Source organism: Mycobacterium scrofulaceum (genome assembly GCF_001667885.1).
GTDB classification, from domain to species: Bacteria; Actinomycetota; Actinomycetes; order Mycobacteriales; family Mycobacteriaceae; genus Mycobacterium; species Mycobacterium scrofulaceum_C.
Map to the genome: position 1 here is coordinate 57,672 of NZ_LZJW01000102.1, position 55,446 is coordinate 113,117.

Sequence of the window (55,446 nt, forward strand, 5' to 3'; positions counted from 1 at the left end):
ATCAAGATCGAAACCGCGGCCAGCCCCGAGGAGATGCGCGCCTACGGCGGCACCGACATCGACCATGCGCCGTATTTTTTGAGCATCAATTCCGAAATCCTCAGCGTCGACCTGGATATCAAGTCCGCCGAGGGCATGTCGCGGTTGCGGGAGCTGATCGGCCGCAGCGACATCGTGATCAACAACCTGCGCCCGGGCGCGATGGAACGCCAGGGCCTGGGGTACGCGCAGCTGAGCGAGATCAAGCCGGACATCATCTCGGTGTCGATCAAGATGTGGGGCAACGACGGGCCGCTGGGTCATCAGACCGGGTACGCGCCCTGCTTCGCCGCCCTGGCCGGGCTCGCCTCGCTGGTCGGTTATCGCGGCGGGCCGCCGCTCGGAATGAGCATGCGTTATGGCGATTCGACCGTCGGTGCGGCGGCCGCGTACGCCGCCGTCGTGGCGCTGCTGCATCGCGAACTCACCGGCGCGGGGCAATTCGTCGACGTATCGGCGGTGGAGACCCTGTCGTCGATGGTCGGCGACTGCCTGCTCGAGCAGGCCCTCACCGGCCGGCCCCTCGGACTCGGCGCCAACGATCACCCGGACATGTGCCCGCATGGCTGCTATCCCTGCGCGGACGGCGCTTGGATCACGGTGGCCGTGGCCGACGACGCGCAATGGCGGGCGTTGTGCGAGGTCCTCGGTGCCCCATCGCTGGCCCGGGAAGGCCGTTACGCCGGCTTTGACGAACGGCGTTGCTACGCCGAGACACTCGACGCCGACATCGGGCGGCTCACCCAAAGCCACGACGCCGAGGGGCTGGCGCGGCGCTTGCGCGCGGCGGGGGTGCCGGCCGGCAAGAGCGCCACCGCCCTCGACGTGATCGGCGATCAGCGGCTGTGGGACCGCGGGTTGTACCGGTTCGTCAGCGACCACCGCGAGGGCCAGCGGCCGATCGTCGGGCCGTCCTGGCGGATGGCCCGCGACCAGGCGCGCATCGCCCGGGGCGCCCCAGACCTGGGCGAGCACACCGAGTATGTGCTACACGGGATGCTGGGCGCGCCATCGGAGGCGGCCGGCTCGACGACGGGTGGGACATGACGGCGACACTTGCGCACACCGCGGCCCTGGTGACCGGTGCCAGCAGCGGTATCGGCGCCGCGACGGCGAAGGCGTTGGCCGCCGAGGGTGCCGCGGTGGCCCTGCTCGCGCGCCGCGCCGACCGGCTTGCCGAACTGAAAGCCGACATCGAATCCGCCGGGGGCGCAGCGCTTGCCGTGGCCGCCGACGTCACCGACGCCGAACAGGTGTCGGCGGCCGTCCACCGCGCCGTGACGGAGTTCGGCCGGCTCGACACGGTGGTGAACAACGCCGGGTTGATGCAGTCCGGCCCCGCGGCCGAGGCGTCGCTGCGGGATTGGGACGCCATGGTGACGGTGAATGTGCAGGGGGTGCTGTATGTCACGCGCGCGGCGCTCCCGCACCTGATCAGCGCCGCCGCCGACTCGCCGCGCGGCGTCGCCGATCTGGTCACCATCAGTTCGACCGCGGGGTGGGTCGCCCGGCCCAACACCGCGGTGTACTCGTTGACCAAGTTCGGCGTGAACGCCTTCAGCGAAGGGATTCGGCAAGAGGTGCTCGGCCAGCGGGTGCGCGTCGGCGTGGTCGGCCCCGGGACGGTCGATACCGAGATCTTCAGCCACCTGGCCGAGCCGTCCCGGGAGGCATTCGAACGTCAGACCGCCGGCATGGTCAAGCTGCGGCCCGAAGACATCGCCGACGCGGTGTTGTTCATGGTGACCCGCGATCGCCGGGTGGCGGTCAACCACATGCTGGTGCGCGCGGCCGAACAAACCTGGTAATCAGTTGGATTCACGTTGGGCCGTGGGCGACCACTATGGGTTGGCGTTTCCGGCCGACGCGGCGGCGCTGCGCAGCGGCGGCGCGCGTTTTCTCACCGAGGCATTTCTCGCCTCGGGGGCGTTGCGAGACAACATCGTCACTCGCGTCACCGGGATGCGCGAGGTCACCGGCGGCAGCACCGGCCGGAAGGTCGCCCTCTCGGTCGAATACGCCAAGTCGGCACCGGATCTGCACACCGACCTGTTCGTCAAGTTCTCCCGCGATTTCGACGACCCGGCGCGGGACCGCGGCAAGACGCAGATGGAGCCGGAGGTGCGATTCGCGGCGCTGTCCCGGGCACAGGGGTTCCCCATCGCGGTGCCCCAGGCGCAATTCGCCGACTATCATCGCGAGACCGGAACCGGAATCCTGATAACTGAGCGGATTCGATTCGGCGAGAAGGGGATCGAGCCGCAGTATCACAAGTGCCTCGACTACCAGATGCCCCAGCCCTTGCAGCATTACCGCGCGTTGCTCACCGCGCTGGCCCGGCTCGCCGGAACCCACCGATCCGGGCGGCTGCCGGCCGCGCTGACCGCGCCCTTTCCGCTGGACGTGGCCGCGGCGACGGTGGGGGAGCGCGCGCCACTGTCGGCGGACAGGCTGCAGCGCCGACTGGACGAGCTGGCCGAATTCGCCCGGGCTCACGGCGGATTGCTGCCGGGCGCATCGGCGGGATTGATCAGCCGCCTGCGGGAAGACGTGCCGCGGTTCGCGGCCCACGAGCACGCGATCACCCGCCTTCTGGCCGCTGACTCCGACTGTGTCGCGCTGTGCCATTGGAATGCCAACATCGACAACGCGTGGTTTTGGCGTGATAAGGGCGGCGTTCTGCGCTGCGGCCTGTTGGATTGGGGATGCGTCGGGCAGATGAACCTGGGCATGGCGATCTGGGGAGCCATGTCGGGCGCCGAAACCGGTCTCTGGGACGCCCATCTGGACGAACTGCTGGAGCTGTTCGTTTCCGAGTTCCAGCGTTACGGTGGGCCGGATCTCGACCCGGTTCGGTTGCGCCGCAGCACCTTGCTCTATGCGGCGGCGATGGGCGTCGCGTGGCTGCTGGGTGTGCCCGGAATGATCCGGAAGCGATTCGAGGCCATCCCGAACAGCCGCACGCATCCGCTCATCAAGGACGACGAGGGCGTGCGCGCACCGCTGCAGATGCTCTCGAACCTGTTGTTCCTGTGGGACCGGCATCGCGTCGGCGACCTGCTGGACAACGTACTCGCCGATGGCGATTGAGCTACGGCTCATCGTCGTCGCCATCTCGAAGCATCGGGTCCTGCGGCCGTCGCCATTCCGCAACCCGGCCAGCGCCAGGAAAATCGCCGAAGGAACCACCGGGTCGACGGCGGCCACGGACTTCATTCAAGTGGGATCTGTGATTCTGGCCCGGGTCCGATAGCTCAGCGTCACTGTTAAAACGACGCCGCGGACATCGTGGGTTCATTTCCTGCTGACGAACGGAGTAGGGACAGTGGAGAACAATGACAACGGCCCGGCCGGCGGTAAGGACCTCGCCGATCGGGGCCATCACCGCCGCGTGGGTCGCCCGCACCGCGACGAGGAAGGGGCCATCGCGGCCGCCGAAAACACCGCGGCGCAACTACGATCGGACAGCCACCCGTTCGGTACCCGGGGTCAACGATTCGATCGGCGTTCGCCGTTTTATCTGGGGCTGACGGCCTCGGCGGGTGTGGCAGTCACCTATGGGGCGGTGCGGATGCTGGGGGCAGCGTCCTCGGTTCTGGTCTTGATCGGGGCGGCGTTATTTTTCGCCCTCGGGCTTGAGCCTGCGGTGTCCGGGCTAGTGAACCGCAAACTGCCGCGCTGGGCGGCGGTAAGCCTCGTGGTCGTGATGGTGTTTGGGGTCCTCGCCGGCGCCGTGGCGGCGGCGGTCCCCCCGCTGGTGCAGGAAGCCCGTCAATTCATCGAGCAGGTCCCACATTTTCTTCAGCAGGCACAGAGCCGCTCCACCGTGATCGGGGGACTAAACGAGCGCTTCCATGTTCAACAGCGGATCAGCGACATGCTCCACAATTCGGGCTCGCCCGCTATTGGGGGCCTCCTCAAGGCCGGCGAGACGATCTTCGGAGCACTGTCACACGTCGGGATAGTGGCCGTGCTCACCGTCTATTTTCTGGCCGAACTGCCGCGGATTCGATCGACCATGTATCGGTTGGTTCCGAAGTCGCGGCGACCGCGTGCGATCCTCATCGGCGACGAGGTGATGGCGAAGTTCGGTGACTATGTTTTCGGCAATGTGCTGACGTCTGTCATCGCCGGTGCGGCAACGTTCGTATGGTGCTTCTTCCTGCATGTTCCCTATGCGGTGCTGCTCGGGCTGTTCGTCGCGATCATCGATCTATTCCCCTATGGGTCAACGGTCGGCGGGTTTGTCGTCGCGCTGGTGGCGCTGACGGTGTCCATCCCGGTCAGTATCGCCACGGTGGCTTTCTACGTCGCGTTCCGCTTGGCCGAGGACTACCTGTTGACGCCCAAGATCATCGGGCGTGCGGTGAGGGTGCCCGGAGGAGTGACCGTGTTCGCCGTTCTGATCGGCGCGGCGCTGCTCGGGGTAGTAGGGGCGCTGGTCGCGATACCCGTCGCCGCGGCAGTGCAGCTCCTGGTTTCGGAACTCCTGTTTCCGACGCTGGATGAAGCATGATGGAGTCCGGCCCCACCGGCGCGTGGCCCTGACCGTTCTATCCGGCTCGACATTTCGGCCGATGAGTTAGGTCAGCCACCCTCGCAGCGCACGGGTGATGAACGGCATCACGAGCCATGTCAGGATCGCCACGTTTGCCACCGTGGTGAACGGCACCATGGCCCACAGCGGAAGGTCGGGAGCGACCGACTGGCGGACAACGGTGACCAAGAGCGAGACGGGTATCAACCCGGCGACCACGGCGATCGCTTGTTTCCATCGTTTGGGCGCAGCGCCCGACGGACTGAACCAGCCGGCGTAGCCGCCGACGACGTTGACGGTTCGCTCGCTTTCGGTCAGTGCCGCCATGGCTCGCAGAATGTCCCGGCGTTGCGCAGACCTCATCCAGCGGTCGAGATCGTCACGGGTGTGAAACGTCAGCAGTGCCACCGTGTCCGGTTGAGCGCCCGCGACGGCCGGGATGAGTTGGTGACGAAGAAGATCACCCAGCGCGCCGGCGGCCGCCACGGCATTCTCGTGGAGCTCGCGGTGGGCCCTTTCGGCTCCCCGGCGTAAACGGACAGCACTGATCAGGGTGACGCTATCGGTTCGGGGTTGAACGATGCGTTGCTCTATAGGCCGATCCACAAGATATGCGTCGCATTCAGCGATCAAGGCCGCGCGCTGTGCAGAGCACAACCACGCATCAAGGTCTCGTTCCGACCGAAACTGATAGATCACCACCCACTCGTGCGGGTGGTTCTCGTCGGGTGGCTGCACGCTCATGCCGATGTAACCGGAAGACCGCTCGATCGCCCGGCGCAGGCGGCGCAGCCAGCGTCGAAACCGCCGGTATTCGTTGTCGCTCACTCGCCGCGATATGACCACGGTGGCATAGCCGGGACCGTGGGACGTCACCGCGCTGGCTTCTCGTTCCAGATGTGCGGTCGCGGCGTCCGCGCCATTCATCGACGACTCCTCACGGTGTGGTTGCCGACGAGCAGGACACCGCGCTCGGCGACGTCGATCGCGTACACCTTGGGGTTGATCAGCTTGCGCAGGGGCTCGATCAGCCGCAGGACTACCGCGATTTCGGCGGGCGAGGGCGCGTCGGGAACCGAGGCGGCGGCGTTGGCGCTCATCGCGATTATCCGCCTCGCGTACCTCAGTCGTCGGCGATCGCCGGGGAACTGAGCGCGGGGACGGTGTCCTCGCGATGCAGCACCGAACGTGCGGCCACGGCGAACATCTCGAGCTTGTCGACCACCGTCTGCCCCTCCAGCTTGTGCCCCCAGATGCTGATGCCCTGGTGGGTCGTCGGCTTCCAGACGGACTCGTCGACGACGATCGGGTTCCAGCCGACCTCCCACTCGAATCCCGATGGGGTCATCGCGTAGTACGACAGTTCCTTGTCGTTGGTGTGCTGCCCGACCGACATCGTCATCTCGAAACCGAGCGCCTTGACGCGCTGATACGACGTCACCATGTCGTCGAGCGTGGCGGCTTGGACGTTCACGTGTTGCACCCGCGTGCGAATCGGGTTGACGGGCAACATGTTCACGGATGCGATCGCCACGGAGTGGTGACGTTCGTTGACGCGCAGGAAGCGGACCTTCAGCTTGAGGCCGTTGATCGTCTCGTCGATGTAGTCCGACAGGCGCGCGTTGAACACGTGGTCGTAGTAGCCCCGCATCTCGTGCGGCTTCTTCGTGAAGATCGCCACGTGGCCCAATCCCCCTGCGCCGGTGACGAACCCGCTGCCCGGTATGTCCAGCGCCAGCGGCGCCGTGCGGGCGGTGGTGTACACCTCCTGGGTCAGCCCGTTGGGTCCGGGGAACCGCAGGAAGCGCTCCACGCCGCGGAGTTTGGCGTCGTCGTCGGAGCCCTCCACGGCCGGCACGCCGTGGTCGGTGACCCTCCGGCAGATTTCGTCGAAGGTGGCGTGGTCGTCGAGATGCCAACCGAAGGCGACGACGTCCTCCGCCGGCCCCCGCCGCAGTAGGAAGCGACATTCGTTGGCGTCCAAGCGAAACCGCATCGTGTCGGGCATCATCTCGTCGAGGTGCATGCCGATCGCGTCGCGCCCGAAGCGCTTCCAGTCGGCGAACTTGTTGGTTTCGATCACGACATAGCCCAGGTGGACATTGCCGAAGATGTCAGTGGTCATGAGATTCTCCTTACAGATGGTCAGGTCGTCAGAAACGCGGTGGTGACGGCGTTGAAGAAGTCGGCGCGTTCCCACTGGACCCAGTGGCCCGTGTTCGCCGTGATGAGCACGTCGGCGTTGGGCATCCGCTCGCCCAGCATCGCCGCGCCGCTGGGCTTGTTGACCTTGTCGTCACGTCCCCAGATGACGAGCGTCGGGGTGGCCAGGTGCTTGAGCCTGCGGTCGCGGGTGAAGTCCATTCGCCACAACACCCTTGGGCCCGTCGGCCGTTGCAGGGGCGGATTGGCGACGACCTCGGGCTCGATCGACGACTGGTAGCGCGACTCGATCAGGGCATCCGGGACGGATTCGCCGTCGTACACCAGATACGAGCGGATGAAGGTGCGCAGCTTTTCGGGGCTGGGCCCGTCGCCGCCGTAGTACGACAGCAGGCTTTTCAACCCCGCGGTCGGCAGCCCACGGCTCGTCCCGACACCGCCCGGGCCCATCAGCACGAGTTTGTCGACCCGATGCGGGGTGTCCAGGGCGAGGCGCAACGCGCAGGCACCGCCGAGGGAGTTGCCGACCAGGTGCGCGCGCTGGATGTCGAGTTGGTCGAGCATGCCGCGGATGTGATCGGCCACGTAGCCGAACGGATCGTCGCGATCGACCCCCTTGGACGAGCGGCCGTAGCCGGGCATGTCGGGGACGATCACGCGGAAGTTCTCGGCCAGGGGCTCGATGTTCTTCGAATAGTTCGACACGCCCGACGCACCCGGCCCGCCGCCGTGCAGGAGGACCACCGGTGGGCCGTCCCCAGCCTCGACGAGGAAGATGTCTTTCCCGTTGACGCGCACGGTGCGCTCGGTCATGGTGTCGCTGGTCATCAATTTCCTCCCTATACCTTGAGCCCGGCCGGGGGCCCCGGCAGCCGCTCGTCTTCCTTGGCGGCGGCGTACACGAACCCGTCGGGCCGCACCACCACCACCGACGCGCCGCGCTTGTCGAGCCAGCGCGTCAGGATGCCGTCCGCGTCCACGATGCTGTCCGCACTCGGAACCGCGCCGGGCACAAGGATTTTCAGGACGGGGACGCCCGCATCGCGCCACTCCCGCAGATCGGGGGCCGGCCCGAGGTGCAGCACGGTCCAGCGGCCGCCGATGACGTCGTCCAGCCGGACGGCGTCACCCTTCTCCTCGACCACCCACGGCTGCTGGATGAGCCAGCCGACGGCGCCGTTTCCGTTGTGCGCCAACAAACCCTTCTGGTAACGCGCGTCGGGCAGCCAGCGGTGCTGGCGGAGCCAGGACGTGAACCCCGGCACCTTGCTCGCGGTGCGGAAGAAGTGGTTTCGCACGGCGGCGCGCCGCGGGTCGCGTTGGATGATCAGCTTGCCCGTCTTGACCGCGCGGTTGGTGACCTCCTTCACGTGTGGCATCCGCTCGGCTTGGTAGGTGTCCAGCACCGACTCGGGCAGCGACCCGTTGAGCACCGCGGCCAGCTTCCAGCACAGGTTCGCCACGTCGCGAACACCGGCGCACATGCCCTGACCGATCCACGGCGGCATCGCGTGCGCGGCGTCGCCGGCCAGGAAGACGCGGCCGACGCGCCACCGGTCGGCGAAGCGAACGTGGTGGCTGTAGCAGGCGAACCCGAGGATCTTCACGTTGTCGGGCGAGATCCCCTGTCCCCGCAGCACCTTCCAGATCGCCTCCTCGGAGAGCAGGTCCCTCTCGTCCTCCTCGTCGCGCACCGGGAACTCCCACCGGTGATGCCCCAGCGGGGTGGGGCAGTCGACGGTCGGCCGCTCCGGGTTGCAGTGGAAGCGCAGCCGGTCGTGGCCCGGCCATTCCTTGAGCACCTTGGTGTCGATGACGATCCAGCGCTCCCCGTAGGTGCGCCCGCTGAAACCGATGCCCAGCTGGCCGCGGATGAAGCTCGACCCGCCGTCCGCGGCGATCACGTAAGACGCCCGGATCCGCCGGAACTCGTCGGCGCGAAGATCGGCCAGCATGAGTTCGACGTGCTCGTCACGCTGAACCACCCGCAGGCACTCGTGCTCGAGGAGGACCTTGACGTTGGGGAAGCGGTCCACCCCCTCGCGCAGCACCTTCTCCAGCGCCGGCTGGTAGATGAACTGTTGCGGCGGGTGGCCGTTGCCGCGCGACACCGGCAGGAGCCGCACGAACGGCACGCCGTCCGCGTCGACGAAGTTGGCGCCGTTGCCGGGCTGCATGTCGGCGTTGAGGCGGTCGGCCAGGCCGACCTGTTGCCAGATGCGCACGACCTCCTCGTCGGTCGAAATGGCCCTGGCACGCACGTAAATGTTCGGATCGCGCTCCACGACGACGACCTTGAGGCCCAGCTGGCCGAGCAGGTTGGCGGCGGTGACGCCGACCGGCCCGTACCCGACGATCGCTACGTCATAAATCGGTTGGTCTGACATGTGGGGAACCTTCGGTGAAGAGGTTGTTAATGTAGTGCTCCATACAGTAAGCTCTCGATAGCGTGATCGTCAACACCTTGAAGGAGGGAATGTGGCACAGAAAAAAGCGGCCGGCGCCAAAGCCCCCGACCCCCGCGCTCAGCGGCGCACGCGCGCCAACGGCGAACAGTCGCGCGAGCGGATTCTCGACGCGGCCACCGAAGTCGCCACCGAGCGCGGCTACGACGGCACGACGATCTCACTGGTCAGCAAGAAGAGCGGCCTGCCGCCGACCTCCATCTACTGGCACTTCACCGACAAGGACGACCTGATCGCCGCGGTCATCGAACGAAGCTTCCAGCGCTGGCTGGCCGAGCTCGACCTGCCGGAAGTGACGGTCGACCGCGAATGGATGACCGAGTTCGGCGGCCGGGTCGCCAAGGCCCTGCTCGACGCGCCGGACTTCCTGCGCCTCGGGCTGATGCTGAGCCTCGAGCGCCGGCCCGTCGAGCCGCGGGCCAGGGAGATGTTCCTCGAGGTCCGCGATCGCGCGTTCCATCGGTTCGCCGAGATGGTGCGGCAGATTGCGCCGGAGCTTGGCGACGAAGGTGTGCACCTGCTGACCACCTACGCGATCGCCGGCGCCGATGGCTTGTTCATCGCCAAGGAGGTCGGTGGCGACTCCGTAGACCTGGCCAGGTTGTTGGACCTGCACGTCCGCATCGTCTTCGACATGGCGGCCAAGCTGCTTGAGCCCGGGGACTCGGCATGACCGTTCAATCCGCTCAGCTGACCGACGCCGCTCAACTGCTCTACGACGCCCAGCGCACCCGCGTCCCGATCGAGCCGCTGACGCAGACGTATCCGAATATGACGGTGGCACAGGCATATTCGGTGCAGCGCAGCAACATGGCCCGCTACCTCGCCGAGGGGCGCGTGCTGCGCGGCCACAAGATCGGCATCACCTCCGCGCCCATGCAGGAGCTCCTTGGCGTGGACGAGCCCGACTTCGGCTACGTCCTCGACAGCATGGTGTTGCCCGACGGCGCGGCCGTGCCGGTCACCGCGTTCTGCGCGCCGCGCGTCGAACCCGAGGTCGCCTTCCTGATGCGCGAGCCGTTGCGCGGTCCGAACGTGACGATCGGCGACGTGCTGGCCGCGACCGAAGCCGTCGCCCCGGCATTGGAGATCGTCGACAGCCGGATCGCCGACTGGCGGATCACGTTGGCGGACACCGTGGCCGACAACGCCAGCTCCGGTGCGGTGGTGCTGGGTGAGTGGGTGCCGTTTGGCCGGGCGCCGGCGCTCCCCGAGACCACCGCCACCCTCGTCGTCAACGACGTGACCGTGGCCAAGGGCGCGGGCACCGCCGTGATGGGTCACCCCGCCGCCGCCGTCGCGTGGCTGGCCAACGCGGTCGCCAAATACGGCACCACGATCGAGGCCGGCGAGTTCGTGATGTCCGGCTCGTACACCACGGCCATGTTCGTCGCCGCCGGGGACCGCGCATCAGCAACGGTCGGCGGGCTCGGTTCAGTCAGCGTGAGTTTCGAGTAAGAGCCCAAACAAGGAGCAGTTCAGTGAGTAACGAACGATATCCGGTCGCCATCATCGGATCCGGCAACATCGGCACCGACTTGATGATCAAGGTTCTCCGCAGCGAGGGACCGCTGCAGATGGCGGCGATGATCGGCATCGACCCCGGCTCCGACGGGCTGGCCAGGGCGAAACGCCTTGGCGCGCCGACGTCGTCCGAGGGCATCGAGGGCCTGCTGGCGATGCCCCACTTCGACGACATCCGGCTCGTGTTCGACGCCACCAGCGCGAGCGCACACGTCAAGCACTGGAACATGCTGCGCGACAAGGATGTTCGTGTGCTCGACCTTACGCCGGCGGCCATCGGGCCCTTCTGCGTGCCGGTGGTAAATCTGGATGACCACATCGACGCGCCGAACCTCAACATGGTCACGTGCGGCGGGCAGGCCACCGTGCCGATCGTCGCCGCCGTCAACAACGCGGCCCTGGTGTCGTACGCCGAGATCGTCTCGTCCATCTCGTCCAAGTCGGCCGGCCCGGGCACGCGCGCGAACATCGACGAGTTCACCGAGACGACCGCCACCGCGCTCAAAGTGGTTGGCGGAGCGCAGCGCAGCAAGGCGGTGATCATCCTCAACCCGGCCGACCCGCCGATCCTCATGCGCAACACCGTCTACTGCCTGGTCGAGGGCGACTGCGACCACGAAGCCGTCAGCGCCTCGATCGCCGAGATGGTGGAGCGGGTCACCCGCTATGTGCCCGGCTACAAGCTCACCAAGCCCGTCCAGTTCGAGACGTTCGACGCCGACCGGCCGCTGCACATCCCCGAGACCGGGAAGTTCATCGGCACGCGGGTCACCGTGATGCTGCAGGTGACGGGCGCCGCGCACTACCTGCCCGCCTACGCGGGCAACCTCGACATCATGACGTCGGCCGCCCTGGCCACCGCGGAACGAATCGCCGCGCACTCGATGACGACTGTGGGAGTACGGAAATGAGCAAGGCGCTCTACATCAGCGATGTCACGCTGCGTGACGGGATGCACGCCGTCCGGCACTCCTACACCCTGGAGCAGGTCACCGCGATCGCCCGGGCGCTGGACGAGGCCGGGGTGGACTCGATCGAGGTCGCCCACGGCGACGGGCTGTCCGGGTCCAGCTGCGTCTACGGGTTCGGCGCCCACACCGACCTGGAGTGGATCGAAGCCGTGGCCGGCACCGTGAAACGGGCCAAAGTGGCGACCCTCGTGCTGCCGGGCATCGGGACGGTCCGCGACCTGACCGCCGCGCACCGGGCGGGCGCCAGTGTCGTGCGCGTCGCGACGCACTGCACCGAGGCCGACATCTCCGCGCACCACATCGCCGCGGCGCGCGACCTCGGCATGGACACCGTCGGCTTCCTCATGATGAGCCACATGACCACCCCGCAGAAGCTCGCCGAGCAGGCCGTCCTGATGGAGGGATACGGGGCCGGGTGCGTCTACGTCGTCGACTCCGGTGGCGCGATGACCATGCGCGACGTCGCCGACCGGGTACGGACCGTCCGCGAAAGCCTGGACGAGGCAACCGAAGTCGGCATCCACGCGCACCACAACATGTCGCTCGGGGTGGCGAATTCGATCGTCGCCGTCGAGCACGGCTGCCACCGCGTCGACGCGTCACTGACGGGCATGGGCGCCGGCGCCGGCAACGCGCCGCTGGAGGTCTTCATCGCGGCGGCCACCCGCATGGGCTGGAAACACGGCTGCGACCTCAACGCGCTCGAAGACGCGGCCGACGACCTGGTGCGGCCCCTGCAGGAGCGCCCGGTGCGCGTCGACCGGGAAACCCTGACGCTGGGCTACGCCGGCGTGTACTCCAGCTTCCTGCGCCACGCCGAGGCAACCGCCGAGCGGTTCGACGTCGACGCGCGATCGCTACTGGTCGAGGCCGGGCGCCGCGGACTGGTCGGCGGTCAGGAGGACCTGCTCGTCGACATCGCCCTCGACCTGACCGGGGAACGGGCGTCCGCCTGACGGAGGGCGTGTGCCCTTGGACTCTGGCGTGTGAGCCGCCACCGGACGAGACTGCAAGGCAGTCCCTCCTACGCGCAGCAACGACGGAGCCATGACGAGCCTTCAGGTCTTGCCGGGCAGCCCCACCCCCCTCGGCGCCACCTCCGACCCGCGCGGCACCAACTTCGCCGTGTCGTCGGGGGGCGACCGGGTGACGCTGTGCCTGTTCGACCGCCACGGCAGTGAGTCGCGGTTGGAGCTGCCGGACCGCGACGGCGACGTGTGGCACGGATTCGTGCCCGGCGTGCACGCCGGGCAGGCCTACGGGTACCGCGTCGACGGACCGTTCGACCCGGGGCGGGGCCTGCGCTACAACCCGGCCAAGCTGCTGCTCGACCCCTATGCGCGCGCCATCGCCGGAGACGTGCGGTACGGCCCGGAGTTGCTCGGCCACGACGTCGAAAACCCCTCGGCGCCAAGCCAATTGGATTCCGCGGCATGCGTGCCGCGCAGCCTGGTGATCGGCGACACCTCGGTGCCCGCGGCATCGCGGCCCCACTACTCCCTCGCCGAGACGGTGCTCTACGAGGTGCATGTGCGCGGGTTCACCGCCACTCACCCCGACATACCCCTGCCTCTGCGGGGAACGTACGCAGGGCTGGCGCACGACGCGGCGGTGGATCATCTGGTGGACCTGGGCGTCACCGCGGTGGAACTGCTGCCGGTGCATCACCACGTGCCCGAACAGTTCCTGGTGGACCGCGGGCTGACCAATTACTGGGGCTACAACACCATCGGCTTCTTCGCGCCGCACGCGGGGTACTCGGCGGCCGTGCGGGCGGGCCTCCCGGGCGGACAGGTCGAGGAGTTCTGCGCCATGGTCAACCGGCTGCACGGCGCGGGCCTGGAGGTGGTGCTCGACGTCGTGTTCAACCACACCGCCGAAGGCGGGGCCGGCGGTCCCACGCTGTGTCACCGGGGCCTGGACAACCGCGCCTACTACCGCCTGGATCCGGCGGACCCGTCGCGCTACGTCGACACCACCGGCACCGGCAACGCGGTCAACGCCGATCACCCGGCGACGCTGCAGATGATCATGGATTCGCTGCGCTACTGGGTCTCGGAGATGGGGGTCGACGGTTTCCGCTTCGACCTGGCGACGACGCTGGGCCGGCAGGGCGGCGACTTCGATCCGTTCGCCGCGTTCTTTGCGCTGGTCGCCCAGGACCCGGTGATCTCCCGGGTCAAGCTGATCGCCGAGCCGTGGGACGTCGGCCGGTTCGACAGTTATGAGCTGGGCCGGTTCCCGCCCCAGTGGAGTGAATGGAACGGCCGGTTCCGCGACACGGTGCGGGACTTCTGGCGCAGCCACGACGGGCTCCTCGGCGATTTCGCGTCGCGACTGAGCGGCTCCGCCGACCTCTACGGCCGCCGCGACGAGGGCCGCCGGCCCAGCGCATCGATCAACTTCGTCACGGTCCACGACGGCTTCACGCTGGCCGACCTGGTCTCCTACAACGACAAACACAATGACGCCAACCTGGAGAACAACAACGACGGCAGCAACGACAACCGCTCCTGGAACTGCGGCGCGGAGGGGCCGACCGCCGACGCGGATGTGCTGACGTTGCGGTCGCGACAGCAGCGCGCGTTCCTCGCCACGCTGATGCTGTCGGCCGGTGTGCCGCTGCTCTTAGGCGGCGACGAGTTCGGCCGCACACAGCGCGGCAACAACAACGCCTACTGCCAGGACAACGAGATCAGCTGGTTCGACTGGTCGACGGTCGATCGCGAGCTGCTGGGCTTCACAACCGACCTCATCGCGTTGCGCCGCGGCCACCCGGTCTTCCGGCGGCGGCGTTTCCTCACCGGGCCCGCGGCCCGCGACCTGCGTTGGTTCACCCCGTCGGGCAGCGACATGACCGACCCGGACTGGACGGACCCGCTGGCGCGCAGCGTCGCCGTGCTGATCGACGGGTCGGTCGATCCGGACTGCGGCGAGGACGGCACCCCGCTGCTCGACGATCTCTTCCTCGTCCTGATCAACGGTTGGTGGGAGACAATGACATTCGCGCTGCCCGCTGGCGTCCCCGCGAGCGACTGGCGGGTCGTCTGCGACAGCTTCGATCCCACCCGGGTCGGAGCGGCCGGGCCGCTGCCAGCCGGGCCGCGCTCCGTTGTCATCTGCACCTGCCCTGCCGAGCGGGCACCCTCGAGAACCGGGATGTCATGAGGCATGACGCCGGAATCGTCAATTGCGTGGAAGTACTACGCGAGTTCCCCGTTGTCGGGAGCTTTTCCGAGAATGTGGCGGTGCAGTTCCTGGGTCAGTTCATGGATCTGGCGTGTCAGTTCGGTGTTGATATGTAGCTCTTGTTCTTCGGTATGAAATTCGTGGTCGGCCTTGGCCTGCTGGAATTCCGCCTGCCGATTCTGGCCGATCAGGACGAAGGTGGACAGGAAGATCGCTTCGAGGGACACCGTCAACGTCAGCGTCGGCCATGGACTTCGTTCCAGAAAGATCATCCAAACCGCGAACAGCGCCGCGTGGATCCAGATGAAATTCATCGACCCCGCGAATGCTGTGATCTGGTCGGCGAGGCGCAGCTGGAAATCGTTGTTCCGTCTCTTCGCTTCAGCGAGCACGGCGGGATGGTGCACCCGGCCGGTGCGAACCAGCTTGCGCGGAACCAATTGTGGTGTGTGGCCGAGGAACTGCTCGTGTGAAATTGCCATGGGATCTCTTCCTCTCACTCACCGAATCTTTCAGTAGTGCGGCGAAAACTGATGCTCAGCAAGGCAATGTCGGGCTGTGGAGCTTAGCGCCGCCGCGGTGGGCAGAACACCGGCAGAGCCCGATACCGAACGGTGAAGCGTGCATGCTCGTGCTGTCCATCCACCTCGCCGTCCATCGCCACGGCGGTCGGCCCATCAACGGAACGGAAGCTGAACTCGGGAACGTGATGCTCGTGATATAGCCGGCTGCGTTGCAGCCGCCCCAGCATGAGTGCCGTCATGACTCGAATCTTGCTAAAAGGACGGCCTGTCTCCAGAATGCGAACATCGATCAACCCGGTGTCTAACCGGCTGCGTTGCGCGGGCGCGAAGCCGGACGGTAGGTAGATCGAATTGCCCAGGAAGACCAGCGATGTCTGCATCGTCTTGTTGTCGTAGCTGATTCGCACCGGTTGCTCATGGCGCAGGACGCGAAGCATTGCGTAGGCGGCTGCTAACGGCTTGCCTATTGTGTGCTCCAACCGTTCGCGCGTTTGCACGAGCCTCGGATAGGTACCGATGCTTGCGGTGTTGACGATCACCTGGGAATCGTTGAAGCACAACAGATCGACGCACGAAACGGTGCCCTTCTGTATGGCGCGGATCGTCTTGGCTTGGTGGTCGCACCCGATGTCCTTCGCGAAGTGGTTGAACGTGCCGGCCGGGAAGACCGCGAGCGGCCGTCCGGCATCTACCGCGATGGCCGCTGCGCACGCCACCGTTCCGTCGCCACCACCGACGCCGAGTACCTCAGCCCGTTCGGCTGCCGCACGGACCACGTCTTCGATGTTGTCGTTCGTGGCGAGTTCGACGATCTCGGCATTCGGCAGTTCTCGTCGAACCTCGCCGATGATGCGCGCGCCGCTACCGCTCCCCGAAGCGGGATTGACCACGAGGACCACCCCGGCGCCATCGGGTCGGGGCGGCGTCTCGATGCGTAGCGGGTCGGCCGAAGGGAGCTTGTGCTCGGCTATTGGCGGGACCAAGCGCGAGCCCAGGACCGCGATCGACGCGCCGATGCCGACGCCCGCAAACACGTCACTGGGATAGTGCGCACCGGTTCCGACGCGGGAAACCCCGACGAGGCCGGCAAGCGGCGCGATCAGCAGCCCCAGCATCGGATTTTCCATCCCGACGCCGACCGTGAAGGCGGCAGCGCTTGCGGAGTGGCCGGACGGTAGCGAATTGGACTTGGGATATTTATGCAGACGTCGCAGCAGCGGAACGGATTCGTGGGAGGGTCGCTTGCGGCGCCACATCCGCTTAGCCAGCTGATTGGTGACCAGGCTCGTCACCGCAAGGCTGGCCACACCGCGGCCCGCGGCGTGGCCAGCGGATCGGTTGCCCGACATCGCTAGCGCCGCCGCAATCGCGAACCACAGCTTGCCGTGATCGGCCGCCCGGGAGAGCGCCGGCATCCATTTATCGAGCAGCGGACTCCGTGACTCCGCGATCGCGTCGAAAAGCTCAGCGTCGAGGGTGCTCAGGCCCGCAGTGATCTGCCGGGCCGCCCGCGAGGAGCGCAACCGCGGAATCCTCATCGCCTCAACCCCTGCCGTCGGGGATACCCCACAGCGCCTGGTGGTTCGTCGCCATCTTTCGGCGCCCAGGTTCGGCGGCATAGGGCCCAAAGTCATCGATGCGCCGAAGAAGTTACTCCGGAAATACCCGTTGGCCGGGGTGGTTTTTGCTCGTTCGGGCGAAGGTTCTGAGCGGTGGCACCGATTCGGCTAGGCGCTCGAGGAGTTGCTTAGCCGCGCAAATCATTTGGGGCACTAAGTGGCTTTGGTTGTGCCCTTCGCGGAACAGCTGACCCAGTTGCCGAACCCGTCAGTGATGACGTTTGGTCAAGACCGAAACTATGCCAAACAGCCTGTGGTGCTTCTTCTTTGATGTCAGAAGTGGCCATCATGTGACCCTTTGCTCTACGTCGGCAGTTGCCAACGGCGCACACTAGTCGCTGTCCGATGACGGATCGATGGAAGGAATGAGATGAGAAAGTTGTCGGAGTCGCTGCTGGACCTGGCAGGGCGGGTCAAGAAAGTCGAGGACTCGGCGGCTGCGGTGCAAGAGAAAAACCGAGAAAAACTGCGGGCCCGCCGTGACGAACTCGAGGCCGCAATCGAGCAGGAGAAGATCGAGCTGGAGGCGGCCGCGACCCTGGTGAAGGAAGACGCCCGCAGCTGGTGGTCGGAAACCAAGAACTCGATCGAGCATCAGATCAATCAGATGCGTGCCGACTTCGAAAAGTGGCAGGGCGACATGAAGGAAAAGAGCGCCGAGCGTGCGGCTGAGAACGCCGAGGACGATGCGGTTGTGGCCGTAAACCTCGCGGCGTACTGCCTGGACGCAGCGGAGTGGGCCGTAGTGCGCGCGGAACTCGCCCGAGGCGAGGCCGACCAATTAGCCGCAAGGAGTTGAGAATCGTGACCACCTTCGACACTCGAGATGTAGTCCGCAACCTTTGGAAATCAATGCTTGCCTGGGGAGTGCTGACGCTGATCTTGGGCGTAATAGTGCTGGTGTGGCCGGGCAAATCGATCCTGGCTGCAGCGGTATTGTTTGGCATCTACCTGATTGCGTCCGGCATAGCCCAGATTGCCGCCGCGTTCGCGCTGGGGTTGTCCGAGGGCGTGCTGTTGTTCATGAGTGGGGCGCTGTCGATCGTTCTGGGTGTGTTCGCCTTCCGCCACTTCTATGCCGGCTGGCCAATCGTACTGCTGGCAATCTGGATTGGGGTCGGCTTCATCTTTCAGGGCGTCGCGGAATCGGCGCTGGCTATCAGCAATCAGGCATTGCCCGAGCGCGGCTGGCACATATTTTCCGGCGCGGTGAGCATCCTCGCCGGAATGATAGTGATCGCCTGGCCGTTGCATTCGATCGTCTTATTGGCAATTGTCGCCGGGGTGTCGCTTGTCGTCATCGGGATCACGCAGATCGTCTGGGCTTTGCGGGTGCGCAAGGGAATCAGTTCGGTCGAGCGCGGTTTTGAGCGGTTGACCGGTGGCGCTCGTCACCCAGCGCAACCAGCGACCTAGCCGAGGAGCACCCACCGGTACGGCGCTAAACGTCGGAGGCCAACTGGCCGCCGACCGTGGGCACGCGATTCAGCCCGCGTTCCGTGGCTGATGCCGCAGTTACAGCGATGGCGCGGCCAGCGACGCCGCGGTCACCGAGCAGACAGTGACGCAAGTGATTTCATTGACCGGACCACGACGGGCTGGCGGTCAGCACGTCGTGGCCGTTCCCGGTGATGTGCACGGTGTCACGTCTGAATACCGCCCCAACACGCTCTTGCCACACGTAGCCGGTGATCGCTAAAACCATGCCGGCCTCCAGTTGGTCGTGTTCGCCTGCGGCCAGCAGGGTTTGGGACACCACGGGTGGATCGAACCCCAGCCCCAACCCGTGCGCGATCGGCATCGGCGGAATCGGTTCACCGACCGCCTCGTAGGCGGCCACCAGGTCGGAGATGGGCGCTCCGGGGCGGCAGGCCGCAAGCATGTTGGCGTGCAACGTGTTCGACCGCCTGAAGAGGTCGCGGGTAGCCCCGTCGGCGCTGTCGCCGGACGGCCAGGTCCGACCCACCTCCGCGACGTAACCGTTCGCCAGGGCCCCGGCGGCGAACGCGACCAGATCTCCGGAGCCCACCTCACCCGATCCCGCGCGGCGCCACGGGTGTTCCTTCGACGTCACCCAGGCCGCATCCTGCGTCGCGGGCGTGCTCACCCCGCCCGCGGCCATGGCCTCCATCATGGCGCCGGCCAGTGTGCGCTCCGCGACGCCTGGCGCGAATTCGGCTAGCGCGGCGGCGAGTCCGCGTTCGGCAACCCGGAGCGCGGTGTCCATCGCGGCGATCTCGTCAGCCGTCTTGATGCGCCGCGCGGCCCGCATCGCGGGCTCCGCGTCGACGAGCTCGGCATTGGGGAACGCCTCGGGCAGCAACGCCGCGAAAGTCGGTGTGATGGCATCGGTTCCGACCCGGCGCGCGGTGTCGGCGCCGTCGATCTTCTTGAGCACGTCGACCAGCGTCATCGGATTCCAGGCCAGCCCGTAGAGGTGATTGTGCCCGATCTCCTCCGGAACGCCCTCGTCGTCGGTGCTGTTGAGATAGATCTCCCCGGACCCGCGCACGACGACACACATCGGGCCGAACGGGCGTGTCCCGGCGATCCACAACTGCGGCGCCCCGGTCACGTAACGGATGTTGGCTTGCCGCCCGAGCACCAGGATGTCCAGCCCGTGCGCGTCCATCTGCGCCAGCGCGCGCTCCCGACGCCCCGTCCGCAACGCGGCGGGATCGGGCTGAACCTCAGTCGCCATAAGGGGAGTAGGGGTAGTTGGTGATCGGCAGGTAGCCGTCCTCGGTGATCACCACGATCTCCTCACTGCGATATCCGCCAGTGCCGTCTTCCCACACCACGGGTTCCAGCACCAGCACCATGCCGGCCGGGAAGACGAAGTTGTCGTCGAAATCCTCGCCGAGATCGGTTCCGATCATCGGGGCTTCGGCGGGATAGGTACCGATGCCGTGCCCCAGGTAGAAATGCGGCAACCACGGTTTGCGGCCACCATTGGCGGCGATCGCCGCACGCGCCAGATCACCGGAGGTGACACCGGCTTTGGTCACCGCGAGCACCGCGTCCATGATCGCCCGCCACTGTCGAAACTGATCCTGCTGTCGCTGGGTGGGTGGCCGGCCGACCACCCAGGTCCGGCCGAAGTCGGAGCAATACCCGGCGTAGGTGATGCTGATATCGGTCCACAGCACGTCACCGGCGGCCAGTTCACGATCGGTGGGAAGCAGCGGCAGCGCCAGATCGCCATGCGTCGTCCACACCCCGGTTTCCCGGGAACTCGGCATCACCTGCCAGATGGCCTCCAGCATGTTGGTCGTGGCGCCCAGCTCGAAGGCGCGACGCACCAGCGTCGCCGACAGGTCGATCTGGCGGACCCCCGGCGCCAGTGCCCGCTGCACGTCGACGATCGCCTCTTCGGTGATGCGGGTGGCCCGGCGAAGACAGGACAGCTCATCCCGCGTCTTCACCAGCTGCGCGGCACCGATCACGATCGCCGCATCCGTCGGCTCGCCCCCGGGGAACAGCTTGGGGCCGGCCCTTCGCATCGCCCCGGTCAGTTCGTCGACGGCGACGCTCGCCCCCGGCGGAATCAGCCCCGCCAGCTCGCGGGCGAATTGTTCGACGCCATGGTCGAATTCGAGGTACACGGGCCCGTGCAGATGATCGTCGGGCACCGGTGACTCGGTGGACGCGCCGCCGCGGAACGGCATGAACAGGTGCGGGTATTCGTCGTCGGCGAGCACGACCGCGACGGGACGCTCCACGTGCGACAGACCCGCGTCCAACAGGGGCCAGCTGGCCCCCGTCGCGTACCCGACGTAGCCGTTCATCAGCAATACCAGCGCGTCGACGCCATGGTCGGCCATGGTGGTCCGCAGCCTCGCGCCGATTTCGGAACGCATCCGCAACCGGTCCGGCTCGTCGGGAATGTCGATGAGCGTGCCCGGGGCACTCAGCGATTCGGCCATCTCAAAGACCCAAGAACTTCCGGACGTTTCCGCTGACGACGCGGACCGCGTTCTCGGGCCCGACGGCGTCCACGACCGCGGCCAGCGACCGCTCCGAGTAGCCGTACGTGCTCTCGTTGTGCGGGTAGTCCGACGACCACATCACCTTATCGATTCCGCTCTCGTCGATCTGGGCGAGCCCGAGAGAGTCCACCATAAAGCGAATTCGCCGCGCAGGTCGGGCACCTGCAGGCTCAGGTCGGGCTTCACCATGTCACGGGCAGCTCGTAGAGGCCGTAAGCCAGCGCGTCGTGCTTGAAGGGGAGGTCGACCAGCGGCACCGCGAGTCGCAGGGATGGGACGCGGCGCAGGAGCGTGGGCAGGACGATTTGCAGTTCCATCCGGGCCAGCTGCTGCCCGACGCACTGGTGGCGGCCGTAGCCGAAGCCGACGTGCGGGCCGTCCTCGCGGCGCAGGTCGAGCCGGTCCGGGTCGGGGAATTGCCGGGTGTCCCAGTTCGCCGGCGCGACGTCGAGGATGATGCCCTCGCCGGCGCGGATCGTCTCGCCGCCCACCTCGATGTCCTCCACGGCGATCCGGCGCTGCCCCGTCTGGATGATGCTGAGGTAGCGCATCAATTCCTCGACCGCGACGGCGATCACCTTCGGGTCGTCGGTATCGCGCATCAGCTCCAGCTGGTCCGGATGGTCGAGGAGGGCCGCGACGCTCAGGCTGATCATGTTGGCGGTGGTCTCGTGACCGGCGATGAGCACCCCGGTGGCCAATTGGGCGGCCTCACGCACGCTGAGCTCCTCGGCGCTGACCCGCTCGGCCAGGTCGGAAACCAAATCCTCGGACGGGCTTTGCATCTTGGTCCGCACCAGGTTCGCCAGGTACTTCGCCAACGATGCGGCGCCCTGCGCCGTGTCCTCCTCGGTGGCGTAGCGGCCCATGCCCCGCTGGGCCTGGGTCTGGAAGAAATCCGCGTCCTGGTACGGCACGCCCAGCAACTGGCTGATGACCAAGGAGGGGACAGGGAGTGCCAACGTGCTGACGATGTCGCCCAGTTTGGGTCCGGCCAGCAACGCGTCGATGTGGTCGTCGGTGATTTTCTGCACCGCCGGGCGCAGCGCCTCAACCCGCTTGAAGGTGAACGGCTTTGACAGCATCCGGCGAAACCGGGTGTGCTCTTCGGCGTCGGAGGTGAACACCGAACGCGGGCGCTTGTGCACCGTCGCGAGCATGCCCTCGTTCCAATGCGGGTATCCCGGCAGCCGGTCATCGACACTGGTGCGTGAGTCGGTGAACAACGCCCGGATCGCCTCATATCCGTGGATCAGCCACGGCGTGCTGTCATCCCAGATCCTGACCCGGCTCAACTGTTTGTCGGCGTTGAGCTCCAAGACTTTTGGCGGCGGGGCGAACGGGCAACCTGGGGCTCGCGACATCGGGAACTCCGGGATATCGGTGTCGGTCGTGACGTCGGTCATCGTGCTCCTCGGTTAGGCCTGTTGCGGTGTCCGCCGGGGCTAGGCGCCCGCCGGGCTCACATGAACCGGTGCGCGCCACAGGCCGACCATGGCGTCGATCAGGCCCTCGCCGGCGACCGGCCAGGCCGAACGCGCCCGCGGCCCGTGCTCGGCCAGGGCGCCTTCGTGCTCGGCGCAGGTGTGCATGAGCAGGTTGCGCACCATGACCATGCGTTCTGACCGGACGCGCCTTGGCAGGTCGGGAAGGCAGCGGTTGATGCCGTCGATCGTTTGCACCAGCAGCGGTGAGGCGAGCGCATCCTTGGTGACGACGTGGCGGTAGGTGGGATCGGCCATCGCCTGGGCGGCGAACCGGGCGTACCAGCTGGGGGTGCCCAACGCGTGCAGATGATCGGTCAGTGGTCGCACCAGCGCGCCCACCCAGTCGCGAAGATCGGCCGAATCGTCGATGGCGGTCAGCATTCGGGCCCGCAGCTGCTCGATCGGCTCGCGGTGCTTGTCCTCGATCGCCCGCAGCAGGTCGGTTCTCGTGCCGAAGTGATAGCACGCCGCGGCGTTGTTGCCCTGTCCGGCCGCCTCGCTGATCTGCCGGTTCGAAACGGCATACATGCCACGCTCGGCGAACAGCACTTCCGCGGCCGACAGGATCGCCTCCCGGGTGCCCGTCGACCTATCGGAGCGAGCGGCGCGCTCGGCGGTCATCGCCCCAGTGAACACCGACCACCGGATTAAATCAAGCAATTTATTTAATCCGGCGTGGCCTCTCGAGCGGGCCGGTGACACCACAGTCGGAAACCCCAGCCGTCAAGGTCATTTCACCGCTCCGACGCCCGCCGCGGGCCCCCCGCGAATACAGTCGGCGTATGAATCCGCTGCAGCGGGTGGCTCGCAATCCGGCGGCCTACCGCCGGCTCGTCTTGACCGGCCGGCCGGTCGCGGAGAGTCTCGAGGCGCTGCTTCGCTTCGCGACGACCGGGCGGTTCGGTGTGCTCGATCTCGCCGGCCTGCCCAACGTCCAGATCACCACTTCGGGCCGCAAGACGGGCCTCGCCCGTACGGCGACGGTGCAGTACGTGCCATTCGACGGCGGGCTGTTGCTGGTCGGGTCCAACTGGGGCCGAGAGCGCCATCCCTCATGGTCGGCGAACCTCAAAGCGGCACAACGCGTTACCGTCCGCAGGCGCGGCCATCGCTTCGTCGCCTCGGTCCGGCTGCTCACCGGCGCGGAACGTGAGGAAGCATGGTCCACGGCGGTGGCTCACTGGCCGAACTACCAGATAGCCCAGGACCATGCGGGCCGGCGTCAATTTCGCCTATTTCTACTCACGCCGGTCGGGTAGGCGCAGCGACCGCTAACCCGGGTGGTGGGATTTCAGGCGCGCGATCTCCCCGCCCCAAACCGATTGCGCCCCAGCGTCGCCCACGCGGTAGATCTGGACCATCGATGAGATGGCGACTGCGAGCACCAGTATCGCGATGGTCGCCCGGACGACCACGCGGCTCTTGTCCGAGCGGCGTTCGATCACACGCATCACCACCAGCACCAGCGCCGCCGCCAGCAGTGCGGCGGCAAAGTAGGTCATCGTCTCGCCCAGGGTGGCGTGCTTCTGCAGGATGGCATCGGGTTTGGCCCTGAGGTCGTAAAGCCATTCCCCGGCGTCGACCGTGATCGGCGTCAACACCATCGTCGCGACAGCGAATAACAGTGCGAGCCACAACAGCGGGCCCCGGCGCGCCGTCGGCCAGAACACGCACACGATCTCCAACACAGCGGTCAGCGGGACCAGCACCACGACGAAGTGCAGCAGCAGGGCATGGGCCGGCAGGCCGTTGATAATGGTCATCGGGCTCCTTGGTGTGGCGGGCGGTCAGCTGGCGCTCAGCCGCCGAGCCCCTTCTTGATGGCCGCGTCCTGTTTCTGGCCCACGTCGTTGACGAAGTCCCCTGGTGCCAAGGTGTCGGGTGGCCCATCGAACTGAAGCGTGACGAACGCCCTGCCCTCGGTGAACAGCAGCAGGGTCACACCCTTGCTGCGGTCGGGGGAATTGCCAAGCAGGGTCGTTGCGCCCGTCCCGACGTTGGCGGCCTGCGTGGTCGGATTCTTGATCACGTCACCTTGAGCGCCCTTGGCCGCGTTCAACGCGTTCGTGGCGGCGCCGGGGTCGGCGAACACCTGGATGGTGTCCTTGATGACGTGGCTGCCGTCCTCGTCCTTGAACGTCGTCGCGACGCCCGGCTGGCCGTTCGGATTGCTGGTCGGCGGGGTGGCCGTGAACGGGATCGGGGCGTTGATGTCACTGGCCTTTATCAGCAGCCCGGAGTATTCGCTCGGCTGCGCTGGCGCCGACGACGCCGGCGCCGAGCTCTGCGCGCTGGACGTCGAGCTGGACGATCCCGGCTTGGACGTCGAAGGAGGCGTTGAATTCTTGCCACCGCATCCGGCTACCGCAACCGCCAGCGCCGTCGTCGCCGCGATACCCGCGGCCACCGTCCGTGAAGTCCTCATCGTTCGAGCTCCCTTCCCAGGCCACCTTCGGCGCCACAGTCGAGTTCGTTCCCGAATCGCACAGTACATTGCGGCGTGGCGCGGTCGTGGCGCCGAAGGCCCCTGGCGGGCGATGAGGCGTTGTTACTCCAATTGGTCGCGCAGGCAGCGCAGGGTGCCGGCCAGGATGCGGGAAACCTGCATCTGTGACACCCCGATGCGCTCGGCGATCTGGCTCTGCGTCATCGATTCGAAGAACCGCATGCGCAAGACCTCGCGTTCGCGTTCGGGGAGGCCGCCAACCAGGACGCGCAGCGCCTCCCGGTTGGTGATGTGCTCGATCTGCGGATCGATACCGCCCACCGCGTCGGCGACCAGTCGGGGCGTGCCCGAACTGTCGGTGCCCACCGGGGCATCCAGAGAATCCAGGCGGTAGGCGTCGCCCGCGACGAGGCATTCGACGATTTCCTCGCGGGGAACCTCCAGCACCTGTGCCAGCTCGCCCGCGTTGGGCGCCCGCCCCAGCTTCTGCGCCAGGTCGCCGGTCGTCCTGCTGATCTGGACGTGCAATTCGCGCAACCGCCGTGGAACACGCATGCCCCAGCTGTAATCGCGGAAGTACCTTCGGACCTCACCCATCATGGTGGGCACCGCGAACCCGATGAAGCTGGGCCCCTTGGCGGGATCGAACCGGTTGACGGCGTTCATCAACCCCAGGCGCGCCACCTGAACGAGGTCATCGATGCCTTCGCCGCGGCGGGCGAAGTGGCTGGCCACATGGTCGGCCAAGGGCAGGCACCGGGCCACGATGCGTTCGCGCTGGCGCCTGTACTCATGCGACTCGGCGGGCATCTGCCGCAGCTCGACGAACATTTCGACCACATCGTCGTAGGAATCATCGGCTTTCTTGTCGCGGCACTCGGCCGGGCGGGGGGTCGTTATTACGTCGGTCATAGGCCCACGCGCCCAATGTTGGCGCGGTTGAGCCGGAAAGCTTTGGTGCCTCGAGATTTTTGCATCGCTGACTCACTCCTCTGAGTCGTGTGCAGCAAGGCGTGCGCCTACGCGCGGAATCGCCTTACAGCACCAACATCCGCAGGACCGGTCGGTTAGGCAACGCGTACGGGATACCGACGGGAGACGACTCGGGTGCATTTCGCCGGAGCCATATCGAGCTCGGTAGCCGTGCGGCTGACTGGCCGCTTTGAGCTAAACGGCGACACGTCCAGAACGGACTTCGGTTTTGACTATACGCCCCTTCGCTCCGCCCCGCGACGCTTGGTGCCACCGGGGCTGAAACGTGTCGGCAAGCGTTCTCATCGCATGACGAGGACCCGCCCAGCAAACCGAAGGCAGCCGAGAACGCGTGCGTGACCAGGCAACTTGGCCGAACTGTCCGATTAGCGCAAACACGCCGGATCCGACCGACCTCAGCGGTCGGCGGAGGTTCTCATTTCCGCTCCCGCTGGGTACTGTTCGCCTAGTGTTTGTGACCCCATTCGCGCAACGCGCCGTCGACCCGCGCCGAGAGCCCGTCGCGCACAACGTGTTTCAGCGCCGATGGCGGTGAACGAAGCAGAGGGCCTGCTGGACGGCCGCGGGGTGGTGGTGGCCGGGGGAAGTCGCGGGATCGGGCGTGCGGTCGCCGAGCTGCTCGGTGCCCTGGGCGCCGGCGTCGTGGTCAATGGGCGCGACGCGGACGCCGTCGAGGAGACCGTCGCGGCCATCACGGCGTCGGGCGGGCGCGCCACCGCGGTGGTCGGACCCGCGAACGAGGAGCGCGTCGCCGGGGCGCTGGTCGACGACTGTGTCCGCGCATACGGGCGGCTGGACGCCCTGATCAACTGCGCCGGCATCGCCGAGCCGCCCGGCTCCTCGATCTTGACCATTTCACCGGAGGATTTCGACCGCCTGATCAGCGCTCACCTCGGCTCGGCGTTCCACACGTGCCGCGCGGCCGCCCGCGTGATGGCCGCGCAGGGGCATGGCGCGCTCGTCACGACGAGCTCGGTCGCTTTTCTGGGCGACTACGGCGGCACCGGCTATCCCGCGGGCAAGGGGGCGGTGAACGCGATGACCATGGCCATCGCCGCCGAACTGAAACCGCACGGCGTGCGGGCCAACGTGGTGTGCCCCGGGGCCAGGACGAGGCTGTCCACGGGCGCCGAATACGAACGACACATCGAGGACCTGCACCGCCGCGGCTTGCTGGACGAAACGACCATGCGGGCCTCTCTGGACAGCGCCCCGCCCGCCTTCGTGGCCCCGCTCTACGCCTACCTGGTGAGCGATCTCGCCCAGGCCGTTACGGGCCAGATCTTCGTTGCCGCAGGAGGATTCGTCGGCAGCTTCGACCGGCCGACACCGCGACTACTGGGCTACCGCGATCACCATGAGGCCGAACCCTGGTCGGTCGACGAATTGCACGCGATGATCGGGGCCGGGCAAGTCGCGCGCTGAGCCGCCCAGCAGCAAAGCGATCCCGCCGCCGCGCGGGCGGGCCGGCACGAGCCCGGGCCGACGTCCGAACACCACCGTCATTTCGCCGGCGGTCCACCGGAAAGTCGCACGTTGGGGGTGTGCGTCGCGGTCGCGCGGCATACGCTGTCCTGCGAACCGCAGGAGGGTGTTTTGACGATGCAACCGAACCCGCTCGACCCAGTTGCCAGCGAACGGCTGTCGCACGCAGGCAAGGTGTTCACATCCGATCTGTCCATCAACGAATTCGCGCTGCTGCATGGCGCCGGGTTCGAGCCGATCGAACTCGTGATGGGCGTCTCGGTCTACCACGTCGGCTATCAGTTCACCGGGATCCGGCAACAATCCGAGTTGCCCGTGCTGACCGACGCCACCTATCGGGCGCGCTGGAACGCGATGTCGCGGATGCAGGCCGAGGCCGATTCGCTGGGCGCGGACGGCGTGGTCGGCGTCCGGCTCGAATGGCGTCATCAGGGCGAGGGCGAGCATCTGGAGTTCATCGCGGTCGGCACCGCGGTGCGCTACACGGAGAAACCGGGCGTCTACCGGCGCCCGAACGGGCAGGCGTTCACCAGCCACCTGTCGGGGCAGGACCTGACGACCCTGCTGCGCTCGGGATTCGCCCCGGTGGCGTTCGTCATGGGCAACTGCGTGTTTCACATTGCCGTGCAAGGGTTCCTGCGCACGCTCAGCCAGGTGGGCCGCAACGCCGAGATGCCGCAGTGGACGCAGGGGAGTTACCAGGCTCGCGAGCTGGCCATGTCCCGCATGCAAAGTGAGGCCGAGCGCGACGGTGCAACCGGCGTCGTCGGTGTGCATTTCGCCATCTCGAATTACGCGTGGGGCCACCACACCGTCGAGTTCTACGTGGCCGGAACCGCGGTGCGTCGCGGAGGCGACCCGCAAACGCTGACGCCGTCGTTCGTCCTGCCCATGAGCGATTGATGACGAGCCTCGACCACGAGCGGGTCGGTCATGCCATCGGGACGACGCTGGCCGGTCCCGGGGGAGTCGGGCTGGTGCTCAGGGTCTTCTGCGGGGTTCCGGGGGTGATCCTGATCCCGGCGCGGCGCGGCTTCTTCCGGTCGCAGCCCGAGCGGGTGCAGATCGGCGACTGGCGTTACGAAGTCACCCCGGACGGCCGCTTGAGCGCCGCCCATGTGGTGAACGGCATCGTCTTGGCCGAGGACGTGCTCGCCGCCGGCGCGGTCGGACCGCACATCGCTCGCGCGCTCGGACAGCTGGTGAGCAGTTACGGTCCGACGATCATGCCCAACATCGACGCGGCGCTCGAGGTCCTCGAGGCCGGGGCCGGACCACGCTGAGGTCGAATCACCCTGCGGCAACAGGGTTTCGGGTGGGCCAAGCGGTCACTGGGTCGGCGTTTGGTCGATGCCCACCACCCACCGGCTGAACCGCCAGCGGCCGTCCTGCTTGACCGCGGTGAAGTCGTAACAGCCGGTCAGATCGGGACGGGGCGGTCCACCGTCGGAGATGGCGAAGACCTGAACGTAGCAGTGCCCGGTGGCTTCGTCGGCGCCCTGGCTGGAGAACCAGAACGAGTTCAGCGCGTGGCGGCGTTGATTGTGCTCGGCCTTAAACGCCGCCTTCCTGGCCGCGAGCAGGCTCATCACTGTGTCGATGTCCGCGGACAGTGGCTGGCCCTCGTGCAGCAGGACCAGCTCCGGGGACTCAGTGAACAAGGCGCGAAAGTCGTCGAGCCGGTCGTGGTCATAGCTGTAGGCGTAGGCGCCGAACAAGTTGATGGTGGCCAGCCGATCGGCGACATCGAAGGCCGCGCTTCCGACGCCCTCGATCGGATGTCCGTCAGCGGCCACCGTGGCCTCCCGCGCGCAGCTCTATATGCGACCGGCGGCGAAATCGGCCGCCTGATCCACCATGCCAGCTTCGACGTACTGCCGATGGGCAAGGGGGTTGGTGGCGTCCGAGCAGATGGGATCGCCGGGCACGCACAACTCGATGGTCTTGCCCGCATACGGTGGGCCGATCGTCACCGGCGGCTCGTTGATGATGCTCATGAACTGGCTCGACGGCTTGCCGAACAGGGCGACCGCCGCCACGTGGTTGGAGACCTCGGGCGGCATCGGCTGCAGCGCCTGCACCAGGTGCACGCCGTCGGGCACGGCGCTTTCGGTGACGAAGCCGATCACGGCCGCGCCCTGGGAATAGCCACCCAGCACCATCTTGGTTCTGGGGCACGAAACCGCCATGTGTTCGACGTGCGCGCCCGCATCGCTGATGCCGTCCACGGCCCTCGGGAAGTCCGTCGTCGCCGGGTAGTCGACCGGATAGACGCCCAGGGACCTACCGCCGACGTGCGAGCGCAGGGTGTCGACGAAGCTCTGGCCGATCCGGCCGACGCCGGGGGGCTCGTTGGTACCCCGGGCGAACACCACCTCGACATCGGGGCACGGGTCGCCGGCAGCCAGGGGAGCGGCCGGAAGCGCCCAAAAGGGCGCCAGCACAGCACCAATCATGCCGAGGGTATGCGCCTTCACAGCGCGATCTTGTCACAGGCCGGCGAAGCTCGCGCGTTATGCGGCGGCGGTCCGGGCCGGCTACCGCGGCGGGTCGGCCCCGGGCGCGTGGGATCGCCGGTGCACCAACGAACCGGCGGAGCGCAGCACGCCGCGAAACGCGTAGGCGGCGGTCACGATGGTCAGCAGGATCAGCAGGACGAACATCGGCAGCCAGTTGCCCCTGCTGTGGTCGACGTCCCACCAGATGATGGTGAACAGCACCGCGCACACCAAAAGCACCAGGTCGCGCCAGTTGCCCCGGTAGGACAACGCCGCCTTACGCAGGGCCCGGCCCCGGTCGGCGGTCTCGATCAGGTCGTCGATTCTCGCGTCGATGGTGCGCTGCAGTTCGGCGCGCCGCGCGGCGGCCTCCGGCGGCAGCCGCTCCAGCAAGTCCATGTCCTGCGCGATCAGGCCCCGATAGTCCGGGCCGCGGAACTGGCCGGCGGCGACCGCCAGCATCGCCCCACCGAAAACGGGCGCACTATTGAGCGCGATCTGTCCGAGGCCCGTCATGCCCGCTCCTTGAGGTTGTCGTCAACCGAACTTGTCGCCGATTGTCACGATGCCTGGTAGGGGCGCCGTCGCGTGCGCGGCGGCTCGGGGCCTTGCAGCGCGTCCATCGCGCGGACCAGCTGGGGATAGGCGATCGCCGGTCCCAGCCAGCGGGTGAGGTAACGGCGCAGATCGGTGCCGCTGCGCGGCGGGCGCCCCGGGTCGGCGAGGAACGAGTGCAGCACCCGCAGGCTGAATTCGTTTAACTCGTCGAGGCCGGCGTCGTCGAAACCGTAACTCTCCCAATCGATGTCGTACCGGTGCAGCATCGACCGCCCGAACGCCAGGGCCGTGTCGGAGATGATCGAAACCTGCTGGCCGCCCCGGTGACGCTGACTGAGCACGAATTCGACCTGGTTGTCCGAGGCCAGCTCTTCGATGGCGAATGCCATCCCTTCGGTGATGGCCACGACGGGGTCGGTGACGCCCTCGAGGTGGGCGGCCATCCGATCCAGGAATCCGTCGGCCGACCGCATGGCCGACGCCACCAACAGCGCCTGCGTGCCGGGGAAGTAGCGGTAGACGGTCTGTCGGGTCACCCCGAGCGCCCGCGCCACGTCGGCGATCCGCATCGCCGAGCCGCGTTCGTCGATGATCCGGTCGGCGGCGTCGAGGATGCGCTCGATCGCCTCTTCGTCGGAGGCGGGCGTGTTTCCTGACCAACCGTGACTGCGCATCTATTCCGCGGCAAACCCGTAGTCGGTGATCCCCACAGGCGGATCATAGCGGGCTGGAGGCGGGGCATCGTTGCTGGTTAACCCGGCCGGACACTTTCGCCGTTATGTATGATCACTGCGAATCGTGGGGGTGCCGCGCGGCAGGAAGGCCGGACTTTGCACTACGACACCGTGATCACGGGTGGCCGCTGGTTCGATGGGACGGGCGCGCCGTCGGCGCGCAGAAACATCGGTGTGCGCGACGGCAGGGTCGCCACCATCACCCCGGAGCCGCTCGACACGACGGGCGCCGAGGTGATCAACGCGACGGGCCGGTGGGTGATTCCCGGCATCATCGACATTCACACGCACTACGACGTCGAAATACTCTGTGAGCCGGAGCTTTCCGAGTCGCTGCGGCACGGCGTGACAACTGTGATGCTGGGATCGTGTTCGCTGTCCACGGTCTATCTCGACAACGTCGACGCGGGTGACATCTTCGGCCGGGTGGAAGCGATCCCGCGGCGCTATGTCATCGAGCACCTCGACGCGGCGCGGTCGTGGACCAATCCGGCCGAGTATGTCGCCGAACTCGACCGCCGCAACCTGGGACCCAACGTGGCCGCATTCATGGGGCACTCCGACATGCGTGCCGCGACGATGGGCCTGGACCGGGCGACCCGTAAGGATGTCCGTCCGTCCGCGGCGGAGCTGGCCCGGATGGAGTCGATGCTGAACGAGGCGCTCGACGAGGGATTCGTGGGAATGTCCTCGCAGCAACTCCTGTTTGACAAGCTCGACGGCGACGTCTGCCGGTCGCGCACGCTGCCGTCGACCTACGCCAAGCCCCGCGAACTGCGCCGGCTGAACGCGATCTTGCGGCGGCGCAACAAGATCCTGCAGTCGGGGCCGGACATCAAGAATCCACTGTCGGTCGTGTCGCAGTTGGTGACGTCGCTGGGAGTCGGCCGTCCCCGGTTGAAGACCAGCCTGCTCTCGGCGGCCGACATCAAGGCCATACCGCCGGTGATCCACCTGATGGACCGGCTCGCCCGAGTGGTGAACGCCCTCGGCGGCGACTTCCGCTGGCAGCATCTGCCGGTGCCGTTCGAGGTCTATGCCGACGGGATCTCGTTGGTGGTGTTCGAGGAGTTCGGCGCGGGCGCCGCGGCGCTGCACCTGCAGGACGAGATCGAGCGGAATGCGCTCATGCGCGATGAGGACTACCGCCGCCGGTTCCGCGAGGACTACGACCAGAAGTTCGGGCCCCGGGTGTGGCACCGCGACTTCTTCGACGCCGAGATCGTGGCCTGCCCTGACCAGACGGTGGTGGGCAAGTCCTTCGGGCAAGTGGGGCTGGACCGCGGCGGCCTGCATCCGGTCGACGCGTTTCTGGACTTGGTGGTGGAGCACGGCGAAAAGCTGCGCTGGCGCACCACGATCTCCAATCATCGCCCCGAGGTGCTCAAGAAGCTGGCGCGAAGCGAAACCGTGCAGATGGGCTTTTCCGACGCCGGAGCGCACCTGCGCAACATGGCCTTCTACAACTCCGGCCTGCGCCTGCTGCGGCACGTGCACGAGGCGGAAAAGCGCGGCAGCCCCTTCATGTCCGTCGAGCGTGCCGTGCACCGGCTCACCGGCGAACTCGGTTCCTGGTACGGAATCGACGCCGGCACCCTGCGCGAAGGTGATCGCGCCGACCTGGTGGTGATCGACCCGGCCAAGCTCGACGCTTCGCTGGATCGTTACGCCGAGCATCCCGTGCAGTCCTACGGCGGGTTGTCGCGCATGGTCAACCGCAACGACGAGACCGTCAGCGCCGTGCTGGTGGCGGGACGGTTCGCGTTCGGTGCGGGCCGGCCCGCACCGGCGCTGGGCAAGCAGAAGTTCGGCCGGTTCCTGCGTGCCGGTCAGCAGGCCAGGAGCCTGACGCCGGCGTGACTCGCCGCCGCCTAACCCTTTGCGGCACTGCGGGTTAGGCGACGGACGCGCCCAGGATCAGGTTGACGGCCTCATCCAGTTGGCCCTCGATCTCGTCGAAGCTGACGAACCGGGCGGTCATCAGGGCGCCGGAGAAGGTGATCTGCAGCGTGGACTTCACCGCGCGCGGCCAGCCGGGACCCAGCGCGGCCCCGATCCGCGCCGACACCTCCTGCCCGATCTGCTCCCGGATCGGCTGCACCGCCGGGTCATCGGCCATCAGGGCGGCGCCGCAGGCGGCGGTCAGCTCGGGCTCGTCGGCGACCACCACGGCCATGTCTCGCAGCGTCGCGCTGACCCGCGTCTTGGTCGTCTGGTTGACGTCGGTATGCAGCGGCAGCTCGCGCAGGAAGCGCAGGTATACGGCCGCCACCAGCGCGCTTTTCGACGGAAAGTAGGTGTAGGCGCTGGCCGGCGACACCCCGGCGCGGGTCGCCACCGAGCGCATCGTCAGATTGGCGTACGACGATTCGCGCAGCTCCTCCAGCCCGGCGTCGAGGACCTTGCGGATCGTCTGGCCCGGCCTGCGGTCCGACCGGCGCGCCGCATCTTTAGACACCCGTCCAGTGTAGGAAGACGGTGTCCCCGTGGGGCGGGGCGACCTGCCGGCCGCGGGCGGCGTTTCGCGGACAGTTGTCCGGATCGATCTAGAGTGGCGGATATGGCCGAGGCGGACCGGCGGCGCTGGGACGAGCGGTACGCGACGACGGCGCCGCCGGCGGTACAGGCGGTGGGGCCCCCCGACTTCTTGGCGCCCTACGCGGAACTCCTTCCCGGTGCGGGCAGGGCGCTCGATCTCGCGTGCGGGCCGGGGCAGGCGGCGGTGTGGCTCGCGACGCGCGGACTTGCGGTGGAAGGGGTGGACGTCTCACCCGTGGCGATCGCCCATGCCCGCGACCTGGCCCACCGCGCCGGGGTCGGCGACCGGTGCCGGTTCGAGGTCTTCGACCTCGACGGCGGGCTGCCCGCCGGGCCGCCCGTCGACGTCATCCTCTGCCACCGATTCCGGGACCGTCGCCTCGATCGTGCGATCGTCGAGCGGCTGGCCCCCGGCGGGTTGCTGGCGATCGCCGTGCTGAGCGAGGTCGGCGGTTCCCCTGGGCCGTTTCGCGCGGTCGCCGGTGAGCTGCCCGCGGCGTTCGGCGGCCTCGAGGTGGTCGCCGCCGACGAGGGCGCCGGTTGCGCCTGGCTGCTGGCGCGCGCGGCGAAGTCCGCTGAGTGACAAGACCTTTCACCGCCGGTGACAAACCGCGCGACGCACTGGAGATTCAGCTGGGCGAATCGGCTTCCGGCCCGGCGGTGTCGGGTAGTGTCACGCGCATGGAGCGGCGCGTCCTGGAAGCGGTGATCTACGAGCGCGAGCCGCCGATTGCGCGGATCATCCTGAACCGGGTCGACAAGGCCAACACCAAGGACGCGGTCCTGGTCACCGAAGTCGACGACTGCCTGCACGAAGCCGACCGCGACAAGGAGATCAAGGTCGTCATCCTCAAGGCGAACGGCAAAGGATTCTGCGGGGGACACGTCGCCCGCTGGGGCCCCGACGAAAATCCGTATCCGGACTTCGGTGAGACCTTCGAGGACCTGTACAAGGGCACCGCCGACCTGTTCCTGTGGCCGACGCTCTACCTGTGGGAATTCCCGAAGCCCACCATTTCCGCGATTCACGGCTACTGCATGGGCGGGGGGATCTACCTCGGCCTGCTGACCGACTTCTGCGTCGCATCCGAGGACGCGTACTTCCAGATGCCGCTCGCCCAAAGCCTCGGCGAGCCCGGTGGCCACACCATGATCGAGCCGTGGTTGCTGATGAACTGGCATCGCACCATGGACTGGCTCCTGCTGGCCCCGACGCTGTCCGCCCAACAAGCCCTCGATTGGGGCCTGCTCAACAAGGTGGTGCCGCGCGAAGAGCTCGACGACACCGTCGAGGAGATGGCGCGCAGGATCGGCCAGATCCCGTTGACCACGCTGATGGCGGTGAAGAACAACGTGAAGCGCGCGTGGGAATTGATGGGGATGCGGGTGCACCTGCAGGTCAGTCACATCCTGACGAACATGGTGGGTGCCGCCACCGACGTGCAGGCCCGGCGGGCCGAGCTGAAGCAGTCGGGCATGAAGCCGCGCGAGTTCGTCGGCCATGAGGAGCCGGAGGCTCCGTCCTAGCGGGCGCGGCTTCTCTCGCCGGCGACCCTCCGACCCGCGGCATGGCGGGCGGCGACATAACCGAAAACCATGGTGTAGGCGATGCTTCCGCCGGCGCCCAGATAATTGCGGCCCATCACCGTCGCCGTGATGTTGCCCGTCGCGTAGAGCCCGTCGATCACGCAGTCGTCCTCGTCGAGCACCTGCGCGTGCTCGTTGGTGATCACGCCGCCGCACGTCCCGACATCCGCCGGAACGACCTTGGTGGCGTAGTACGGCGCCCGCTCGAGCGGGCCGAGCGCGGCGTTGGGGCGGTACCCGGGATCGCCCAGGCAGTCGTTGTAAGCCGACTGGCCGCGCCCGAAGTCCGGGTCGAGGCCCTTGGCCGCAAACCCGTTGAACCGCTTGATCGTCTGCTCCAGCGCGTCGGGCGGGACGCCCATCTGGCGCGCGAGGTCGCCGACGGTCTCGCCGCGCACGACCGCGCCCCGGGTGATGAGTTCCTCTGGGAGGCGGCGCTTCTTGAACGGGTTGGCCCCCGAAACGTATCGGCCGATGTAGCCCTCGTCGAAGACCATCCAGCACGGCACGGCCTTGTTCGCATACATCGCCTTGCCGACTTCGACGTACGAGTTGGACTCGTTGCAGAACCGCCGGCCCGTTCCGTCGACGTAGATGGCGCCGGGTCGCTGCCGGCCGCTGCCCAGCGCCCGTGCGGCGTCACCACCGTCGGCGATGAAAACCGATGGCAGCCACCAGGCCTCGTCCATCAGGTCGGTCTTGGCGCCCAGCCCGATCGCGGACTGCAACACCTCGCCGGTGTCGCCCGCGTTCGCGATCGACCAGTGTCCCTCGTTGGGCTGGTCCCCGCTGTAGCGGCGGCGCATGTCCGCGTTGCGGCTGAAGCCGCCCGCGGCGAGTAGCACACCCTTGCGGGCCTCGACGTTCAGCACGGTGCCGTTGCGAGAGACGCGCGCGCCGACGACGCGGCCATCCTCGACGATCAGCTCTGAGATCGCGGCGCCGGTCCAGATCGGCGGCTCACCGCGCAGGTCGATCAGGGCTTTGAGCATCTGCCCGATGAGGGACGCGCCGTTGGTGAGCATGTCGCGGCCCCGGAGTCTGGCCGCCCTGGTCCGCGCGAACACCCGCACGGCCACGGCGAAGGCGCGCGGCGACCGGTTGAAGTACTGCACCGAACGCAACTCGTTGGTCTTGAGGACGAATCCGCCATAGCTCTTGGCCATCGAGGGTTGGACCTTGTCGCTCCAGCTGCCCAGCGCGGCCGCATCGTATGGGACGCACTCGATGGCGCGGCCGGCTTCGTTGCCGCCCTTGTGGTTCGGGTAGTAGTCGCTCCAGCCCGGGCACCGCACGAACCGGACGCCCTTGCGGGTCAGGAAGTTGATCATTTCGTAGCCCGCGGTGAGGAACATCTCGCGCCGTGCCGGTGATGAGGCCGGGCCGATGTCGCCGACCACGTCGTCGAAGTAGGCCAGACCGTCCTCGTGCGAGTCCGGGATGCCGTCGGCGCGCATCAGCGGGTTGTTGGGCAGCCAGACCATGCCACCGGAAAGTCCGGTGGATCCGCCTATCAGGGGCTGCTTTTCGATCACCAGCGGTTCGATGCCGCTGTCCAGCGCCGCCAGCGCCGCGACCATGCCGCCCCCGCCGCTGCCCGCGATGAGCAGATCGACCGAGCGGTCCCACCGGGGGGTCATCGTGCCCCCGCGTCGAAACCCAAGTCGGCGACGGGGACGTCGATGGTGGTGTTGGTCTTCTGGATGGCGGGCACCAGGGCGTCGTGCGGCAGGCCGGCGAGGAAGCCGTCTATCACGCGTTCGAAGTTCGAGATCAAGCCCTCGATTCGGCTGGACAGGCGCATGTACTCGAAACCCTTGGAGTGCAAGCCTTTCTGCTGCCTGGGCAGGTTCGAGAAATCCTGGGCCGGTATGGGTGGCCAGCGTGGGTCGTCGGGTGCCATGGGTACGGGTGGGGTCGGCTTGGCGGTGCTCTGCTCCGGCGGGATGCGGGTGAGTGACCAGATCTCGAAGAGCGTCTCCTCCGGACCCAGCGGCCGGATCCGGTATGAGGAGGCGCTGCTGTACTGGGGCAGCAGGAAGTAATGGGGGAAGGCGAAATTGATCGCCTCGTCGATTCCGCGCCGCTGCAACTCGTTGAGGTCGGGGATGTCGCAGCCGCGGGCTCGATGCCAGTGCACGATGGCGTCGTTGAGCGCGCTGCGCCACACGGCCATCGCCTCGGCCGGATCGGCCGGCAGCTCCATGTCCTGCATGCCCTCGGCGATGCGGACGTCGTTCTCGTGTGTCATGCCGGCCATGCCCTCACCCAGGGTGCGCATGAAATACAGGTTGGTCTGGGCCAATCCGGGTGGTGTGGTGGCGTCGGGCCGCTTCGGCATGCTGGACGGCAGCAGTTGCGGGTGGGTCTGTGGGACGTGATAGCCCTCCATGAACGCGGCGGTCGCCAGTTTCCAGTTCACCGGCAGCCGGCACGACTGCCACCACTCGACGCGCAGCGACTCGACTTTCCATGCGTCGTAGATGGATGCGAACGGCTCGAAGCAGTCACGGAACGGCGGGGCATCGTCGTCGAGGTTGATCCACGCGCATCCGCCCCAGACATCGCACCGGACCGAGACCAGGCGAAGGTCCTCCGGGTCCAGGTTGTGATCGTCGAACTCTTCAGGCCTCAGCACGAACGTGTTGCGCCCGTCGATGCCCCAGCACCAGCCGTGGAAGGGGCACACGAAGGTGCGCCGGTTTCCGTTGCCCTCCACCAGCTTTACCCCGCGGTGGCGGCAGGCGTTGTGGTAAGCACGGACGTTTTCGGTGTCCAGGCGGACCACGATGATCGACTCGTCGAGGATCTCGTACTCGACGTAGTCGCCGGGCTTGGGAATCTCTTCCAGGCGACAGGCCATCTGCCACACGCGCGGCCACAGCATTTCGGCTTCCAGCGCGTAGAACTCCGGGTCGTAGTAGCGCTGCTTGGGGATGCGATCGACCGCCTGAACCGCCCACGGCACCGGGAGCGGGGTCCAGTTCAGTTGACCGTTATGGGTGCTTTGGGTGGTGACCATTTTCATCCCCTCATAGGATCCGCGATGCCCGCCCCTGCCAGTAACGCTCGCGGATGCGTCTCTTGTAAAGCTTTCCGTTCGGATCCCGCGGCAACTCTTCAACGAATTCGACGGTGCGCGGGCACTTGTAGCCGGCGGCGTGCGCCCGGCAGTATTCGATCAGCTCGGCCTCGAGGTCGGGCCCCGGCGGGACGCCGTCGACCGGCTGGACGACGGCCTTGACCTCCTCGCCGAACTCGTCGTTGGGGACCCCGAAGACGGCGGCGTCGACGAGCTTGGGGTGCATGATCAGCAGGTTCTCGATTTCCTGCGGGTAGATGTTGACCCCGCCGGAGACGATCATGAACGTGGACCGATCGGTGAGGTAGAGATACCCGTCGTCGTCGACATAGCCCATGTCCCCAAGCGTGCGCCAGCCCCGGTCATTCGACACCGACGCGGTCTTGGCGGGGTCCTTGAAGTACTCGAAATCGGGCCCGCCCTCGAAGAACAGCTCGCCGGCCTGCCCGGCGGGGAGCTCGACGCCGTCGTCACCGATGACGTGGACCGGGGACATGGGTTTGCCCACCGAGCCGGGGTGGGCGAGCCACTCTTCCGGGCCGACCGTCGTGCCCGCGAAACCTTCGGTACCACCGTAGTATTCGTGGATGATCGGTCCGAACCACTTCATCATGTGGTGCTTGACGTCGACCGGGCAGGGCGCGGCCGCGTGGATGACACACTGCAGGCTGGAGACGTCGTAGCGCTCCCGAACCGCCTTGGGCAACTTGAGCATCCGCACGAACATGGTGGGAACGAACTGGGCGTGCGTGACCCGGTGGGCCTCGATGAGGGCCAGGACGGGCTCGGCGTCGAACTTGCGCATCAGGATCGCCGCCGCCCCGACGCGGTTGACCGCCATGGTGTAGTTGACTCCCGCGGCGTGATACAGCGGTGCGGGGGAGAGGTATACGCTCGACCGGCTCATCCCGTATTTGTGGGTGAGCGCCAGCTCCAGCACCGCCTGCGCCCATGAGCCGTTGCCGTCGGTCGGCAGGGGCCGCCGGACGGCCTTGGGCCGGCCGGTGGTGCCCGACGAATACAGCATCTCCGACCCGTCCGACGCCGGCGGCGCGGCACCGGCGTTCGCCAGCGCGTCCTCGTAGGCGTCCCAGCCGGGCAGGTCGCCGCCCACCACGAGGTGGACGGTGACGGCCGGGTTGGCCGCGCGGACGTGCGCGGCCAGATCGGGCATCGTGGCGTCCACGAACACGGCCCTGGCGTCGGAGTCGTCGATGACGTAGGCGACTTCGTCGGGCGTGAAGTGGGTGTTGACCGCGGTGTAGTACAGGCCGGAAAGCTGGCAGCCCCAAGTGATTTCGAGGAATTCGGGGCGGTTCGGCAGGACCAGGGCCACGCCGTCGCCCTTGCGCAGCCCGGCGTCATGCAGCGCGGCGGCGACGCGTTGGCTGCGGGCATACAACTCGGCGTGCGAGATCGTGCCACCGTCAGCGACGATCAGGGCCGGCGCCCGTCCGGCCCTGGTGGCGTGGTCGGCGATGTTCACCGGCGAGCCCCGCGAAAGGTCAAGTGGCCGTGGCGCCGTCAGTTTGGGCGGCCGCCGCCGCCTGCCGCCGGGCGTGCTCGGACGGCAGCACCTTGTCCTTGAACACCGTCTGGATCAGCTGCTGCACGTCCTTGCTGATGGAGGCCAGCGCGACGAGATCATTGGAGCTCTGCCAGTGCACCCGCATGCCCATCAGCTCCCAGGCCCGCTTGAGGTTCGCCTTGGTCAGCATCAGCGTCGTCAACGGCGCCTGGGCAATGTGGCGGGCAATGGCCTCGACACGGTCGTCCAGCTGATCACGCGGGACGACCTCGTTGACCAGGCCGACCTCCAGCGCCTTCTTGGCGTCGATCACCTCGGCCGTGAACAGGTAGTAGGCCGCCCGACGCCAGTTCATGAACACCCAGGGCTCGATCGAACATTCACCCGAGGGCATGCCGAATCCCTGCAGCGGCGGGTAGGAGAAGTAGGCATCCTCGGAGGCGATGACGATGTCAGTGGTCAGGCCCATATGGGTGCCGCCGCCGACACAATAGCCGTGCACCTGCGCGATCGTGGGCTTGGAGAACTCCCACAGATTGAGGGTCGGCTTGACGAACAGGTCGCCCTGCGCCTTCCACGGGTGACCGGTCACCATGGCGTTCTCCACGAACGACGGGTAGTCGACGGCGTTGTTGCCGATGGCGTGTCCCGAGCAGAAGCCCTTGCCGTTGGCCTTGAGCACGAGCACCTTGATGTCGTAGTCGCGGTCCGCGTCCAGCAGGGCCGCGTCGACCTCTTCGGCCAGCTTCTGGTCCTGGGCGTTCGCCTTCTCCGGCCAGTTCAGCGTGACGCGGGCGATGGGCCCCTCTTTCTGATAGATGATTCTCTCGCGAGTCTCGTTGAGATCCATACGTGCTCACCTTTCCGGAGAAGTGATGACGCCGATTTCGGCGCCGATGTCATAGGTGGTCCCGACCTGCCCCGTCCACTGCACGGTGCCCGACGCTCCCGCTTCGATTTCCTGCTCCACCTTCTCGGTGGCGATCACGTAGATCGGAGTGCCCGCTTCCACGTGCTGCCCGGCGTCGACGAGCAGGCCGGTCAGCTCGGCCTCCGACACGGCCACCGAAACTCGCGGAATGCGAATGATGAAGTCAGCCATGCACCCTCGCCCCCGCGCCGGTCTTCCCGAGGGTCCGCTGCGCGGCGGCGACGATCCGCTCCGGGGAGGGGTACACCTGCGCCTCGAGCGCCGCCGCGGCCGGGTTGGGGACGAATCGTGCGGCCACCCGTTCGACGGGCGCGGCCAGCTCGGAGAACAACTCCGAGTGCAGGATCGCCGCGATCTCGGCCCCAGGGCCGGCGAATTGGACCGCGTCATGGATGATCACGGCTCGGCGGGTGCGGCGTACCGAGTCGACGAGGGTCTCGACGTCGAGTGGCACCAGGGTGCGTAGATCGACGACCTCGGCGCTCACCCCCTGTTCGTGCAGGGCGGCCGCGGCGGTCAGGGCGTCGTGCACGCAGCGTCCGTAGCCGATCAGCGTCACGTCGGTGCCGGACCGCTTGATGTCCGCCTGGCCCAACGGGATTGAGAAACCGGGGTCTTTGGGCACGGGACCCTTCTTGCCCTGCAACCGGATCGTTTCGACGAACAGGCACGGATCGGGGTCGAAGATCGCCGCCGTCAGGAGGCCCTTGCCGTCCCGCGGCGTGGAGGGGACGACCACCTTCATGCCCGGGATGTGCATGAACCACGCCTCCAGGCTTTGCGAATGCGTGGCACCGGTGGCCAGCCCGGCGTAGACCTGGGTGCGAATGGTGATCGGCGCCGTCGTGCGCCCGGCGGTCATGAACCGCAGCTTGGCCGCGTTGTTGATCAGCTGATCGGCGGCGATGCCGATGAAGTCCATGATCATGATCTCGGCGACCGGCAGCATGCCGTCGATGGCGGCGCCGATCGCGGCTCCCACGATCGCCGCCTCCGAGATCGGGGTGTCCAGGACGCGCTCGTGGCCGTACTTCGTCGAGAGCCCCGCGGTCGGACCGGACGCGCCGGGATCGGCGATGTCCTCACCGAGCAGGAACACCCTGTCGTCGGCCGCGAGGGCCTGGTCCAGCGCGAGGTTGAGCGCCTCGCGCATGGTCAGCTCTTCTTCGTCCATGTTCACACCGGGAACCCGATCGCCGTCGCGTACACGTCGGAGTCCAGCTCGCCGATCGACGGAGAGTCCGCACGCATCACGGTTTCCAGCGCCGCCTCCACCGTGGCCAGCGCCTGGGCATCGATGCGGTCGAGCTCGTTTTGATCGCAGACGCCCGCCTCGGCGAGGTGGCTACGGAATCGGGGGACCGGGTCCGCGTCCATCGCGGCGGCCAATTGTTCCTTCGGGATGTAGGGCATTCTGTCGCCGAAGTAATGGCCGCGGAACCGAAACGTCACGCACTCGATGAAGGTGGGCCCTTCGCCGGCGCGGGCCCGCCGCAACGCGTCCTCGAGCGCCGAGGTGACCGCCAGCGGGTCATTTCCGTCGACGCGCACTCCCGGCATGCCGTAGCCCGCCGCCCGGTCGGCGACGTGTGCGAGCTTCATGGTGTCGACGGTCGGCGTCATCTCGGCGTACAGGTTGTTCTGACAGACGAAGACCACCGGCAGGTCCCACAGCGCGGCCATGTTCGCCGCCTCGTGGAAGGACCCCGTGTTGGTGGCTCCGTCCCCGAAGCTGACCACCGTGACGCGGTCTGAGCCTCTGCGTTTGGCGGCCATCGCCAGCCCCACCGCCACCGGCGGCCCGGCCCCGACGATGCCGGTCGAAAGCATCACGCCCACTTCCGGTTTGGCGATGTGCATGGTGCCGCCCTTGCCGCGGCTCGCGCCGACGGTGCGGCCCATCATCTCGCCGTAGATCTCCTGAAGCGGGACACCCTTGCCGATCAGGTCGTGCAGGCCGCGGTAGGTGGTCACCAACTGGTCGTCGGGGCGCAGCGCGACGCCCATCGCGGCGGCGATGGCCTCCTGCCCGCGCGAGGGCCAGTACACGCACATGAACTCGCCGGTGCCGATGCCCTGGGACAACCGATCGTCGGCGGCCTTCATGAGCACCATCAGCTCGTACAGGCGGCGCTCGAGGCCCGGTGTCCCGTCGCTCATGCGATCACGCACCGGACCACGGCTTGACCTTGAGGAAGCCGCCACCGTCGACGCGGAGTTGCTGGCCGGTGATGTACCGCGCCGCGTCGGAGGCCAGGAACAACACCGCCTCGCTGATGTCCTCGGGTTCGACGTAGGGGATCGGCATCGCCTGCACGAGCGGGAAAACCGGTTCGGCGTCCTCGCGGGCCGGGTCTTTCAGGTCGGGGCGGAACGCGCGGTACATCGGCGGGCTGTGCAGCATGTCGGTGTTGACGTTGGTGGGGTGCACCGCATTCATCCGGATCGAGAACCGGGCGAGCGCCAAGGCGAAATCGTTGACGTAGTGCGCCGCAGCAAGTTTCGCGAACGCATACCCGGCCCCGCCGGGTCCACCGTCGATGCCCGTCGTGTTCATCGACGACATGAACGCGGCGTTGGAACCGATCACGATGATCGAGGCGCCCGCGTGCAGGTGCTTGAGGCTCGCGTGCACCAGATTCAGCACGCCGACCAGGTCCACGTCCACGGCGTCGGCGAAGGCCTGCGGCGGCAGGCCCGCGGTCAGCGGGCAGATGCCCGCGTTGGCGACGACGACGTCGAGATGCCCGAATTCCGCGACGCCCTGATCGATCGCCGCGGACAGGGCGGCGCGATCGCGGACGTCGGCGACGGCGGTGAACGCGCGCTGCCCCTCCTTCTCCACCAGCCGGGCCGTCTCGTCCAGGTCCTCGGGCCGGGCCAGGGGGTATTCGTTGGTCTCGATGTCGGCGCACAGGTCCACCGCGATGATGTCCGCGCCTTCCGCGGCCAGCATCCGCGCATGCGAACGGCCTTGACCGCGCGCGGCGCCACTGATCACGGCCACCTTGCCCGCTACCCTGCCCATCGCCCGTCCTTCGTCCATGTGGCTATGTCGTGACCCTCGTTGGGGCCCAATATGTTTCGTGCGAACCGCCGCCGGCGAGGGCGGAGGTCAATCGGCCGACCGTCCGGCCGCCCGGGGCATGGCGCGCGTTCATCGTGGCGGGCCTCGGGATCGGGCCGACGGTCAAATCCATCGCATCTCTTCCACGAAAACTGCGCTGACCTGCGGCGGGTCTACCGCTACGCCCTAGACTAGCTAGAATATCTAAAATAGCAAGGAATGGCGGTCGACCGAGGGAGTTGGCAATGTCTGGCGTGCGCGGGGGTGTGCTCCAAGGGGTGCGGGTCATCGAGTTGGCGTCGTGGACCTACGTGCCGTCGGCCGGTGCGGCACTGTCGGACTGGGGCGCCGACGTGATCAAGGTCGAAGGCGTCGCCTCCGGCGACCCGGGGCGCGCGCTCGTCGTCGGCGGGTTCACCCGGCAGGCGGCCCGCCCGGACGCCGACTTCATCCTCGAGTTGGGCAATCGCGGTAAGCGCAGCATCGCCATCGACGTCAAATCCGAGACCGGCCGCGAGCTGTTCGGCCGCCTGTTGGCGAGTGCGGATGTCTTCCTTACCAATTGGTTGCCCGGTGCGCTCGAGCGGGCCCGGCTGACCGTGGACGACATCCGCTCGTTCAACCCGCAGATCATCATCGCGCGCGGAACCGGGCTGGGGGTGCGGGGCCCGGACGCCGATCGCGGCGGGTTCGACGCGGCCACCTACCTCGCGCGCGGCGGCGTCGCCTACACGCTCACGCCGTTCGGCAGCGACACGCCGGCGGTCCAGGGTCCGGGATTCGGCGACCTCCAGGGCGGGGCGACGCTGGCCGGCGGCGTCTGCGCCGCGCTGTTCCACCGCGAGCGCACCGGTGAGCCGACGATCGTCGACTCGTCGCTGCTGGCCCAGGCGATGTGGGCGATCGCGCCGTCCATCTCGGCGGCCGATTTCTTCGACATCGACGGAATCCCCGGCGCGCCGCCCGGCTTGGCCATCAACCCGCTCGTCAACCGGTACAAGACCCGGGACGGCAGGTGGATCCAGTTGGTGTTCTTGCAACCGGACAAGTTCTGGGTGGGGTTCTGCGAACGCATGGGGCTGGGGGAGCTGGCGACCGATGAACGATTCGTGCCGTCGAGCAACCTGATCGCCAACGCCGCGGCGGCCACCGAGATCCTGGCCGACGCGTTCGCCCGCCACGACCTCGCCCATTGGCAGAAGGCGCTCGAGGACGAGCCCGGCGTGTGGGGCGCCCTGGCGACGCCGCGGGAGACCCTCAACGATCCGCAAGTCGAACCGAACGGATACGTGGTGACCAACGTCGACGACCATGGCGAGAAGTACCGGATCGTCGCGGCGCCCGTCCAGTTCGACGAGACGCCGCCGGCACCGGCGCGCGCTCCCGAGCACGGGCAGCACACCGAGGAGATCCTCCTCGAGCTTGGCGTCGATTGGGACGACATCGCCAAAGGCAAGGACCTCGGGGCGGTGTTGTAAGCCCGGCCGCCAGTCGACGAAAGGCGCTATTCGTGGGGACCAAAGTCATCGCGTGCCGATAACCCGGTGACCTGAGGCGGCCGCAGTCGTACGTTCTGTGCAAAGGAGCACGGACATGACTGCATTCATGCGCGCCAGCGACGCGTTCACCTGGGCAATGGAAAGCGACCCGCGGCTGCGGTCGACCGTGGTCAGCGTCATACTTTTGGACCGGTCGCCGGATTGGGACGAAGTCCGGCAGCGATTCGACTTGATCAGCCGCAAACTGCCCATGTTCAGGCAGCGCGTGGTGCAGTCACCCCCGCCGGCGCCGCCGCGGTGGGAGCACTACCGCGACTTCGAACTGGACTATCACCTGCGGCGAGCGACCATTCCCGGGCGCGGGACGCTCGACGACGTCCTCGCGATGGCGCGCGTGGCCGAGATGCAGGACTTCGACCGGGCCCGTGCCCTGTGGGAAACGACGTTCATCGACGGTCTGGCCAACGGTGGAGCGGCCGTGATCTGCAAGTTCCACCACGCGCTCACCGACGGTGTCGGGGGAGTCCAGATCGCGATGCACCTGTTCGACCTCTCCGAGGACCTGACGCGCGTCGAACCCCTGCCGCCCGAGCCGCAGGTGGCGGAGGCGGGGCTGCTGGGCGGATACCGCGACGCCGCGCGCTACGACACCGGCTTGCTCGGCAGCGCCTTGTCGGGGGCGGCCACCCGCGTCCCGCGGTTGATGTACGACGGCGTTCGGCGGCCCGTCGACACCATCCGATCCGCGGCGACCACCGCCGCGTCGGTCTATAGAACCGTCCGGCCGATAAACCGCACCGGGTCATCGTTGGCAACGGAACGGGGCCTGATCCGGCGCCTCGGGGTGCATCAGGTGCCGATGCGGCCGCTGCGGGAGGCGGCGCACCGCTGCGGTGGGGCGTTGAACGACGCTTTCGTCGCGGGGGTGGCGGGCGGGCTGCGGCTCTACCACGAGAAGCATGGCGTCCCGGTCGGCGATTTGCACATCTCGATGCCGATCAGCCTGCGGACCAAAGACGACGGCATGGGTGGGAACCGGATCACGCTGATGCGCTTCGACGTGCCCGTCGGCGAGCCCGATCCGGCGAAGCGCATCCAGGCGATCCGCCAGCGAACGGCGGCGGTACGCAACGAAAGATCGTTGCCCTACACGCAATTGATCGCCGGAATGCTCAACCTGGCGCCCCGCTGGTACATCGGCTCGGTGCTGCGCCATGTGGATTTCGTGGCCAGCGACGTGCCCGGCGTCCCGGTGCCGGTCTTCCTCGGTGGCGCCGCGGTGCGCGCCCAGTACGCATTCGGCCCCACCATCGGCTCGGCGGTCAACGTCACTCTGCTCACCTATGTCGACACCTGCGGGCTCGGCTTGAACGTCGACACCACCGCAATTCCGGACTACGACGTCTTCCACGACGCGATCGTCGGAGGCTTCGACGAATTGCTTTCATTGGCAACCTGATTCGCGGTAACGGCGATTTGGGCGCCAACCGAAAATCACCCGGAGTGGTTGATTAGCAGCCGATCCCGAAACGGTCACGGGGCGATATCAATCCCGGCCGCGCTCTGGCACAACGCGATTAATCGACAAATCATGGCACAGGGGCGCCTTTGGGGTTTGCGGCCGCGACGACGCGTAGCGCAGGAATTCCTCGTCCGCCGGGTGGCGGATTCGTGACGGCGCCGCAGGAGGTATCCACAAAATGACGGCGAACTGGGTCCCTGCCCAGACTTCGTGTGGCCCGAATTCCAGTCGCATCCTCGACACGGCGCGCGGCATACTCATCGGCCTGCGCCGGTGCCCGTCCGAAGCCGCGCTGGACGAGCTGCACAGCGCGGCGCTGCGGCACAAGGTGCCGGTATTCGCGATGGCGTGGGCGCTGGTGCACCTGGCCGGCGATGGCGAGAAGACGCCCAGCTTCACCGACGCGCAATCCGCGGCTCGGCATGAATGGGGGCGCTTGTTCTCCTCCGCCGCAGTGACCTGTTGAGCGGGCATCGAGACGTTGGGGCGGCCGAGCTTTCGAGGGGTAACCCGGCCGTCCCCAACCACGACGAGGCAAAAGCGCGCGCGGAGGGTGGCGCTTTTGGGCTTCGGTTACGGTGGCCGACCCGTGGGCGGGGAGCCCGGCGGCCTCGGCGGAATCGCGTGATCACCCAACCCGCGCCCGGAATCGACTACGGGATCAACCTGGTTCGGTGACGCTAGCGCGACCACGCCGGCGATTCGGCCGCCGCGCGCAACGCGTCGACGATGCGCTGCTCCTTCTCGGCGAACCGCTCGGTGGGCGCCGGCACGGAGATGGCAACCACGTTGTCACCCACGGTGCGGCGCGCGATGGCTGCCGCCGAGATCCCCGGGGTATGCTCGTCGCGGTCGAAAGCGATTCCGGTGCGCCGGATTTCGGCGACTTCGGCGCGGAGCCGGTCGGCGACCTCGGGGCCGAGGCGGGAAATGACCGACTCGGCGTCGGCGTCGTCCAGCGCCGCGAGGGCCGCCTTGCCGTTGGCCGTCGACTCGAGGGGAAACCGGACGCCGACCGCGGAGACCGCGCGCAGCCGATGCGACGATTCCAACTGGTCGACAAACCACATCCGCTGCCCCCGCAGCACCGACAGGTCGACGGTCTCGCCGTCGGTCGCGCGCGCCACGCGCTCGATCGTCGGGCGGAAAACCGCCGAGATGTGCGCCCCGTCGGAGTTGCCGAATCCCAGCAGACGATCACCAAGCGAAATGCGGCCCTGCGAGTCCACACTGGCCAACCCCACCTCGACCAGACCGACCAGTAACCGGCGGGCGGTTGATTTCGCCAGTCCGAGCCGGTCGCCGAGATCGACCAGGCGCAGCCGTCCGGGCTCGGCGGCGATCTCGTCCAGCGCGGCGGCCGCGCGGCGTAACACCTGGATGCCTTCGTCGCGACCAGTTGGTGAATTTTCCCCCGTGGACGGCATTCCTCCACTATAGTGTTCCGCATCTCGGATCACAAAGATCCGAATTGCGAATCAGAGGGAGGCCCTCGATGAGCGGGTTACCGGCCGGACGGCACTACTTCCGGGGTGATGACGGCTACGAGGCGGCCCGCCGCGGCACCGTCTGGCACCAGCGGGTGCCCGCGCGCCACCCCGAGGTGATCGTGCAGGCCGTCGACGCGGACGACATCGCCGCCGGGATCCGCTACGCCAAGGCCCACGGGCTCAAGGTCAGCATCGTTTCGGGCGGACACAGCTTCGCGGCCAGCCACCTGCGCGACGGCTCCGTGCTGCTCGACGTCAGCCGGCTCGACCACGCCGTCATCGACGCCGAGCAGCGCCTCGCCCGGGTTGGCCCGGGCAAGGGCGGCAGCCTGCTGATGGCCGACCTCGAGGCGCAGGGCCTGTTCTTTCCCGGCGGTCACTGCAGGGGCGTCTGTCTGGGTGGCTACCTGTTGCAGGGCGGGTACGGCTGGAACAGTCGCGTCTACGGCCCGGCCTGCGAGAGCGTCGTCGGCCTCGACGTCGTAACCGCCGAGGGCGAACAGATCCACTGCGACGCCAGCAACAACGCCGACCTCTACTGGGCCGCCCGGGGTGCCGGCCCCGGCTTCTTCGGTGTGGTCACGTCGTTCTACCTCAAGCTCTATCCGCGCCCCGGCGCCTGCGGCACCAGCGTCTACGTCTACCCGTTCGAGTTGGCCGACGAGGTTTTCACCTGGACCCGGGCGGTCAGCGCCGAAGTGGACCCGCGCGTCGAGCTGCAGGCGGTGGCCTCGCGCGGCGAACCGAACATGGGCATCGACACCCCGGTCATCTCGCTGGCGTCGCCCGCCTTCGCGGACTCCGACGAGGAGGCCGAAAAGGCCCTGGCCCTGTTCGGCACCTGCCCGGTCGCCGATCGGGCGCTCGTCAAGATTCCTTACCTGCCAACCGATTTGCCGAGCTGGTATGACGTGGCGATGAGCCACTACCTGTCCGATCACCATTACGCGGTCGACAACATGTGGACGTCGGCGCCCGCCGAAGACCTGCTGCCGGGCATCCGCACGATCCTGGACACGATGCCTCCGCATCCCGCCCACTTCCTCTGGCTGAACTGGGGCCCCTGCCCGCCGCGCCAGGACATGGCCTACAGCATCGAGGGCGACATCTACCTCGCGCTCTACGGTTCGTGGAAGGACCCGGCCGACGAGGCGAAGTATGCCGACTGGGCGCGCTCCAACATGGCCGCGATGTCCGAACACGCGATCGGCATTCAGCTGGCCGACGAAAACCTCGGCCAGCGTCCCGCGCGGTTCGCGAGCGACGCCGCCATGGCCAAGCTCGACCGCGTGCGCGCCGAATACGACCCCGACGGCTTGTTCAACAGCTGGATGGGTCGACTCTGATGGCCGGCGACCTCTATCTGGGTTACCGCGGAGACGACGCGAACACTCCGTTCGGCAAGTTCTTCACGCCCGAGATGGCCCCGCTGCCACGCCATGTCGTCGAGGCACTCGAGCACGGGCCGCAGGGCGCCATGGCGCTGCCGTCGTTCGACGATGCGGCGCGCGTCGCCGACGACGGCTACCAGCAGACCGAAAACGGGTACGGGGTCCTCGACGACGGGGGCTATCAGGTGTCGGTACGCACCGACATGCCCGAGGTCACCCCGGCGATGTGGTCCTGGTGGTTCGGCTGGCACGGCTGCGACACCCGTCGGTACAAGCTGTGGCATCCGCGCGCGCACCTGTGCGCCGCCTGGAAGGACGGCGACGATACCGGCCGCCGCGGGGCCCAGCGCTACATCGGCCGCTGGTCGTTGATCAGCGAGTACATCGGCTCGACAATGCTCAACGGCGCAATCCAATTCGTCGACCCATCGAGCATGGGCTGCCCGCCCGACGACGACCGTGCGGTGGCGATCTGTGCCCGGCTCGGATCCAGTGAGGCCCCCGTGGACGTCGGCTGGTTCATCCACCATGTCCGGTCCACCCCGGACGGGGCGGAGATGCGGTCGCGGTTCTGGATGGGCGGACGGCACATCGAGGTGCGCAACGTTCCCGGCGTCGCGTCGCGGGCGGTGCGCCCCATCGCCTCGCGGGTGCTCGGCAACGCCGAGGCCAGCGCGCGCAATTTGATGGTGCACTGCGCCCAGGAGATGAACCACCTGGCGGACTTTCTGCCGAGACTTCACGAAGCCTTCGGCGACGAGTAGGGGCGTGGGCGCGACTACGCGCGGGCGGCCGCCGACGGTTGCGGCTGACGAATCGGACTGGCGCCGTCCGCTTTTCGGGCCGTGCCCAGGTGCCCCGCCACCAGCACCAGCAGGCACCCGGCAAGCTGAAGGGGAGATGGGCGCTCGGCGAGCGCAACAGCGCCGAGTGCGACAGCACCCACCGGCGTCAGCAACAAGATGGCAGAACTGACGGCGCTGGGTAGCCGGCCCGAGCAGAAGGCCACGAGTAGCCAGCCGAATAATTGCCCGGTGATGGCGACCAAGACCAGCCAACCGATCGCCCGCCAACCCGGCCAGACCTGCAGGCCGTGCCACCACGGCCCGACGGCCACCGCAACGACCGCCGACGTCGCGAGCACGACGGTGTAGGTCTGCATGGGTTTACCGGCTTGCCCGCCGCGCCGCAGCAGAAAGAGAAAGCCGGAGTAGCACAGTGCTGCCCCCACGGCGTGCACCGTCCCGCGACCCGGATCGCTACCCGAAATTCCGTGTTCGACCATGCCGCCGGCAAGGAGAACGCCGACCAGGAGCACCGGCAGCGTCAGCGCGAATCGGCGCGAGATCGGCTCACGATCGATGAGCCGACTCAACAGCGGGACGACGGCAACCTGCGCGTTGACCAGAACGGTCGACAACCCCGCTCCCACCTCTCCGATGGCCTGAGTCCACATCAACATGTCGCCGGCGAATAAGGCGCCACAGAACGCGGCCGACAACAGGCCGCCGCTTGACATGCCGCCATGGCGCCGACATTCGCGGATCGCGAGGGCCAAAACCACAGGTAGAGCGATGAGGCAGCGTGCGGCCGTGGCGGTGGCCGGCGTGGTGGCGGCGACCTTGAGCAGCACCGCGGACGCCGACACGGACAGGGCGCCCGTCGCCAACCCGACCCGATCTAGCGAGCGTGCGGAAACGGTTCTCATGTCCCGGTGGGTACCCAACTGCCTAATGGGTAAATCGCTCATTATCCATTAGGGTAGGTGTCATGCTGCGTTCGGAAGCGGCCGATCTCGACCTGCGCGGGGGCCATCCCGCAGTCGATTTGGTCAACACGGTGGCGTGGCGGGGCGACGCCCATCGCCGCACGGAGTACCTGGCGGACTATTCCGACCTGGTGGCGTGGGCACAGCACGCCGGGATCTTGTCGCTTCGCGAGGCGAGCACCCTGTCCGGGGGCATTGGCCGGGACGCGGCCGCCGCCGCACGAACGCTGCAGCGGACGAAGCAACTCCGGGAGGCGCTGCACCGGATGTGGACCGGGTCCGGGTCGGCCCGTGACGCCGAGAAGGTTGCCGACGCCTACCGATCAGCCCTGCGGGCCAGGCGCCTGGTCATCGATCGGGACGCGGCCGGATGGCAGGAGTTCGCGCTGACGGTGCAAACGCCGCTGCATCGGCTGGCCGTCGAGGCGGTGGCCTTCCTGACCGGCGGCCCGGCGTCGCGCGTCAAGCGGTGCGGTGACGACGACTGTGGCTGGTTGTTTCTGGACACCAGCCACCGCCAGAATCGCCGCTGGTGCAGCACGGCCGACTGCGGCAACCGGGCGCGCGTTCGCAGGTTCTACGAGCGCACCCGGGACAACGCAGGTCGTTAAGCGGGGGGAAGTTGGCGCGGGCCTTCGGGGGAGTCCAACTCGGCTGGCCCGTCGCGCTTGGTGAGTTCCCGTTCGTCGCTTCGGTGCGCCTTCCCCAGCGCCGATGCGTGACGGCCCGCACCGCCGAGCCGCGGGCGAGCGGACCGGCCGACGTCGTCTCGGACCGAATCGATGAAACCCCGTGCGGGGGAGGGGGATTCACCGGAGGTAGCGGGCCGCCCGGGACGTTCGCCGGCCTCGGAGCTTTCCGAGTCGACCGTGACTCGGTGGGTGCGTCGCAGCGCGAAGGTGATCTCCTCGACCTCTTCGAAGACCTGGCGCGCCGTGCGCAGCGGTGTGGTCGTGGTGTCGATCACCCGCCCCACAAACGGGGGCACCAGCGGACGAATCCACCGCGCGGCGGCCTTGGTGACGTCCGGAATCGACGGGATGAGCGGCGTGCCGCGTTCTTCGGGCGCCGCCACGTCGCGCTGGACGGGCGCGGGCAGGTTCTCCACGTCGGCGGTCGGCACCGGGGCGGGCAGGGCGACAATCGCCCGGCTGGCCGCCTCGGCTTCCGCGGCGATGGGCAGAAAGATGTCTTCGTCGGCCGGCTCGATGGGGCGTTGCGACGACGCCCGCACTGGCGGATCGACGGCGTCCGCGATTCGGCGGCGTTGCTGCTCCCGGTCGATCTCGGTCTGCGCCTCGATGGCCAGCCGGGCCTGAGTGAGTTGGTGCTCGGCCCACATGATTTCGGCCTCGCGGCGGACCTCGGCCCGCTTGATCGCGATCGCGGTGTCGGCCTCGAGCTCCGCGCGTTCGCGCTCCGCGCGCGCCGCGGCACGCCGGTCCTGTGGGGTCTCGCCGCGCCACCGCCTCAGGATCAGGGGTAACAGGTAGAGCAGCACGCAGAACGCGACCGTCAGCAGCCGCAACGTCAGTGCGCCGGCGTCGGTAGCGGTCAGGTCGTTCATCGCGACCCAGCGGGCGCCCAGGCCGCGGTCGGCGCCCGCGACCACGCCGCGGCGCGCCTCGTCGAGGGCCTGCTGCTCGCGGGAGATCGTGGCGTCCAGCTCGGGGGCCTGGCGATCGCGGGCCGCGAGTGCGTTGTCCAACTCATGCTGGGCGTCCGCCAGAAGCTCGTTCGCCGTTCGTGTTTCGGGCCCGGCACCGGGAACTCCGGTGATGCGGGTCTGCGGGCAGGCGGGGGTGGGATGGTATTCGCAGCGGGCGACCACCAGTGCCCGATCCTGCTCCTGGTGGGCGCCGTCGACGGCGCTGTCGAGCGCGGCCCGCGCATCCCTGGTTTGTTGCAGGGTCGCCGACGCCTGCGCGACGGCCGGCGCCGAGCCGGCGCCGCGCAGGGCGCGCTCGTCGAGGCGATGGTCGATCGAACCGGACAGCAGCACGAGTGCTGCCAGTTCGCCGACGACGACCCCGAGTGCGGCCCCGACCGCTACGCGTCCGGCCACGCCGGCCCAGCCGCGGGGAGAACCTGACGTGGCGGCGCGGGCAACCGCGGCGACCAAAAGGCCGAAGACCACCGTCACCGGCAATACGGACGGGAGTGATCCGTGGCCCGCCTCGCTGACCGCCACGGTCGCGACGAGCCAGGCCAGCACCGCTCCGAACAACACCACCGCGCCGGCGCCGGTCTCAGCGGCGTGCGTGGACCGCTCGTGAGGCTCGCCCGGTTCGCGCCATTGCCCGCCGCCCAGCCACGTGAGCAGGCCGCCAGGCCACAGCGCCGAGCGTTTCCGGGTAACTTCCTGGGCGCACATCGAAAACACCTCCCAAGCCAACAAGCCTCCCAGGCGACCGCCCGTCGGATCGAATCGAAGCCCCCCGCGTGTGGCGTGCTTCACAATGCGGCGGCCGCCCGGCCGATCCCGCCGGGGAGCCGTGGCGGTCGCGGATTTCTGCGACGCGTCCAGATCAGCGACGGTTCCGGCGGCCGACGTGAGACGGTATGAGCCTATGGAGACTCACGATTTTGTGACCTACGAGGAGTTCGGCCGCCGATTCTTCGAGGTCGCTGTCACTCCCGAGCGTGTCGCCGCCGCTTTCGCCGACATCGCCGGCAACGAGTTCGCCATGGAGCCCATCGCTCAGGGCCCCGGCGGGATCGCGAAGGTCAGCGCCAACGTCAAGATCCATGAGCCCAAGGTCACGCGCCGCCTGGGTGACAGCATCACGTTCATCATCCACATCCCGTTGTCGATCGACCTCCTGCTCGACCTCCGCCTCGACAAACAGCGGTTCGTCGTCTCCGGGGACATCGCACTGCGCGCCACGGCGCGCGCCGCCGAGCCGCTGTTGCTGATCGTCGACGTCGCCAAGCCCCGGCCCTCCGACATCACCGTCAACGTGTCATCGAAGTCGTTCCGCGGGGAGGTGCTGCGCATCCTCGCCGGGGTCGACGGCGAGATCCGCCGATTCGTCGCCCAATACGTCGCCGAGGAGATCGACTCGCCGCAGTCGCAAGCCGCGCAGATCATCGACGTCGCGCAGCAGTTGCAGGAGGCCTGGCCCTAGGGCCTGCGCTCGACGCATAGCCCCGCTCGTCCGGGGGTACTCAGTGCGTTGCGCGCTGGTCGCCTGTGCTGCCGTACCGGCGCGATCATCAGTTGTGGGAGGAGCGGGGATCTTGGCTCGTGTAGATGTCTCGGTGTCGTCGGAGGTGGACCCGGAGGCGGCCTGGAAGCTGGCGTCGGACCTAGGCCGATTCGACGAGTGGATGACGATTTTCGCCGGCTGGCGCGGACCCGTCCCCGACAAGATCGAGGAGGGCACGTGCGTTTCGTCGTGCGTGAAGGTCAAGGGGTTCCGCAACGTCATTCATTGGACGGTCACCCGCTACGACGAACCCAAAGCGATTGAGCTGCAAGGCCGCGGCCGAGGGGGGATCCGCCTCGGGGTGGCCATGACGGTCACGCCCAAGGATTCGGGAACCGACTTTCATCTCACGGCCGACCTGCGGGGTGGATTGCTCAGCGGGCCCATCGGCGGGTTGGTCGCCCGGGTGCTCCGCTCGGACGTGGAGAAGTCGGTGAAGAACCTGGCCGCGCTGCAATAGGCTGCAGGCGCTACCGCACCGCGTGGCCGATCGGCCACTCCCGTTCCGCCTGGCGAATCCGCCTGCGGTCCATGGCGAGCCAGTCCAGCCCGGCCCCGAACGCGAGCAGGGCGACGATCGCCGCGGCGACACCCGCGCCGGCGTGGCCGAGGG

57 protein-coding genes and 1 pseudogene (2 of these 58 running past the window's edge) are annotated in these 55,446 nt (G+C 67.7%); 26 read left to right on the top strand and 32 right to left on the bottom strand.

What is annotated here, in order from left to right:
• The 4 genes from A5681_RS16060 to A5681_RS16075 form a co-directional block, all read left to right on the top strand.
• Positions 1-1,086: the 3' end of a CaiB/BaiF CoA transferase family protein gene (locus A5681_RS16060; RefSeq protein WP_067276665.1), read on the top strand. The gene continues 1,296 nt to the left of window position 1, outside the view; the window shows 1,086 of its 2,382 coding nt (coding positions 1,297-2,382); its start codon lies beyond the left edge, outside the window; its stop codon occupies positions 1,084-1,086.
• Positions 1,083-1,847 (top strand): SDR family NAD(P)-dependent oxidoreductase, encoded by a 765-nt coding sequence (locus A5681_RS16065; RefSeq protein WP_067276666.1) that lies wholly within the window; start codon positions 1,083-1,085, stop codon positions 1,845-1,847. Before A5681_RS16060 ends, A5681_RS16065 begins: the two co-directional genes overlap by 4 nt.
• Positions 1,848-1,851: 4 nt before the next feature.
• On the top strand, positions 1,852-3,129 hold the full coding sequence (locus A5681_RS16070) for a hypothetical protein (protein WP_067276669.1): 1,278 nt from the start codon (positions 1,852-1,854) through the stop codon (positions 3,127-3,129).
• Between the two features lie 235 nt (positions 3,130-3,364).
• Positions 3,365-4,555, top strand: coding sequence for an AI-2E family transporter (locus A5681_RS16075; protein ID WP_231996330.1), 1,191 nt, complete (start codon positions 3,365-3,367; stop codon positions 4,553-4,555).
• A gap of 66 nt (positions 4,556-4,621) precedes the next feature.
• Here the strand turns inward: A5681_RS16075 and A5681_RS16080 are convergent, their stop codons facing one another.
• From A5681_RS16080 to A5681_RS16095, 5 genes are read right to left on the bottom strand one after another with little or no spacing between them, the layout of a single operon-like run.
• Positions 4,622-5,503 (bottom strand): antibiotic biosynthesis monooxygenase, encoded by an 882-nt coding sequence (locus tag A5681_RS16080; protein WP_067276672.1) that lies wholly within the window; start codon positions 5,501-5,503, stop codon positions 4,622-4,624.
• Complete coding sequence (locus tag A5681_RS27170; protein WP_156738005.1) at positions 5,500-5,676, bottom strand: hypothetical protein; 177 nt, start codon at positions 5,674-5,676, stop codon at positions 5,500-5,502. Before A5681_RS27170 ends, A5681_RS16080 begins: the two co-directional genes overlap by 4 nt.
• A 23-nt stretch (positions 5,677-5,699) precedes the next feature.
• On the bottom strand, positions 5,700-6,701 hold the full coding sequence (locus A5681_RS16085; RefSeq protein WP_067276675.1) for a VOC family protein: 1,002 nt from the start codon (positions 6,699-6,701) through the stop codon (positions 5,700-5,702).
• Between the two features lie 20 nt (positions 6,702-6,721).
• On the bottom strand, positions 6,722-7,567 hold the full coding sequence (locus tag A5681_RS16090) for an alpha/beta fold hydrolase (RefSeq protein ID WP_067276679.1): 846 nt from the start codon (positions 7,565-7,567) through the stop codon (positions 6,722-6,724).
• Between the two features lie 11 nt (positions 7,568-7,578).
• Positions 7,579-9,126 carry a bifunctional 3-(3-hydroxy-phenyl)propionate/3-hydroxycinnamic acid hydroxylase gene (locus tag A5681_RS16095; RefSeq protein WP_067276682.1) on the bottom strand — a complete coding sequence of 516 codons (1,548 nt, stop codon included), beginning with the start codon at positions 9,124-9,126 and terminating at the stop codon, positions 7,579-7,581.
• A 91-nt stretch (positions 9,127-9,217) separates the two neighbouring features.
• Between A5681_RS16095 and A5681_RS16100 the strand changes: the two genes are divergently transcribed.
• The 5 genes from A5681_RS16100 to glgX all read left to right on the top strand — a co-directional run bounded on the left by A5681_RS16100 (position 9,218) and on the right by glgX (position 14,867).
• The gene (locus A5681_RS16100) at positions 9,218-9,877 is read left to right on the top strand and encodes a TetR/AcrR family transcriptional regulator (RefSeq protein WP_067276685.1); all 660 of its coding nucleotides are present in this window, start codon (positions 9,218-9,220) and stop codon (positions 9,875-9,877) included.
• On the top strand, positions 9,874-10,662 hold the full coding sequence (locus A5681_RS16105; protein WP_067276689.1) for a 2-keto-4-pentenoate hydratase: 789 nt from the start codon (positions 9,874-9,876) through the stop codon (positions 10,660-10,662). The genes A5681_RS16100 and A5681_RS16105 overlap by 4 nt, the downstream gene beginning before the upstream one ends.
• 23 nt (positions 10,663-10,685) lie before the next feature.
• A complete protein-coding gene (locus tag A5681_RS16110; RefSeq protein WP_082968383.1) occupies positions 10,686-11,639 on the top strand; it encodes an acetaldehyde dehydrogenase (acetylating) in 954 nt (317 codons plus the stop codon).
• Complete coding sequence (dmpG, locus tag A5681_RS16115; RefSeq protein ID WP_067276692.1) at positions 11,636-12,655, top strand: 4-hydroxy-2-oxovalerate aldolase; 1,020 nt, start codon at positions 11,636-11,638, stop codon at positions 12,653-12,655. Before A5681_RS16110 ends, dmpG begins: the two co-directional genes overlap by 4 nt.
• A 91-nt stretch (positions 12,656-12,746) precedes the next feature.
• Entirely contained in the window at positions 12,747-14,867 is a 2,121-nt protein-coding gene (gene glgX, locus A5681_RS16120; RefSeq protein ID WP_067276694.1) for a glycogen debranching protein GlgX, read from the top strand.
• A gap of 35 nt (positions 14,868-14,902) precedes the next feature.
• Here the strand turns inward: glgX and A5681_RS16125 are convergent, their stop codons facing one another.
• Together A5681_RS16125 and A5681_RS16130 are read right to left on the bottom strand one after the other, a co-directional pair.
• Complete coding sequence (locus A5681_RS16125; RefSeq protein WP_082968384.1) at positions 14,903-15,370, bottom strand: DUF1003 domain-containing protein; 468 nt, start codon at positions 15,368-15,370, stop codon at positions 14,903-14,905.
• A gap of 83 nt (positions 15,371-15,453) precedes the next feature.
• On the bottom strand, positions 15,454-16,950 hold the full coding sequence (locus tag A5681_RS16130) for a bifunctional phosphatase PAP2/diacylglycerol kinase family protein (RefSeq protein ID WP_067276697.1): 1,497 nt from the start codon (positions 16,948-16,950) through the stop codon (positions 15,454-15,456).
• Positions 16,951-17,401: 451 nt separating this feature from the next.
• Here A5681_RS16130 and A5681_RS16135 point away from each other — a divergent pair, with 451 nt between their 5' ends.
• The gene (locus A5681_RS16135) at positions 17,402-17,830 is read left to right on the top strand and encodes a hypothetical protein (RefSeq protein WP_067276700.1); all 429 of its coding nucleotides are present in this window, start codon (positions 17,402-17,404) and stop codon (positions 17,828-17,830) included.
• Between the two features lie 53 nt (positions 17,831-17,883).
• Complete coding sequence (locus A5681_RS16140; protein WP_067276704.1) at positions 17,884-18,447, top strand: HdeD family acid-resistance protein; 564 nt, start codon at positions 17,884-17,886, stop codon at positions 18,445-18,447.
• Between the two features lie 160 nt (positions 18,448-18,607).
• On the opposite strand, the gene A5681_RS16145 is transcribed toward A5681_RS16140, so the two are convergent.
• The 5 genes and pseudogenes from A5681_RS16145 to A5681_RS16165 form a co-directional block, all read right to left on the bottom strand.
• Positions 18,608-19,732 (bottom strand): M24 family metallopeptidase, encoded by a 1,125-nt coding sequence (locus tag A5681_RS16145; RefSeq protein ID WP_067276707.1) that lies wholly within the window; start codon positions 19,730-19,732, stop codon positions 18,608-18,610.
• Positions 19,722-20,957, bottom strand: a complete 1,236-nt coding sequence (locus tag A5681_RS16150; RefSeq protein WP_067276710.1) for a M24 family metallopeptidase — start codon at positions 20,955-20,957, stop codon at positions 19,722-19,724. The genes A5681_RS16145 and A5681_RS16150 overlap by 11 nt, the downstream gene beginning before the upstream one ends.
• A 1-nt stretch (position 20,958) precedes the next feature.
• Positions 20,959-21,156: pseudogene (locus A5681_RS16155) on the bottom strand (amidohydrolase family protein); the annotation flags it as partial.
• A gap of 46 nt (positions 21,157-21,202) precedes the next feature.
• Complete coding sequence (locus A5681_RS16160; RefSeq protein WP_067276716.1) at positions 21,203-22,426, bottom strand: cytochrome P450; 1,224 nt, start codon at positions 22,424-22,426, stop codon at positions 21,203-21,205.
• A gap of 39 nt (positions 22,427-22,465) precedes the next feature.
• Positions 22,466-23,143 carry a TetR family transcriptional regulator gene (locus tag A5681_RS16165; RefSeq protein ID WP_067276720.1) on the bottom strand — a complete coding sequence of 226 codons (678 nt, stop codon included), beginning with the start codon at positions 23,141-23,143 and terminating at the stop codon, positions 22,466-22,468.
• A 146-nt stretch (positions 23,144-23,289) separates the two neighbouring features.
• Between A5681_RS16165 and A5681_RS16170 the strand changes: the two genes are divergently transcribed.
• Positions 23,290-23,766, top strand: a complete 477-nt coding sequence (locus A5681_RS16170) for a nitroreductase family deazaflavin-dependent oxidoreductase (protein WP_067276723.1) — start codon at positions 23,290-23,292, stop codon at positions 23,764-23,766.
• A gap of 12 nt (positions 23,767-23,778) precedes the next feature.
• On the opposite strand, the gene A5681_RS16175 is transcribed toward A5681_RS16170, so the two are convergent.
• The 3 genes from A5681_RS16175 to A5681_RS16185 form a co-directional block, all read right to left on the bottom strand.
• Positions 23,779-24,270, bottom strand: coding sequence for a DUF2231 domain-containing protein (locus A5681_RS16175; RefSeq protein WP_067276727.1), 492 nt, complete (start codon positions 24,268-24,270; stop codon positions 23,779-23,781).
• 35 nt (positions 24,271-24,305) lie between these two features.
• The gene (locus tag A5681_RS16180) at positions 24,306-24,932 is read right to left on the bottom strand and encodes a hypothetical protein (RefSeq protein WP_067276729.1); all 627 of its coding nucleotides are present in this window, start codon (positions 24,930-24,932) and stop codon (positions 24,306-24,308) included.
• Positions 24,933-25,055: 123 nt separating this feature from the next.
• Entirely contained in the window at positions 25,056-25,865 is an 810-nt protein-coding gene (locus A5681_RS16185; protein WP_067276734.1) for a SigB/SigF/SigG family RNA polymerase sigma factor, read from the bottom strand.
• A gap of 606 nt (positions 25,866-26,471) precedes the next feature.
• Between A5681_RS16185 and A5681_RS16190 the strand changes: the two genes are divergently transcribed.
• The 3 genes from A5681_RS16190 (at position 26,472) to A5681_RS16200 (ending at position 28,714) form a co-directional block, all read left to right on the top strand.
• Complete coding sequence (locus tag A5681_RS16190; RefSeq protein ID WP_067276738.1) at positions 26,472-27,371, top strand: SDR family NAD(P)-dependent oxidoreductase; 900 nt, start codon at positions 26,472-26,474, stop codon at positions 27,369-27,371.
• A 177-nt stretch (positions 27,372-27,548) separates the two neighbouring features.
• Positions 27,549-28,334 carry a heavy metal-binding domain-containing protein gene (locus A5681_RS16195; RefSeq protein WP_067276898.1) on the top strand — a complete coding sequence of 262 codons (786 nt, stop codon included), beginning with the start codon at positions 27,549-27,551 and terminating at the stop codon, positions 28,332-28,334.
• Positions 28,334-28,714: a DUF5073 family protein gene (locus A5681_RS16200; RefSeq protein WP_067276742.1), complete on the top strand. Its 381-nt coding sequence runs from the start codon at positions 28,334-28,336 to the stop codon at positions 28,712-28,714. The genes A5681_RS16195 and A5681_RS16200 overlap by 1 nt, the downstream gene beginning before the upstream one ends.
• A gap of 45 nt (positions 28,715-28,759) precedes the next feature.
• Here A5681_RS16200 and A5681_RS16205 read toward each other — a convergent pair whose 3' ends face one another.
• The 4 genes from A5681_RS16205 to A5681_RS16220 form a co-directional block, all read right to left on the bottom strand.
• Positions 28,760-29,227, bottom strand: coding sequence for a nuclear transport factor 2 family protein (locus tag A5681_RS16205; RefSeq protein ID WP_067276745.1), 468 nt, complete (start codon positions 29,225-29,227; stop codon positions 28,760-28,762).
• A gap of 21 nt (positions 29,228-29,248) precedes the next feature.
• On the bottom strand, positions 29,249-29,887 hold the full coding sequence (locus A5681_RS16210; RefSeq protein ID WP_156738009.1) for a cutinase family protein: 639 nt from the start codon (positions 29,885-29,887) through the stop codon (positions 29,249-29,251).
• A gap of 81 nt (positions 29,888-29,968) precedes the next feature.
• Positions 29,969-30,445, bottom strand: coding sequence for a hypothetical protein (locus A5681_RS16215; RefSeq protein WP_067276752.1), 477 nt, complete (start codon positions 30,443-30,445; stop codon positions 29,969-29,971).
• Positions 30,446-30,489: 44 nt separating this feature from the next.
• The gene (locus A5681_RS16220) at positions 30,490-31,161 is read right to left on the bottom strand and encodes a TetR/AcrR family transcriptional regulator (RefSeq protein ID WP_067276755.1); all 672 of its coding nucleotides are present in this window, start codon (positions 31,159-31,161) and stop codon (positions 30,490-30,492) included.
• A gap of 156 nt (positions 31,162-31,317) precedes the next feature.
• Here A5681_RS16220 and A5681_RS16225 point away from each other — a divergent pair, with 156 nt between their 5' ends.
• Positions 31,318-33,081: an N-acyl-D-amino-acid deacylase family protein gene (locus A5681_RS16225; protein ID WP_067276759.1), complete on the top strand. Its 1,764-nt coding sequence runs from the start codon at positions 31,318-31,320 to the stop codon at positions 33,079-33,081.
• A 34-nt stretch (positions 33,082-33,115) separates the two neighbouring features.
• Here the strand turns inward: A5681_RS16225 and A5681_RS16230 are convergent, their stop codons facing one another.
• Entirely contained in the window at positions 33,116-33,679 is a 564-nt protein-coding gene (locus A5681_RS16230; RefSeq protein WP_067276762.1) for a TetR/AcrR family transcriptional regulator, read from the bottom strand.
• Between the two features lie 102 nt (positions 33,680-33,781).
• Between A5681_RS16230 and A5681_RS16235 the strand changes: the two genes are divergently transcribed.
• Both A5681_RS16235 and A5681_RS16240 read left to right on the top strand, forming a co-directional pair.
• The gene (locus tag A5681_RS16235) at positions 33,782-34,342 is read left to right on the top strand and encodes a class I SAM-dependent methyltransferase (RefSeq protein WP_067276765.1); all 561 of its coding nucleotides are present in this window, start codon (positions 33,782-33,784) and stop codon (positions 34,340-34,342) included.
• 98 nt (positions 34,343-34,440) lie between these two features.
• The gene (locus tag A5681_RS16240; RefSeq protein WP_067276768.1) at positions 34,441-35,286 is read left to right on the top strand and encodes an enoyl-CoA hydratase-related protein; all 846 of its coding nucleotides are present in this window, start codon (positions 34,441-34,443) and stop codon (positions 35,284-35,286) included.
• Here the strand turns inward: A5681_RS16240 and A5681_RS16245 are convergent.
• The 8 genes from A5681_RS16245 to A5681_RS16280 are packed head-to-tail and all read right to left on the bottom strand — an operon-like array spanning position 35,283 to position 43,915.
• Positions 35,283-36,986: an FAD-binding protein gene (locus A5681_RS16245; protein WP_067276771.1), complete on the bottom strand. Its 1,704-nt coding sequence runs from the start codon at positions 36,984-36,986 to the stop codon at positions 35,283-35,285. The genes A5681_RS16240 and A5681_RS16245 overlap by 4 nt on opposite strands.
• Entirely contained in the window at positions 36,983-38,374 is a 1,392-nt protein-coding gene (locus A5681_RS16250) for an aromatic ring-hydroxylating oxygenase subunit alpha (RefSeq protein WP_197498619.1), read from the bottom strand. The genes A5681_RS16245 and A5681_RS16250 overlap by 4 nt, the downstream gene beginning before the upstream one ends.
• A gap of 4 nt (positions 38,375-38,378) precedes the next feature.
• Positions 38,379-39,914 (bottom strand): acyl-CoA synthetase, encoded by a 1,536-nt coding sequence (locus tag A5681_RS16255; protein ID WP_067276775.1) that lies wholly within the window; start codon positions 39,912-39,914, stop codon positions 38,379-38,381.
• A gap of 19 nt (positions 39,915-39,933) precedes the next feature.
• A complete protein-coding gene (locus tag A5681_RS16260) occupies positions 39,934-40,806 on the bottom strand; it encodes an enoyl-CoA hydratase-related protein (protein ID WP_067276778.1) in 873 nt (290 codons plus the stop codon).
• A gap of 6 nt (positions 40,807-40,812) precedes the next feature.
• On the bottom strand, positions 40,813-41,058 hold the full coding sequence (locus A5681_RS16265) for a lipoyl domain-containing protein (protein WP_067276781.1): 246 nt from the start codon (positions 41,056-41,058) through the stop codon (positions 40,813-40,815).
• Complete coding sequence (locus A5681_RS16270) at positions 41,051-42,061, bottom strand: alpha-ketoacid dehydrogenase subunit beta (protein WP_067276784.1); 1,011 nt, start codon at positions 42,059-42,061, stop codon at positions 41,051-41,053. Before A5681_RS16270 ends, A5681_RS16265 begins: the two co-directional genes overlap by 8 nt.
• Before the next feature lie 2 nt (positions 42,062-42,063).
• Entirely contained in the window at positions 42,064-43,047 is a 984-nt protein-coding gene (locus A5681_RS16275) for a thiamine pyrophosphate-dependent dehydrogenase E1 component subunit alpha (RefSeq protein ID WP_067276904.1), read from the bottom strand.
• 4 nt (positions 43,048-43,051) lie between these two features.
• Positions 43,052-43,915, bottom strand: coding sequence for a mycofactocin-coupled SDR family oxidoreductase (locus tag A5681_RS16280; protein WP_067276908.1), 864 nt, complete (start codon positions 43,913-43,915; stop codon positions 43,052-43,054).
• A 284-nt stretch (positions 43,916-44,199) separates the two neighbouring features.
• Here A5681_RS16280 and A5681_RS16285 point away from each other — a divergent pair, with 284 nt between their 5' ends.
• From A5681_RS16285 to A5681_RS16295, 3 genes are all read left to right on the top strand, one after another.
• Positions 44,200-45,432 carry a CaiB/BaiF CoA transferase family protein gene (locus A5681_RS16285; protein ID WP_067276788.1) on the top strand — a complete coding sequence of 411 codons (1,233 nt, stop codon included), beginning with the start codon at positions 44,200-44,202 and terminating at the stop codon, positions 45,430-45,432.
• Positions 45,433-45,547: 115 nt separating this feature from the next.
• Positions 45,548-46,912: a wax ester/triacylglycerol synthase domain-containing protein gene (locus A5681_RS16290; protein ID WP_067276791.1), complete on the top strand. Its 1,365-nt coding sequence runs from the start codon at positions 45,548-45,550 to the stop codon at positions 46,910-46,912.
• A 241-nt stretch (positions 46,913-47,153) separates the two neighbouring features.
• Positions 47,154-47,441, top strand: coding sequence for an ANTAR domain-containing protein (locus A5681_RS16295; RefSeq protein WP_067276795.1), 288 nt, complete (start codon positions 47,154-47,156; stop codon positions 47,439-47,441).
• A 214-nt stretch (positions 47,442-47,655) separates the two neighbouring features.
• On the opposite strand, the gene A5681_RS16300 is transcribed toward A5681_RS16295, so the two are convergent.
• Positions 47,656-48,402, bottom strand: coding sequence for an IclR family transcriptional regulator (locus tag A5681_RS16300; protein ID WP_067276799.1), 747 nt, complete (start codon positions 48,400-48,402; stop codon positions 47,656-47,658).
• A 68-nt stretch (positions 48,403-48,470) separates the two neighbouring features.
• Here A5681_RS16300 and A5681_RS16305 point away from each other — a divergent pair, with 68 nt between their 5' ends.
• Both A5681_RS16305 and A5681_RS16310 read left to right on the top strand, forming a co-directional pair.
• Positions 48,471-49,811 carry an FAD-binding oxidoreductase gene (locus A5681_RS16305; RefSeq protein WP_067276802.1) on the top strand — a complete coding sequence of 447 codons (1,341 nt, stop codon included), beginning with the start codon at positions 48,471-48,473 and terminating at the stop codon, positions 49,809-49,811.
• Positions 49,811-50,620, top strand: coding sequence for a DAPG hydrolase family protein (locus tag A5681_RS16310; protein ID WP_067276805.1), 810 nt, complete (start codon positions 49,811-49,813; stop codon positions 50,618-50,620). Before A5681_RS16305 ends, A5681_RS16310 begins: the two co-directional genes overlap by 1 nt.
• Before the next feature lie 14 nt (positions 50,621-50,634).
• On the opposite strand, the gene A5681_RS16315 is transcribed toward A5681_RS16310, so the two are convergent.
• Positions 50,635-51,564 carry a DMT family transporter gene (locus A5681_RS16315; protein ID WP_082968385.1) on the bottom strand — a complete coding sequence of 310 codons (930 nt, stop codon included), beginning with the start codon at positions 51,562-51,564 and terminating at the stop codon, positions 50,635-50,637.
• 62 nt (positions 51,565-51,626) lie between these two features.
• Between A5681_RS16315 and A5681_RS16320 the strand changes: the two genes are divergently transcribed.
• Positions 51,627-52,235 (top strand): CGNR zinc finger domain-containing protein, encoded by a 609-nt coding sequence (locus tag A5681_RS16320; protein ID WP_067276812.1) that lies wholly within the window; start codon positions 51,627-51,629, stop codon positions 52,233-52,235.
• Here A5681_RS16320 and A5681_RS16325 read toward each other — a convergent pair.
• Positions 52,232-53,998: a DUF4407 domain-containing protein gene (locus A5681_RS16325; RefSeq protein WP_067276913.1), complete on the bottom strand. Its 1,767-nt coding sequence runs from the start codon at positions 53,996-53,998 to the stop codon at positions 52,232-52,234. The two genes, A5681_RS16320 and A5681_RS16325, sit on opposite strands and share 4 nt — an antisense overlap.
• Positions 53,999-54,194: 196 nt before the next feature.
• Here A5681_RS16325 and A5681_RS16330 point away from each other — a divergent pair, with 196 nt between their 5' ends.
• Both A5681_RS16330 and A5681_RS16335 read left to right on the top strand, forming a co-directional pair.
• Positions 54,195-54,752: a hypothetical protein gene (locus tag A5681_RS16330; RefSeq protein WP_067276816.1), complete on the top strand. Its 558-nt coding sequence runs from the start codon at positions 54,195-54,197 to the stop codon at positions 54,750-54,752.
• Between the two features lie 112 nt (positions 54,753-54,864).
• The gene (locus A5681_RS16335) at positions 54,865-55,293 is read left to right on the top strand and encodes an SRPBCC family protein (protein ID WP_067276916.1); all 429 of its coding nucleotides are present in this window, start codon (positions 54,865-54,867) and stop codon (positions 55,291-55,293) included.
• Between the two features lie 10 nt (positions 55,294-55,303).
• On the opposite strand, the gene A5681_RS16340 is transcribed toward A5681_RS16335, so the two are convergent.
• Positions 55,304-55,446, bottom strand: the 3' portion of a protein-coding gene (locus A5681_RS16340; protein ID WP_067276820.1) for a hypothetical protein. 127 nt of this gene lie beyond the right edge of the window; only the last 143 of its 270 coding nucleotides appear in the window; the start codon falls outside the window, past its right edge; the stop codon is at positions 55,304-55,306.

Bases quoted from the DNA above. Each gene is read 5' to 3' on its own strand.
- A5681_RS16185 (WP_067276734.1), bottom strand. From the start codon at position 25,865: ATGACCGACGTAATAACGACCCCCCGCCCGGCCGAGTGCCGCGACAAG.
- A5681_RS16140 (WP_067276704.1), top strand. From the start codon at position 17,884: ATGCTTGCCTGGGGAGTGCTGACGCTGATCTTGGGCGTAATAGTGCTG.
- A5681_RS16280 (WP_067276908.1), bottom strand. From the start codon at position 43,915: ATGGGCAGGGTAGCGGGCAAGGTGGCCGTGATCAGTGGCGCCGCGCGC.
- A5681_RS16300 (WP_067276799.1), bottom strand. From the start codon at position 48,402: ATGCCGTCCACGGGGGAAAATTCACCAACTGGTCGCGACGAAGGCATC.
- A5681_RS16220 (WP_067276755.1), bottom strand. From the start codon at position 31,161: ATGCGCAGTCACGGTTGGTCAGGAAACACGCCCGCCTCCGACGAAGAG.
- A5681_RS16090 (WP_067276679.1), bottom strand. From the start codon at position 7,567: ATGACCAGCGACACCATGACCGAGCGCACCGTGCGCGTCAACGGGAAA.
- A5681_RS16105 (WP_067276689.1), top strand. From the start codon at position 9,874: ATGACCGTTCAATCCGCTCAGCTGACCGACGCCGCTCAACTGCTCTAC.
- A5681_RS16275 (WP_067276904.1), bottom strand. From the start codon at position 43,047: ATGAGCGACGGGACACCGGGCCTCGAGCGCCGCCTGTACGAGCTGATG.
- A5681_RS16290 (WP_067276791.1), top strand. From the start codon at position 45,548: ATGACTGCATTCATGCGCGCCAGCGACGCGTTCACCTGGGCAATGGAA.
- A5681_RS16215 (WP_067276752.1), bottom strand. From the start codon at position 30,445: ATGACGGGCCTCGGACAGATCGCGCTCAATAGTGCGCCCGTTTTCGGT.
- A5681_RS16330 (WP_067276816.1), top strand. From the start codon at position 54,195: ATGGAGACTCACGATTTTGTGACCTACGAGGAGTTCGGCCGCCGATTC.
- A5681_RS16295 (WP_067276795.1), top strand. From the start codon at position 47,154: ATGACGGCGAACTGGGTCCCTGCCCAGACTTCGTGTGGCCCGAATTCC.
- A5681_RS16080 (WP_067276672.1), bottom strand. From the start codon at position 5,503: ATGAATGGCGCGGACGCCGCGACCGCACATCTGGAACGAGAAGCCAGC.
- glgX (WP_067276694.1), top strand. From the start codon at position 12,747: ATGACGAGCCTTCAGGTCTTGCCGGGCAGCCCCACCCCCCTCGGCGCC.
- A5681_RS16320 (WP_067276812.1), top strand. From the start codon at position 51,627: ATGCTGCGTTCGGAAGCGGCCGATCTCGACCTGCGCGGGGGCCATCCC.
- A5681_RS16265 (WP_067276781.1), bottom strand. From the start codon at position 41,058: ATGGCTGACTTCATCATTCGCATTCCGCGAGTTTCGGTGGCCGTGTCG.
- A5681_RS16250 (WP_197498619.1), bottom strand. From the start codon at position 38,374: ATGAAAATGGTCACCACCCAAAGCACCCATAACGGTCAACTGAACTGG.
- A5681_RS16130 (WP_067276697.1), bottom strand. From the start codon at position 16,950: ATGAGGATTCCGCGGTTGCGCTCCTCGCGGGCGGCCCGGCAGATCACT.
- A5681_RS16175 (WP_067276727.1), bottom strand. From the start codon at position 24,270: ATGACCATTATCAACGGCCTGCCGGCCCATGCCCTGCTGCTGCACTTC.
- A5681_RS16065 (WP_067276666.1), top strand. From the start codon at position 1,083: ATGACGGCGACACTTGCGCACACCGCGGCCCTGGTGACCGGTGCCAGC.
- A5681_RS16200 (WP_067276742.1), top strand. From the start codon at position 28,334: ATGACGAGCCTCGACCACGAGCGGGTCGGTCATGCCATCGGGACGACG.
- dmpG (WP_067276692.1), top strand. From the start codon at position 11,636: ATGAGCAAGGCGCTCTACATCAGCGATGTCACGCTGCGTGACGGGATG.
- A5681_RS16325 (WP_067276913.1), bottom strand. From the start codon at position 53,998: ATGTGCGCCCAGGAAGTTACCCGGAAACGCTCGGCGCTGTGGCCTGGC.
- A5681_RS16145 (WP_067276707.1), bottom strand. From the start codon at position 19,732: ATGGCGACTGAGGTTCAGCCCGATCCCGCCGCGTTGCGGACGGGGCGT.
- A5681_RS16305 (WP_067276802.1), top strand. From the start codon at position 48,471: ATGAGCGGGTTACCGGCCGGACGGCACTACTTCCGGGGTGATGACGGC.
- A5681_RS16195 (WP_067276898.1), top strand. From the start codon at position 27,549: ATGCAACCGAACCCGCTCGACCCAGTTGCCAGCGAACGGCTGTCGCAC.
- A5681_RS16095 (WP_067276682.1), bottom strand. From the start codon at position 9,126: ATGTCAGACCAACCGATTTATGACGTAGCGATCGTCGGGTACGGGCCG.
- A5681_RS16125 (WP_082968384.1), bottom strand. From the start codon at position 15,370: ATGGCAATTTCACACGAGCAGTTCCTCGGCCACACACCACAATTGGTT.
- A5681_RS16085 (WP_067276675.1), bottom strand. From the start codon at position 6,701: ATGACCACTGACATCTTCGGCAATGTCCACCTGGGCTATGTCGTGATC.
- A5681_RS16310 (WP_067276805.1), top strand. From the start codon at position 49,811: ATGGCCGGCGACCTCTATCTGGGTTACCGCGGAGACGACGCGAACACT.
- A5681_RS16160 (WP_067276716.1), bottom strand. From the start codon at position 22,426: ATGACCGACGTCACGACCGACACCGATATCCCGGAGTTCCCGATGTCG.
- A5681_RS16150 (WP_067276710.1), bottom strand. From the start codon at position 20,957: ATGGCCGAATCGCTGAGTGCCCCGGGCACGCTCATCGACATTCCCGAC.
- A5681_RS16245 (WP_067276771.1), bottom strand. From the start codon at position 36,986: ATGACCCCCCGGTGGGACCGCTCGGTCGATCTGCTCATCGCGGGCAGC.
- A5681_RS16315 (WP_082968385.1), bottom strand. From the start codon at position 51,564: ATGAGAACCGTTTCCGCACGCTCGCTAGATCGGGTCGGGTTGGCGACG.
- A5681_RS16170 (WP_067276723.1), top strand. From the start codon at position 23,290: ATGAATCCGCTGCAGCGGGTGGCTCGCAATCCGGCGGCCTACCGCCGG.
- A5681_RS27170 (WP_156738005.1), bottom strand. From the start codon at position 5,676: ATGAGCGCCAACGCCGCCGCCTCGGTTCCCGACGCGCCCTCGCCCGCC.
- A5681_RS16135 (WP_067276700.1), top strand. From the start codon at position 17,402: ATGAGAAAGTTGTCGGAGTCGCTGCTGGACCTGGCAGGGCGGGTCAAG.
- A5681_RS16285 (WP_067276788.1), top strand. From the start codon at position 44,200: ATGTCTGGCGTGCGCGGGGGTGTGCTCCAAGGGGTGCGGGTCATCGAG.
- A5681_RS16190 (WP_067276738.1), top strand. From the start codon at position 26,472: ATGGCGGTGAACGAAGCAGAGGGCCTGCTGGACGGCCGCGGGGTGGTG.
- A5681_RS16240 (WP_067276768.1), top strand. From the start codon at position 34,441: ATGGAGCGGCGCGTCCTGGAAGCGGTGATCTACGAGCGCGAGCCGCCG.
- A5681_RS16210 (WP_156738009.1), bottom strand. From the start codon at position 29,887: ATGATTGGTGCTGTGCTGGCGCCCTTTTGGGCGCTTCCGGCCGCTCCC.
- A5681_RS16180 (WP_067276729.1), bottom strand. From the start codon at position 24,932: ATGAGGACTTCACGGACGGTGGCCGCGGGTATCGCGGCGACGACGGCG.
- A5681_RS16235 (WP_067276765.1), top strand. From the start codon at position 33,782: ATGGCCGAGGCGGACCGGCGGCGCTGGGACGAGCGGTACGCGACGACG.
- A5681_RS16270 (WP_067276784.1), bottom strand. From the start codon at position 42,061: ATGGACGAAGAAGAGCTGACCATGCGCGAGGCGCTCAACCTCGCGCTG.
- A5681_RS16260 (WP_067276778.1), bottom strand. From the start codon at position 40,806: ATGGATCTCAACGAGACTCGCGAGAGAATCATCTATCAGAAAGAGGGG.